Here is a 53171-nt window from a genome sequence, read left to right as displayed (position 1 = left end):
ACGGTCAACGCCAGAAGGTCTACACCTCCATCGAGGTCAACCCGAGTTTCGGTGATACCGGCGAGGCATATCTCGAAGGCCTGGCAGTCACCGATTCGCCGGCGTCGCTGGGGACCGAGATGCTCAAGTTCTCGCGCGAAGCGGGTCAGTCCTCCCCGCTGGCCGCCCGCAAGCAACATCCGGACAACCTGTTCACCGCCGCGGTCGAGACCGCGCTCGATTTCAGCGAGCCAACCGCCGAGGAACAAGGCCCCTCCCTGGCCGACCGCGTCAAGGCGCTGTTCAAGAAGCACGACGCCAAGACCGCCAAGGGCTTCGAGGCATTCCGGGGTGAGCTCGAGCAGACGCTCGAAGTGTTTGTCCAGAAACATGGCGACCTCAAGGCCGAGCTCGACAAGCGCCCCTCCGCCGAGGCCTTCAACGAGTTGAAGACCGCCCACGAAGAGGTCAAGCGCCGTCTCGACGAGCTCTATACCCAGCTCGACAACACCCCCGACACGCCGCATCGCGCCCCCGCTCTGGGCAGCGACGGCGGCGCCGCCCAGACCGACTGCTGAGGACACCCAATGCGTAACGATACCCGTCAAGCTCTTAACCAGTTCCGCGAGCGCCTGGCCACCATCAATGGTGTCGCCAGTGCCACCGAGATGTTCAACGTCGAACCCTCGGTGCAGCAGACGCTGGAATCCCGCATCCAGGAGTCCAGCGAGTTCCTGGGCCGCATCAACGTGGTCGGCGTCGACGAGATCAAGGGCCAGAAGGTCGGCATGGGCGTTATCGGACCGATTGCCGGGCGTACCGATGTCGAATCCAAGGATCGCGCCCCGCGTGACGTATCCGAACTGACGGCCACCGGCTACGAGTGCGCCTCCACGGAGTTCGACACCTACGTCAGATGGGCGCAGCTCGACGCCTGGTCGCGCTTCCCCGATTTCCAGACTCGACTGCGCAACGCCATCGTTCGCCGACAGGCGCTGGACCGCATCATGATCGGCCTGAACGGTACCGCGGCGGCCGTCGAAACCGACCGCGTCGCCCACCCGATGCTGCAGGACGTCAACAAGGGCTGGCTGCAGCACTACCGCGACGCCGCCCCGCAGCGGGTGCTCAAGGACGGGGCCACCGCCGGCAAGGTCGTCATCGGCAGCGGCGGCGATTACAACAACCTCGACGCCCTGGTATTCGATGCCGTCAACGAGATGGTCGATCCCTGGCATCGCGAGTCTACCGACCTGGTCGCCGTGATGGGCCGGAAGATGCTCGCCGACAAGTATTTCCCGCTGATCCAGCAGCATGCCGAGACGCCCACCGAAGCCCGGGCGCTGGACATGATCGTCAGCCAGAAGCGTGTCGGCGGCCTGCAGGCGGTGCGCGTGCCCTTCGTGCCCGACGGCGCCATGTTGATCACCAGCCTCGAGAACCTCTCCCTGTACTGGCAACGCGGCAGCCGCCGCCGTTACCTGCAGGACAACCCCAAGCGCAACCGGATCGAGAACTATGAATCCTCCAACGACGCCTATGTCGTCGAGGATTACGGGTTCGGCTGCCTGGTCGAGAACATCGAGTTCGCCCAGTAAGGAGCCCCGATGACATCCCCCGCTCGTCGACACTACCAGCGCGTCACCGCCGCCATGGCGGCCGGTGGCGCCTCTCCGGGCCAGTCGCAGTCTGGCGAACAGTACGAACTGCACGCAGCCGCCCTGTATGAGGCCCGGCGCACGCTCAAGGGCATCAAGAGCACCGAGCGCAAGATCGACAAGAAGCGCGAGCTGTTGCCGGAGTTCGACGCCTACGTCGCCGGCGTGCTCGAGGCTGGTACCGGCGCCCAGGACGACGTCGTCGTCACCGTCATGCTCTGGCGGCTGGATATCGGCGACCTCGCCGGCGCCCTGGCCATCGCCGAATACGCGCTGCGCCATGGGCTGGATACGCCCGACCGCTTCGAGCGCGACACGCCGAGCATTGTCGCCGAGCAGCTGGCCGAGGAAGCTATGCGGCAGCTCGAAAAGCCGCACGACGACACCGATGAAGGCCGGGCCCACGCAGCCAACGACGCTGCTGAGCTGGCCATGCACCTGGCACGCGCCGAAGCGCTTACGCGCGAAGCGGATATGCACGACCCCATCCGCGCCAAGCTGCATAAGGCCCTGGGCTATGCCGAACGCGCGCGCGGTGGCCACGCCGCCGAGGCCCTGGAGCACCTGCAGCGCGCCCTGGAGCTCAACGACCGCGCCGGGGTGAAGAAGGACATCGAGCGCCTTGAGCGCGAACTCAAGCAACAACAGAACGCTGGCCAGGGCAGTAACGCCCCGGCCTGACACCGAGTCGCACGCCGACGCCAAGGGGGCACCGGCCAGCGAGCGGCCCCGGCCTACCTCGCCGAACCGGTCCACCCCCTTCTTAACAGGAGTCCCATGAGCAGCTTCGTTTCCACCGGCATCCACTCAAACACCACGCCAGACGCCGAGCCGCCCGCGCGGCCGGTGACCAACAACGGTTTCTGGCCGGACATTGAGCCGGAGACCTTCCGCGATCGACACCGTCTCGACGGTACCGTCACCGATGCGCGGCTGACCGGTGCTCTCGAGGCTGCCATGGCCCACATCAACCGCGTGCTGCGCGATTGGCAGGCCGAGCAGATGGCCGACGGCTACCCCACTGTCGATGCCATCCCGGTGCCGATCTGGCAGGCCCCGGGCATCTACCGGGCCCTCTACGAGCGGGCCGTGATGTCGATGGCTCACGCCGGCCTGGCAGAGCGCTATGCCGACTACGACGCCACCAATTCAGCCCGGGAGCGCGGCCTCGAGCTCGACGACCCGGCCGATGCCTACCGCCGCGATGCCCATTGGGCCATCTCGGAGATCGAGGGCCGGCCCCACACTACCGTCGAGTTGATATGAGCCGCACCGTGCGCAGCGAGCAGGGCGACACCCTGGACCGCATTTGCTACCGCCACCTCGGCCGCACCGCCGAGGTGACCGAGCAGGTCCTGTCACTCAACCAGGGAATCGCCGAGCTGGGTGCCGTGTTGCCTTCGGGCACCCCGGTCACCCTGCCCGACATCGCCCCCGAGCCCGTGCGCGCACCCAGCGTGCAGCTCTGGGACTAACACGACCGACAACGTAGGACGCCCCATGGCGCAAGAGCTCAACGTCACCACCGAGGCCATGAAGACCACGCCACCGGCACTCGTGGCACTGCTGCATGCCGGCGGCATGACGCCGTCGGACTGGGTCACCGTGCTCACGCTTTGCTATCTGGGGCTACAGATCGGCCTGCTGGTACCGCGCTATATCAACCGCTTTCGACAGTGGCGACGCCAACGCCGCACCAACACGGAGACGGAGACATGATGAACCGAAACCGCTGGCTCGGCGGAGGTGCCATCGGTGCGGCCGCCGGCGGCGCGCTCACGCTTGCCATCCAGGTGGTCGGCCACTACGAAGGCACTCGCAACACGGCCTATACCGACCCGGTGGGCATCCCGACCATCTGCACCGGGCACACAGGTCCGGATGTCGAGCTCGGCCAGACACTCAGCGACGCCGAGTGCCAACGTCTATTGGCCGGAGATCTGGGTGAGGCCTTCGACGCTCTGCAACGCGAGGTATCCACGAGCGTGTTGGATGCCATGCCACCGACCCGGCGTGCTGCCCTGGGCAGCTTCATCTTCAATGTCGGAGAAGGCGCCTTCGCACGGTCCACGCTGCTCGAGCGCCTCAATGCCGGCAAGGTCCGCGCGGCATGCAATGAGCTGTCGCGCTGGATCTACGCGAACGGCCGTAAGCTCGCCGGACTGGTCAAGCGCCGGGCCGCCGAGCGCGAACTCTGCCTGGTGGGGGTGGGATCATGGGATCGATCTTGACCCGACTCGACGGGCCACTGGTCCGGTGGGGACTGCTGTTCTTCCTGCTGATCGGCCTGGCCGTGGGTGGCTGGGCGCTATGGGAGCGCGGTAACGCCGCCCAGCAATACGCCGCACGTCTGTCGGATCAACGCGATCGAGCCCAACAGGAAAGCCGGCAACGCCAAGTGGTCATCGAGGCGCTATGGGATAACGCCGAGCGTCTCGCCGACCAGCGTCGTGCCCTGAACGATACGCTCGCAACGCTCGAGCGCACCGCCTCCGACCGTCTCGCCAGCCTCGAGGAGCTGCAACGTGAAAATGCCGAGCTACGCGCTTGGGCCGACACTCGTCTGCCTGAGTCTGTTATCCGCCTGCGCGACCGAAACGCCGTCACCGGCGCCGCCGCTTATCGTGAAGCACTGCGCGACCCCGTCTCCCTGCACGCTGCCGGCCAGCCATCCGACGACCAACGGTGAAATGCACCGCCAGTTGGAACTGACAGAGGCCGCCTGGGCAAGCTGCGCTGCCCGAGTCGACGCCATCATCGACTGCCACGCCACAACGGGAGATGCGCCATGACCTTTCGCCAACGCCTGCGCACTATCCTGACCCAATGGCTCGAAGCCTGCCTCTCGCCCCTGCGCTGGCTCGGTCGCCAATGCGACCGTCTGGCGGTGGCCATTGAACGTCGCCTGCGGCGCTGACCGGGAGACCTCACCATGCGCAAACTCAGCGCTCTGCGTCAGTATCTGATCGACGCCGTGCCCGACCTCAAGCGCGATCCGGACCGCCTGCTGACCTTCGTCGAGGATGGCAGCGTGCAGTTTTCACGCGGTCCCAACCTCAGCCACGGCTATCGCTTCACCGCGCAACTGATCCTCACCGACTACGCCGGCGAGATCGACGCCATCATGCTGCCGCTGCTTGACTGGCTGTCGATCTATCAGCCCGACCTCGAACCCGAGCAGGCCGTGTCATTCGAGGCGGAGATCCTCAACAACGACGCCGTCGACCTCGCCCTGCGGGTGCGCCTCGACGAACGCGTGGTCGCAAAGCGCGACTGCGAATCCGGCCGCATCACCGCCGAGCACCGCATGCCGCGCTTCGAACGGCCCGACTGCCCCGGCGTGAAGTGGACGCTGGAGATCCGCGAGCGCCTCGGCGGCGACTTCGTCAAGATCGCCGAGTGGGAAACGGCCGGAGTCGACGATGAGCTCTACTGACCTGGAACAACTCGAGGACTGGGTCGGGCCGTTGCTCGCCCGGCTCGAGCCCAAGCAACGCCGCCAACTCGCCCGCCGCGTCGCCACCACGTTGCGCCAGAATCAACGCGAACGCATCAAGGCCCAGGAAAACCCCGACGGCAGCGCATACGCCCCACGCAAACCCCAGAACCGCCAGAAGGCCGGCTCGATCCGCCGGCGTGGCATGTTCAACAAGCTGCGCACCGCCAAATATCTGCGCACGCGCGGTACCAGCGACGCGGCGGTCGCCGGCTTCTTCGGCCGCGTCAACCGCATCGTCCGCGTGCACCAGTACGGTCTGCACGACAACGTCGACGGCGACGGCCCACGCGTGAAGTACGCCGAACGGCAACTGCTCGGCTTCAGCGACGCCGACCGAGAGGCCATCCAGGACGCTCTGCTCGAGCACCTCACAACGCCCTGAACCATCCCCGGTGTAGAGCGCCACTCTTACACCGGGCACCGCTTCGCCCGCGCGCGGCACCCCGCCACGATAGCGGCATGAACCAAGTCGAGATCAACCGCCTGCTGCACAACCTGGTACGCCCCGGCGTCATCGCCGAGGTCGATCACGGCAACATCACCGCGTCGCCGCCCAAGCCGGCGAGGGTGCGGGTGTTCGTGGGCGCGATGAAAACCGACTGGATTCCCTGGCGCGAACAGCGCGCCGGCAAGACGCGCACATGGAACCCGCCCACCGAGGGGGAACAGGTGCTCCTGCTCACCCCGGGCGGTGAGCTGCGTGGCGCTACGGTGCTGATGGGCATCAACTCCGACCACATCCCGGCACCCAGCGACAAGCCCGAGATCACCATGATCGAGATGCCGGATGGCGCCGTGCTCGAGTACAACCATGAAAGAAGTCACCTGCGCGCCGCGCTGCCGGGCGACGCCACCATCGACGCCCAGGGCACGGTCACGCTGACCGCCCAGGGCGGCGCGACCGTCAACGCCGACGTCACCATCAACGGCACCCTGGCCATCCAGGGCAGCGGCGTCACGCACAACGGCACCGACATCGGGGCGACCCATAAGCACCTGGGCGTGACCAGCGGCAACAGCATCACGGGGATACCCGCATGAACGGCATGCAACGCACCACCGGCACCGGCCTAAGCGGCATCGAGCACATCCGCCAGTCGGTTACCGACATCCTCACAACGCCCATCGGCTCGCGTGTCATGCGCCGCGACTACGGCTCGCTGTTGCCCGAGCTCGTCGACCAGCCGCTGAACGGTGCCACGGCGCTGCGCGCTTACTCGGCGACCATCGTCGCGCTGATGCGCTGGGAACCGCGCATCCGCGTCCAGGCCATCCAGCGCGAGGTGAGCACCGAGCGTCCCGGCCGGCTGACCCTGACCATCCAGGCCGTAGTCGTCGCCACCGGGGCCAACCTCGACATCCGCGTGCCGCTGGCCGCCAGGGGCGTGGCATGACGACCCCGATCGATCTCTCGCAGCTGCCCGCACCGGACATCGTCGAGGCACTCGACTACGAGAGCCTGTTTGCCGAGCGCAAGGACCGGCTCGTCAGCCTCTACCCGGCCGAGGAACGCGAGGCCATCACCGCAACCCTGGCCCTGGAATCCGAGCCGCTAACCAAGCTGCTGCAGGAAAACGCCTACCGCGAACTGCTCCTGCGCCAACGCATCAACGAGGCCGCCCGCGCCGTCATGCTCGCCTATGCCGAAGATGACGATCTCGACCAGTTCGGTGCCAACTACAACGTCAAACGCCTGATGCTCGACCCCGGCGATCCGGATGCCGTGCCGCCGGTACCGCCCACCTACGAGCGCGATGCCGATTACCGCGCCCGCATCCAGTTGGCGTTCGAGTCGCTCTCGGTCGCCGGCCCGGTCGGCGCCTATGAGTTCCAGGCCCGCGCCGCGCATAGCGACGTGCTCGATATCTCGGTGGTCAGCCCCGAGCCGGTCGACGTCATCGTCACCGTGCTCGCGCGAAGCGGCGACGGCATCCCGGGGCCCGAGGTGCTCGAGGCCGTGCACGCCCATATCGACGAACGCCGCCCGCTGACCGACCGCGTCACCGTGCAGCCGGCCACCCTGGCCGACTACCACATCGACGCCGTGCTTACCCTCAGCCCCGGGCCCGATAGCGAAGTGGTCCGCGACGCGGCACGCCAACGCCTCAACACCTATATCGTCGAACGCCACCGCCTCGGCGGCTGGGTCACGCGCAGCGGCATTGATGCCGCCCTGACCGTCGAGGGCGTGGTCGCCGTGGAGCTCAACGGTTGGGAAGACCTGCGCGCCGAACCCCACCAGGCACCTCGCTGCATGGGCACCACCATCACCGTGGGAGGGCGCCGGTCATGAGCCAGCTGCTGCCACCGAATCGCACCGAGCTCGAAAGCCGCGTCGCCAGCTCGCACCCACTCACGCTGCCGGTCCCGCTGCGCACTCTGTGGAACCCGCACACCTGCCCGGTGCGCATGCTGCCGTTCCTGGCCTGGGCGTTCTCGGTCGATCACTGGTCGCCGGACTGGCCGGAGCGCGTCAAGCGCGAGGTCATCGCAGCCAGCTTCCAGGTACACCGCATCAAGGGCACCCGGCTGGCCGTGGATCGCGCCCTGGAGGCCATGGGCGTCGATATCGAGATCACCGAGTGGTTCGAGACCACGCCCCATCTGCCGCGCGGTACCTTCGATGCCTTGCTGTACGTCAACGACAACCTGACCCCGAACGCGCCGGCGCTGATCGGCCCCGAGCTATACGACGAGCTGCGCGCCACGATCGACGCCACCAAGAACGTGCGCAGTCACTACACCTTCCGCGTCGGTGCCAAGTTCGGCCCCGACCGGCTCGGCGCCGGCGGCGCCATGAATGGCCGGGCCCTGGCTCACCAGTCGGCGCGGCCGACGTATCGCCCACTGCGTGCCTCGAACCGCCTGGGCCTGGCCGCCATGGCCACCCCGGGGGCAGTGGCTTCGATCGATGCCGGCGCCACGCCCCGGGTGCCGCCGTTGCCGGCACGGTTCGGCCTGGCCGCCACCCAGGAGACGGTCGCGGTCGCTCATCTCGATGCCGGTGCCCGCGCACATCTCGCACCGACACCGGCCCACCTGCTCGCCGCCGCCACCTGCCGGGCGGTCGCCCTCACCCATCGCACCATGGAGGCTCCCGCATGACGGCCCTGGTACCGGTCATCACCCTCGACGGCATCAATGCCGTATTCAACGCCCAGGGCGACGGCGTCGCCGCACGCGTCACCCATATCGCCCTGGGCAGTCATGGGCGCACGCCCAGCGCTGACGAAACCGCACTCCATAATGAACGCCGCCGTGTGCCCATCGCCGACGGCGAGCGCATCGGCGACCAGCAAATCCACGTCACCGGAGTGGTCGACGGCGACGGCCCTGAATTCTGGGTGCGCGAGGTCGGCTTCATTCTCGACGACGGCACCATGCTCGCCGTGTGGTCCGACGACCGCCCGCTGGCCTACATCAGCAATTCCGTGCCCCTACTGCTGGCCTTCGACTTGCGCCTCGAGGCCCTGCCAGCCGAGTCGGTCACCGTCGAGAGCACCGGCGCGGATCTCTCGCTGGCCGCCTGGGGCGAACAGTACGCCGCCAATGCCGCCGCCACGCTCACCAACATGAACGAGACGGCAAAGTTGCTGTTCCGCGTCATGGACCTGGAGAAGCTGCACGCATGAGCGCCCCGCTGATCAGCATCGTCGCCGGCACCACCCGCGTCGATACCTTGACGAGCGGGCCTGGCCGATCTCGCCCAGGCCGTTATCGACGGTACCACCCCACTCAATAGCCCCAATGGAGCCTAAACCATGAGCGTGATGGACGAACTTACCAACGTGGTCAGCGCCGCCCGAGACCTGCTGGATACCGTGTCCGGCAAGATGCAACAGATCGACAACAAGGTGGATCAGGCAACCGAGAGTGTCCCCGACGTGCTGCGCGATAAGGCGCGGCAGATTTTATATGTCGATGCAGTAGATGGTGACAATGGGAATTCTGGAGCTGCATTTTCACCCCTGAAAGATTGGAGTGGCGTAAAGAGCCGGCTAATCCCACAGTTCGAAACCGTAGTTAGTTTTCGGGGAGGTCAAACCCACGTAATCAGTGGTAGAGGAGATAATTATTCAGGATTCATTGATATCAGAGGATGGGAAGATGAAACCCTTGGCATCCCGACCCTAAGGATGGCATTCGATGCTGAACGTGAGGGAAAACGTGACGGCTCATTAATAAAGCTATCGAACGCCATAGCCAGAATACGGAGCGTCCGCATTGAGGCTCACTATGAAAGCCCTGAGGAGCTGCATGAGTCATCGGGTTTCTTTGGCCGTTATCCAGGCATCTCGACAGTCATTCTCGACAGGTGCGAGGTTTCATTGAAGAATGCACCGTTTTCACATCAATATCCGGGCTACGCTACGACCGACTTCACAATGAGGGACACCCTAGTCACGAAGGAATCCACATCAAACGCGCTCGGCGTCATGGTGGCAAACACCTCGGAACAAGGGGAGTACGTAACAATCAGGCTGGATATGTTTGGCGGATCTTTCACTAATACCAACCTGGAAGAGCAGTTCAGGTTTAAGAATGACTACAGCAATGTTCTGTCAAACCTGAATTTGGGAGCGTAAACGATGCTGATTGATAAGATTAAGTACGATGGAAAGATGTATTATAACGTCGATAGCAATAGCAACATGCTACCGGCGCCTGTAATGCAACAAGCGCTAATCGATAAGGCGTGGCGCTTAGTGCGTGCTCAGCGCGACACATTGCTGCGCGATAGCGACTACGCGGTGATGCCGGACTACCCGCTGACCGAGTCGCAGAAAGCCGATGTCACCGCGTACCGACAAGCGTTGCGCGACATCCCCCAGGGATTCGATACCCCCGACGCCGTCGAGTGGCCCACTAAACCGGAGGTACTGATGCAATGAACCAATCACACTTGGCCCATGCCATCATCGCCGTGCTCATCACCGTCACGATCTGGGCCGTGATGACCCGGCTCGACCTGCCCGCCGGCGAGATCCTCGGCGCGGCAGTGGCCATCGCCCTCTATCTCGGCCGCGAGATCACCCAGCACGAATACAAGCTGGGCATTCAGCGTGGCTGGCAATGGGGGCAGACGCTCCCGGTGCGCTGGTGGGAAGGCCTGCTGCGCGGCTGGTCGAAAGACTCTGCCCTCGACCTCATCGCCCCGGCCGTTGCCTGCCTGGCACTGGTGCTGGCCTACCAGCTGCTCTGGTAGCCAAACCAAGGGATGGAAAATTCAACAGCCCGCCACTGTGGCGGGCTCTTTGGTGCTTTAACCTTACTTGATGAAGGTACTCTTGCCATTCGTCTTTACAGAGCTGATGCCATTCTCGCGAGCCGACACGGACGAATACATTTCACTGGTGCCGATAACCTGGCCGTTTGCTGCCTTCAAGTTGAAATACGGCTGGCCAGAAACAGACTCCTTACGATCATAACGCGAGTCGTTCCCACAGTTATTTTGGCAAGACTCAATACCGTTCTCTGCGGCTGAACGAGTGGTATAACGCTCACTGGAAAGGATTACCTCATGGTTGCCGGCCTTGAGTGTGAAGTGATATTGGCCATCGGTGGCCTGTTTAAGCTCATAGTATCCGGACATTCCGCGTTACCTCATCGTGAGTTGCAAGATACTACTTCCCACACCAAGCAACGGTGTGACGTCTCCCCTTGTAGCGACGATCAGATGAAATAACAACCTCAGGTGTAAGACGCGCGTTCTACACCGGCCAGCACTCGCCCCACCCACGCCTCCACCACACCATGAAGGCCTGAGTACGCAACTCCGCCACCGTTTCCCCTGATCAGGATCGACTCATGGCTCTCGACCAATACCATCACGGCGTCCGGGTCGCCGAAATCAACGACGGCACCCGCGTCATTCGCACCGTCTCCACGTCCATCATCGGCATCGTCTGTACGGGGCCGGATGCCGACGCGACCACCTTCCCGCTCGACACTCCCGTGCTGATCACCAATGTCGGCCGTGCCATCGGCCAGGCCGGTACCACCGGCACCCTGGCGCGCACCCTGGACGCCATTGCCGACCAGTGCGACCCGGTCATCGTCGTCGTGCGCGTCGATGAAGGCGCCGACGACGCCGAGACCACCAGCAACATCGTCGGCACCGTGACCCCCGAGTCACGACGCACCGGCCTGCAAGCCCTGCTCACCGCCAAGCAAAAGCTGGGCGTGACGCCGCGCATCCTGGGCGCGCCGGAGCTGGATACCCAGCCGGTGGCCACCGCCCTGGTCTCCATCGCTCAGGACCTCCGCGCCTTCGCCTATGTCGGCGCCGACGGTGCCTCCACCGTCACCGATGCCACCACCTATCGAGACAGCTTCGGCGCCCGCGAGCTGATGGTCATCTGGCCGGAGTTCGAGGCCTGGGACATCGACGCGGGTGCCACCAAGACGGTCAGCGCCGTGGCCCGTGCCCTAGGCCTACGAGCCAAGCTCGACCAGACCGTGGGCTGGCACAAGACACTCTCTAACATCCCGGTCAACGGCGTCACCGGCATCTCGGCCGATGTCTTCTGGGACCTGCAATCGCCCGACACCGACGCCGGTATCCTCAACGCCGCCGACGTCACCACGCTGATCAACCAGCAGGGCTATCGCTTCTGGGGCTCGCGCACCTGCGCCGGCCCCGAGTCGCTGTTCCCGTTCGAGAACTACACCCGCACCGCGCAGATCCTCGCCGACACCATCGCCGAGGCGCACCTGTGGGCCGTCGACAAGCCCATGCACCCCAGCCTGGCCCGCGACATCATCGAAGGCATCAACGCCAAGCTGCGCGAGCTCAAGAACCTGGGTTACATCGTCGACGGCGAGGCCTGGCTGAATGAAGAGCTCAACACCACCCAGGCGCTCAAGGCCGGCAAGCTGCGCATCGACTACGACTACACCCCGGTCCCGCCGCTCGAGGACCTCGGCTTCCAGCAGCGGATCACCGACACCTACCTCGCCAACTTCGCCGAGCGCGTCGCCGCGCTGACCTGAACAGGAGACGTTGACCCATGGCACTCCCCAAGAAACTCAAGGACCTGAACCTGTTCGCCAACGGCGACTCCTGGCAGGGCCAGATCCAGTCCGTCACCTTGCCCACGCTCTCGCGCAAGATCGAGGAATGGCGCGGCGGCGGCATGGAAGGCACCGTCGGCATCGATATGGGCATCGACGGCCTGATGACCTGCGAATGGACCGTCGGCGGCCTGATCGCCGCCATGTTCGACAACTACGGCACCAGCCGCATCGACGCCGACCTGCTGCGCATGACCGGTAGCTACGAAAGCGACGACGACCAGGAAGTGGTGCCGGTCGAGGTCGTCATGCGCGGCCGCCACACCGAGATCGACATGGGCGACGCCCAGTCGGGCGAGAACACCGAACACTCCGTCACCAGCACGCTCAGCTACTACAAGCTGATCATCAACGGCAGCACGGTGATCGAGGTCGATATTCCCGGCTACGTGTTCAAGGTCAACGGCGAGGACCGCCTGGCCGAGCGCCGCGCCGCTCTGGGGCTATAGCTCATGAAATCATGCAGCGACAAGTATGTGGCCTCTGGCGCACCGTGGCCGCCTTCATCGCCTGCTGTCTCGCCCTGTCCGCCACGGCCATCGCCTGGCGGCTGCCTGACATTATCGCCGTGCTGCAGGGGGCATAACGTGACACCTAAAGGTGCAGACCGAGCCGGTTTCCTCCTCGCCATCGCCGCCCTGATGGGCGCTTCACTCTTCGGCCTGGCCGCCCTGCTCTTTGCGGCCCGTGGCCTGTTTTGACCCGACCAGGAGCTACACCCCATGACCGATAAAACCGCCGAGAAAACCCAGCCCGTCACCGGCAAGGTCGAACTCGAAACCCCCATCAAGCGTGGCGAGCAAGTCATCGACAGCCTCACCCTGCGCAAGCCACGCAGCGGCGAGCTGCGCGGCATCGCCCTGACCGACGTGCTGCAGATGCAGACCGACGCCCTGATCAAGTTGATCCCGCGCCTGTCCGCGCCCGCGCTCACCGAGCCCGAGGTACGCGAGATGGACCCGGCCGACCTGGTCCAGTGTGGTAGCGAAGTGGCCGGTTTTTTGCTGACGAGGCAGGCCAAGGGCGACACCGCCTGAGCCTGCCCGACCAGGTGGAAGACGCCATGGCCGACCTGGCCACCGTCTTCCACTGGTCCCCTGCCGACTGCGCAGATTTCACCCTGCGCGAACTGATGGACTGGCGCGAACGCGCGCGCAAGCGCAGCGGCGCCGCTGACGGAGCCGGACATGGCGCGCGATCTCAAGCTTCAAGTCGTTCTCAACGCCGTCAATAACGCCACCAAGCCGCTGCGCAAGATCACCGAGGGCAGCGAGAAAACTGCCGAGGCCCTCAAGGCCAGCCGCCAACAGCTCAAGCAACTCGAACGCGCTCAGAAGGACCTGAAAGCCTTCAAGGCCATGAAGCGCCAGGCCAGCGAAAGCGGCAATGCGCTGAAAGAGCAGCAGGAGCGGGTCAAGGCGCTGTCGCAACAGATCCGCCACACCGAGGGCGACACCGCCGCCCTCAATCGCGAGCGCGACCAGGCGATCAAGAAAGCCCGGGAGCTCTCGCGCAAGTATTCCGACCAGACCGATAAGGCCCGCCGCCTACGCCAGGGACTACGCGAGACCCACGGCATGACGGGCAAGCTCTCGGATGCCGAGCGTGAACTCGGCCGCAAGGTTCGCAGTACCACCGACGACATCGACCAGCAGCGCCAGAAACTGGGCAGGCTCGCCGATGCCCAGCGGCAGGCGCAGCGCGCGGCCGACCAGTACCAGCGCGGTATCGGTCGAGCCAACAACATGCGCAGCGCCGGCATGACCGGCCTGGCCACCGGCGGCGCGGCACTGTACGGCGGCGCCCGCATGCTCACCCCTGGCGTCGCCTGGGGCGAGCAGATGAGCGCCGTTCAGGCCGTCGGGCGATTCGAGGATGACGACCCGCGCCTGAAAGCCCTCAAGCAACAATCCCGCGAGCTGGGTGGCTCCACCGCCTTCAGTGCCAACGAAGTCGGCGCCGGCCAAGAATTCCTGCTGCGTGCCGGCATGAGTGCCGAGGCCATCAAATCCTCGATGGGCGACGTGCTCGACCTGGCCATCGCCAACAACACCGAGCTCGGCCGCACGGCGGATATTGCCTCCAACATCGCCGGCACCTTCAAGATCGACCTCGAGCAGGACGGCGCCATGACCCGCGTGGCCGACATCCTCTCGGCCACCGCCAGCCGGGCCAACGTGGATCTCGAGAAACTCGGCAATACCGTCAAGTACCTGGGCGGAGTCGAAGGACTCGATATCACCCTCGAGCAAGCCAGCGCCATGGCCGGCATGCTCGGCAACGTCGGCATCCAGGGCAGCCAGGCCGGTACCACCATGCGCGCCATGATGAACCGCCTCACCGAGCCCACCGCCGAGGCCGCTGGCATCATCGACCAACTGGGCATCAAGGTGGCCGACGCCCAGGGCAACATGCGCGCCATGCCCGAGATCCTGCGCGACCTCAACGACGCCACCAAGGAACTCGGCAACGTCGAGCGCAAGGCCGCCCTGCAGAAGATCTTCGGCGCCGAGGCCGGCTCGGGCATGGCCGAGTTGGTCAGCCAGATGAGCACCGGGGCCCTCGATGAGCTGATCGCTAAACTGGAAGTCGCCGCCGGCGAAAACGCCCGCATGGCGCGCACCATGGAAGACAACATCGGTGGCGATCTCAAATCGCTGAACAGTGCCTGGCAGGAAATCGGCATCACCCTGACCGATACCAACGAAGGCCCCCTGCGCGACCTCATCCAGAACGTCACCGCCATCACCCGCGCCGTCGGTGAGTGGATGAAAGCCAACCCCGAGCTGACCGCCCAGTTGGCCACCGCCGCCGCCGGCATCGCCGGGCTGGTTGCCGTCGGCGGTGCCCTGACCATCATGGTCGCGTCGTTGCTCGGCCCCATCGTCACCGTGCGCTACGGGCTGGCCATGCTGGGCATCCAGACCGGAGGCCTGGGCGGCAAGATCTATGCCTTCACCAGCCGCATCCTGCCCGCCCTGGGCAAGGGGCTGCTCTGGGTGGGGAGGATCATGGCCACCGTGGGGCGGGCGCTGCTGCTCAACCCCATCGGCTTGGTCGTCACGGCCATCGCCGGTGCGGCGCTGCTGATCTACAAGTACTGGCAGCCGATCAGTGCGTTTTTCTCCGGCGTCTTCAAAGAGATCCGTGAGGCCTTCGCGCCGCTGGTGGCTGCGATCCAGCCAGCATTTGCCGCCCTGGGAAAGGTCCTGGAACCACTGGCGCCAGTCTGGAACACGGTGGCCGACGCACTTGGGGCAGTGTGGCAGTGGGTAACCAACCTACTATCGCCGATGAAGGCGACGGGAGAGCAACTCGACTCAGCAACGTCCGCCGGTCAGCGCTTCGGTAAATGGTTGGTCAACATCGTTACCTTCTTCCCCCGCTTGGTCGCCAGCTTCGCTGGGCTCGGTATTGACCTCATGCAAGGCTTGTTCGGCAACCTCAAGCGCGGCTTGGCAGCCGGCTGGCAGGAAGTCCGCACCGCCTTCGATGGCGGCCTCACCGGCGTCATCCACCTGCTGATCGACTGGTCGCCCTTCGGCATGCTCTGGCGTGGCATCACCGCCACCCTGGACAAGCTCGGTGTCCAAGTGCCTCAGCGATTCTCCAGCCTGGGCGCGGCAATCATCGACGGCCTGATCGGCGGCATTGGTAACATGCTCGGCACCCTACGCCAGAAGATCACCGGCATGGCGCGCAGCGTCATCAGCTGGTTCAAGGGCGTGTTGGGCATCAACAGCCCGTCCCGCGTGTTCACCGGGTTTGGCGGCGACATTGTCCAGGGCATCATCAACGGCATCGCCAACCTGGTCGGCTCACTGCGCGAAAAGGTCGTCGGCCTGGCCTCCAGCATTGCCGGCTGGATGAAGAACGCCATCGGCAGTGCCGCCGCCACCGGGCGCGAGATCGCCGGCAACATCGGCCAGGGCGTGAAGGACGGCGCCAAGGCCGCCTGGAACGCCACCAAGGGGGCCGCCGCCGGCACTCTGCAGGCCGGCAAAGACGTGGCCCGGGGCCTGGGCGACGGCATCCGCCAGGGCGCCGGTGCCGTGGCCGGCCAGGCCGGTGAAATGGCCGATGGCATCGTGGCATTCGCCCGCGATAAGCTCGATATCAACAGCCCGTCGCGCGTTTTCCGCGACATCGGTGGCCAGGTCATGGAAGGGCTGCGCCAGGGCCTCGCCGCCGGCGAAAAAAGTCCACTCCGCCAGATCGACCGCTTCGGCGACCAGCTGCGCCGGGCCGGTGCCGGCCTCACCCTGGGCGCGCTGACGCTGCCCAACGTGGCCACCGCCACACCACCGGTGCCGCCGGAGTTGCCTGCCCAGCGAGTGGCTGTAGACGCCCCGGCACTGCCAGATCTTGGCACCCTGCAAGCCCCACGGATCGAGGCGCCACACCTGCCGGAGCTACCCGCCCTGCAAGTGGCGACCGACGCGCCCACACTGCCGGACCTCGGCACCCTGCAGGCGCCCCGCATCGAGACACCGGCACTGCCGGAACTGCCCGCCCTGCAGATGCTCGCCGATGCCCCGGCCCTGCCCGAACTCGGCACCCTGCAGGCCCCGGACATCCAACTGCCACGGCTGACGGAAATGCCGGCCTTGCGAGTGACGGCCGACGCGCCCACGTTGCCGGACCTCGGTACCCTGCAGGCGCCCCACATCGAAACGCCGGCACTGCCCGAGCTGCCCGCCCTGCAGATGCTCGCCGATGGCCCGACTCTGCCAGACCTCGGCACCCTGCAGGCCCCGGGCATCCAACTGCCACGGCTGCCGGAAATGCCGGCCTTGCGAGTGGCGGCCGACGCACCCACACTGCCGAACCTCGGTACCCTTCAGGCCCCGGGCATCGAAGTGCCACGCCTGCCGGAAATGCCGGCCCTACGGGTGGCAGCCGACGCGCCCACATTGCCGGACCTCGGCACCCTGCAGTCCCCACGCATCGAGCTGCCGCGACTGCCTGAGCTGCCGGCCCTGAAGGTCACCGCCGAATCGCCGACGCTCCCACAGCTCGGCGAGCTGCCCTCGTTGCGCATCCGGCCGCCTCAACTGGATACCATGCCCGCGCTGGCCATCCAGCGGCCGGAACTGCCGGACCTGGGCAGCGTCCCTTATCAACGGCCCGACCTCTCGGGGCTGCAAGTCGCCCGGCCCGAGGTGCCGCCCATCGAGGCCGACACCCAGCCCATCCAGATCGACAACCGCCCACCGCTGACTGCCGGGGGCATGAACGCCGGCACCGGCGGCGTCTCGATGGGTGATATCAACATCAACGTCAACGCCGCCCCCGGCATGGATGAACAACAGCTGGCCCAGCACGTTGCCCGCGAAGTGCAGCGCGCCCTGGACGACGCCCAGCGCGACGCCAGCGCCCGGGGGCGCTCATCCCTCTGGGACCGAGAATAGGAGATCACCATGTTGATGGCCCTGGGCATGTTCGTGTTCGAGACTCGCAGCGTGCCGTATCAGCAACTGCAACGCCGCACCGAGTGGCGCCACCCCTCGCAGTCCCGCGTGGGCGAGCGACCGGCCTACCAGTTCGTCGGCGTGGGCAGCGACACCATCACCCTCTCGGGCACGCTGTATCCCGAGTTCACCGGCGGCCGCTCCAACCTCGACCAGATCCGCGACATGGCCGACAAGGGCAAGGCCTGGCCACTGGTTGAGGGTAGCGGCCGCCAATACGGCCTGTTCGTCGTCACCGGCATCGACGAGACCAGCAGTGCCATGTTCCGTGACGGCGCCCCGGCCAAGATCGAATTCTCGATGACCCTCGAGCACGTCGACGACCAGGCCGGCGCGGCCGCCATGGGGGATATCACCCTCTACAGCCAGGCCGTGCTGCAAGGAGCCTACGCCTGATGCCAGTGCCCTATCATCGTCCCAGCTACCGCGTCACCCTCGCCGGGCAGGACATCACCCCCAAGCTCAACGGCCGGCTCACTTCCCTGCGCATCAAGGCCCAGCGCGACCAGGAATCCGACCAGCTCGACATCACCCTGACCGACCACGACGGCGAGCTGGCCATTCCGCCCAGCGGTGCCATGCTCAGCGTCGCCATCGGCTGGAAGGACGAAGGCCTGATCGATCGCGGCACCTACCACGTCGACGAGGTCGAACATTCCGGCAGCCCCGACAAGCTGACCATCCGCGCCCGCGCTGCCGACATGGGTGAGCAGCTCCCCAAGAAGCGCACCCAGAGCTGGCACGACCCGACCCAGAAACTCGGCGATATCATCGGCGCCATCGCCGGCCGTAACGGGCTATCGCCCGTCATCGGCGGCGAGCTGGCCTCAATCCCCCTGCCACATATCGACCAGACCGACGAAAGCGACATCAACTTCCTCACCCGGCTGGGCAAGCGTTACGACGCCGTGGCCACCATCAAGAGCGGCCGCCTACTGTTCACCCCCGCCGGCGACGGCAAGGCCGCCAGCGGCGCTTCCCTGGGTGGCCTCACCATCACCCGCAAGGACGGCGACCGGCACCGCTACAGCCGCACCTCGCGCGACGCCGAGAGCTACACCGGCGTCAAGGCCTTCTGGAACGACCCACGCAAGGCGAAACGCCAGGAAGTCGTCGCCGGCGGTACCGAAAAGCTCAAGGAACTGCGCGCCGTCTTCGCCACCGAAGCCGACGCCATGGACGAAGCCCGGTCAGAATGGCAACGCATCCAGCGCCGCGAGGCCCTGTTCGAACTCACCATGGCCCACGGCCGCGCCGACCTCATCGCCGAATCCCCGTTGACCCTGGTCGGCTGGAAGCCCCAGATCGACGGCACCGATTGGCTGATCACCGACGTCGAAGACATCCTCGACGACAACGGCTACATCACCCGGATTCGCTGCGAGGTGAAAGCCGGCTGAAAGAGCAGAAATGTGGAAGCGCTCCCCCATCCGTGGGGGAGCGCTTCCTAGTGTGCTGCGGGATGGTCGGCGACTCGAAGAGGAGCTGGCTCAGGGCCGAGCCGCATACTGCAGGCAACACACAGTGACAGCGTGGTTGATGCCAACAGGCTATGCCGTAAGCGTGGAGCGGAAAACGTTGTAAGCGATTGCTGACATCATATACCCGTGAAAGCGATGAACCTGATCGGTTAACCATCAGCGAGCCAGGTCAAAACCCGTACCGTCTCGCCTGGCTAACTACCACCCCCCTGATATCAGACTGTCGGGCCCAGATCGACTCCCGCGGCCCGGCGGTAGGCACCAGGCGCATCCTCCCACCGATTCGATGACTGTTGAATAGCCGCTGCTCGCCATCCAGCTCTACAACCACTAGGTCGGCATGCTGGGCGGGTTTCTGCTCGTCGACCACTAACAGGTCGCCTTCCATCAGCGGGCCATTCACGCCAGCATCCTCGCTCACCTCCACCAGATAGCAGGTTGGTTTGAAGTGCCTCGGGTCGTAGCCTTCCAGCGCCGGGTGGTCGAGGCCCAGCACCGCCGGGCCCAGGTAGTTCAGTCGCATATCGTCCCTGCCAGTTCCGTTGCTTTCTCAGTCGTGCCATATCGGGCTCGGCCGCCTGTGCCCCCGGCATTTGTGAATATTAGCGTTTGCCTAAGGGCGTGCTGCTGCTTAATACTGTATAAAGAGACAGTATCTAGCAAGAGGCACCGCCATGCAGACCAAACAGCCGAGCGACAGAGACTGCATTGACGGGGACGGATCGGTATAGTAACTGCCCCATACGGAACCAAAGCGCCCCACCGCGGGCTATCGGCTGTGTCGCCTTGCAGAGCGACCGCCGCAGGATTTGAGAGTGAGTCTTCGGATCGATGAAGAATTCCAGCAAACGCCCCATAGGCATCGACTTATTCGCCGGCGCGGGCGGCATGTCGCTCGGCTTCGAACAAGCCGGCTTCGACGTAGCCGCGGCAGTCGAGATCGACCCTATCCACTGTGCGACGCACGAATACAATTTCCCTCACTCGAAGGCGATCTGCGCCAGTGTCGTCGATGTGACGGGGGACGAAATACGCAAGCGGGCCGAGATCGGAGACCGAGAAGTCGACGTAGTCTTCGGCGGCGCCCCCTGTCAGGGCTTCTCTTTGATCGGCAAGAGGGTGCTGGATGACCCTCGCAATCAGCTGGCATCGCACTATGTTCGGTTGGTTGAAGAGCTCAAGCCGAAATATTGCGTCTTCGAGAACGTCAAAGGGCTGACGCTGGGGAAGCATCGTAAATTCCTCGATGCAATGATCTCGGCGCTGAGCGAAGCCGGTTACGATGTCGTCATGCCTTACCGGGTGCTGAACGCTGCAGACTACGGTGTTCCGCAGTCCCGCCAACGCCTATTCCTGGTAGGTGTACGGAAAGGCCTGCCGGCACCCACATATCCGGAGCCGCTGAAAGAAGGCGCTACCGTCTGGGATGCTATCGGCGATCTCCCCGACGCCAACACCTTCGAGGACTTGAAGGCGACAGACGCCGTGCGTACCGAATGGACCACAGAGTCGACATACGGACGTCGGCTGCGCGGCCTCGAACGCGACCCAGGCGACTACAGCTATCCTCGCATTCACGATCCCGACCTACTGTCGTCGAGCCTGCGCACGGAGCACACCGATCTCTCGAAAAGCCGCTTCGCCTCCACGGAGCCGGGCAAAACCGAGCCCGTGAGCCGGTTCCGAAAGCTCGATCCGGGCGGGTTGTGCAACACCCTCCGCGCCGGCACGGACAGCGCTCGAGGGGCATTCACCTCGCCTCGGCCGATACACCCGAGCCTCGCTCGCGTAATCACGGTGCGCGAAGCGGCACGCTTGCACTCGTTCCCGGATTGGTTCCGCCTGCACTCGACCAAGTGGCACGGCTTTCGCCAGATCGGCAACAGCGTCCCCCCCTTGTTCGGTAGAGCGGTGGCCGGCCAGATCATGCAAGCCCTGGGCGAAACGCCTAAGAAACCGAGGAAAAAGCTCGAGCTCAACGCAGCCGAGTTTCTTTACATGGACATGGGAGATGCAGCCGGATACTTCGGCGTACCGCATGACACCATCGCCCAGAGAACGCGCAAAGGCACACCGAAAACGGTGGTAAGGGACAAAGCCGATGTCGGATGAGAAGAAAGGACGCAAACCCAATCGCTATCAAGCGATCATAGCCAAGGTCTTCGACAATCACTATGAGCCTGGCTTGAAAGAGTTCGTATTCCACCGGGAAGAGTTCGAGGAAACGGCGGCTGAGCTAGACATAAAGCTCCCGAAGAATGTCGGCGACGTTCTTTATAACTTTCGTTATCGCTACGACCTGCCGGAGAACATCACCTCGACAGCAGAGCCGGGGCTGGAATGGATTATTCTTGGTGCTGGAAAAGCCAAATATAGATTCCTCCAATTCAAGCTCAGTAAAATCGAGCCCAGAAGTGACCTACTCACAATAAAAATACCGGACTCGACGCCTGAGATAATCTCTGCTTACGCTCTAGGCGACGAACAGGCTCTGTTGGCGAAAGTACGTTATAACCGCCTGATCGACGTATTCTTGGGCGTAACCGCTTACTCCTTGCAGAACCACCTTCGTACTTTTGTGCAAGAAGTAGGTCAGATAGAAATCGACGAAGTCTATGTCGGCGTCAACCAGCATGGGCAACAGTTCATCATCCCCACTCAGGCTAAAGGTGGTAAAGACAAACACGGGGTCGTCCAAACGATACAAGACATATCGTTTTGCAAAGCACAGTATCCGGACCTAGTTTGTCGTGCCGTCTCGGCACAATTCATGGATAACAACCGAATAGCGATTTTCGAGCTTATGCTTGGGGACAATGAAGTCAATGTGGTCAAAGAAAAGCACTACACACTCGTACCCTCAAGCGATATAACGAAAGAAGACCTTTCAACGTACTCTAGGTTCGATTAACAATCAGCCCGAGCCTAGCTCGGGCACCCATTCGACAAAAGCGGAAAATTGATCGACCACGTCGACAGCCGAACTCGCTCCAGGATCATGGCCTCGGTCGGCGGCAAACACACTGGCCCCGAAATGGCCCTGCGCCGCTACTTGCACCGGCGCGGCTTTCGTTTTCGCCTCCACCGCAAAGACCTACCGGGCACACCGGACCTGGTACTGCCGAAGTATCGACTCGCCATCTTCGTACACGGCTGCTACTGGCACCGCCACCCGGGCTGTGCCTATGCCGGCATGCCGAAATCGCATGTCGACTTCTGGAAAGCCAAGTTCGAGCGAAATATCGAGCGTGACTGGAGGCAACGAGGCGAGCTGATCGATGCCGGCTGGAGGACGCTCGTCGTCTGGCAGTGCGGGCTACGCTTTTGCCAAGATAGGCTGGAAGAGCTGGAAACAGTAATCGGCAGTGATGCCGTAAGCGACGTGTGGCCGAGAATGCCGCCTAAACGACGCTGAGCCCCTAGCTCCACCACAGGCGAAGAGTCCGGGCGAGCCAGGGTACGGGCTATAGAAAGCAAAACGACCACACATGTTTTAATAGTGAACTCGATCACCTAAATAATAAAGACCATACATGGTAGAAACCACCAGTTGCATAAAGGAGAAGCAGAACACCAGCAGGTAAAGTGACACAGAAAAAGGGGGGGCAGTTAAGATGCCTTTCTCATTATCAATAAACCCAAAAGCATCAGGGATTACGCCATAAATAGAAATAAATATACTTATGATTGTTAGGTATGAAAAAAGCATGCAAAGAAAACGTCGCCTTGTCAAAGGAACAGGTATGTTCTCATCTCCTATCCTCGTTGAAACAGTAGGAGGATCTGGTCCATCCATTTCTTTATCAATATCTTTGCGATTAAATGTTGCAACCGCTGCTAGTGCGGCAATAAAAAATCCGGGGAGGGAGTTAACAAAAGAAGTTAGCTCCACTGAATATTTAACCAGACTAACAAGACTCACACTAAAAACAAAAGAAAAGAAAGAAATAGCAACCGTCACTATTGTTGGAATCACCCAATCATAAATATGCTTATCTTCATGCTTAATAAGCATATAAGCAAAAGGTCTTGATAGCTGATAAAGGATATAGCTATAGGTCTTCATGATGCACCAGGGTGGTCATTTTTTCAATAAAACTATTTTGAACTTTATTATATGACATTCTAGGGCGAAACGAAAAGCTGATGCGCCTGGTCAGCGTGTAAAAATCATAGTCATCCAATGAGATAGCGCCAATATCAATATACTTTGTATGGCCAGCTCCGGTTTCATCCCTAAACTTGACTCTGACTTTTTCCATGTCAAACTCTGCTCCCTTACCAAATACATCTTTAAAGTAATCCTTGGGGGAGCAGTTTTTTAGTGGTGAAACGTCAACACTGATCTGCCAAGTCTTGAAGATATCAGGAGGCTCAACATCCATTCCTGCCACCTTTTTCATACCGGACAAAAGGACAATGCTATCTACATAACCGTTCTCCATGTCTGAAAAAAAATGATCTGCTGCATATGCATGCAGCTCGACTTTTGGGACCTTTTTAACCTTTTTCACCTCACCCTTCTTATTCTTTTCACCTAGCGGATGCTTGATCAAGAAGTTTTCCTTGTTTTTCTTGACATATTGCCATATAGTTTCATTTATTAGACTGATAAGTCTGGAAATGGTAAGATTCCCAGCCCTCTCAACAAGAAGCAAGTTTCTATTGCTTGAGTCTTCTGACTTTCTAATCAAAACATGCGATGAAGTATTAGGGCCTTCCTCTGGCTGGTAAGTCAAAGAGTTTACTTCTCCGCTTGATATGTCCCGTGAGACATGATGAGCGCCAGTGGCATTCGTGCAATTTATAAGCAAATGATAGAAATCATCATCTTCCTGTATGTCCGCAAGGTAAATTTCCAACAACCCAGACGCTAATTGCTTTCTACTCTCAGAAGCGCCCACATAGGGTTTTATCATTTCAATTAGATCTGCAAGTGAGTGCGAGCATCTAAACCTTACAGGCTTTCCCCCTTTCTTAACCCCGCGAACAGTGGAGAAACGTGCCGCATCAAAAAAAAGGACGGTTTTGTCATATGTTTTTTCGGACATAATTACTGAAACACCTAAAAAATAGTATCAAGATGGAGAGGCCCGGCAGCGCCGGGCCAATATAGATAACTCTCTGGAACATCCTTCAATCAAAACTGAAGGATTCTCTGTTATTCGCAGCCTCGGTCTCCATCTGCACGCAGCTTTCCAGCAGGGAATAGCTACCAGGGCCGCCCACGCTGGAAACATCCGTACAGTGACTCTGAATGTTGCCAGGGAGGTTGGACCAAGCCGGCTTCAGATTGTCGTAAGCCTGTTGCTCCATGTCGATACAGCTGTTGTAAAGCATGTTGCTAGAGCCACCAACGGACGCGACCTGCTCGCAATGCCCTTCGACGTCAAAGCGTGGGATTCCCGACGCCAACGCCATTCCAGAAAGAGCGGAAAGTCCGACAGCCAGAATCAGTTGATATTTCATATTCCCCCCAGTGAGCATCAGACGAGAGAGACGATGGGTGCCGGGCTGAGTTGCCCATAATCAAACGCTTCCTTCTCAGGCTGCGAGCTATCCAGTGCAGCACCAAATATCGCCAGTCCAATGAAGTAGACGATGGGGGATACTACGAGGGTCAGAATCAGCTGGGTGATACCGACCGCCGTCTTGCCGCGAGTGATGACGACAATCGCGATGATAAATGCCACAAAGTTGAGAGGTGCGCCCAAAAACAGCCCGAGACCTGGAAACGGCACCAGAAAGCAGATCCAGGCGATAACCAGCAAGATCCAGACAGCTTTCGTGGGTGCTCCCTTGCCGTTGTTGGCGTCCATATCCGTATTACTCATTCCCTTCTCCTTGCGTAAAAACGACCCTCTTTCGGGGCCTTGGGTTATATCAGGCGCGGTTGTCGCGATAACGCATTAATGCAACAACGCGCCCACGGCTAGAAAATCTTGCCGATCCGCACCTCGCACCGCCCCAGGATCTCGACCTCGCGCATCTGCTCGGGCCGGATCATCTCGGGCTGGTAGTGATCGTTATCGCTGATCAAGTACAGCGCGCCACCTGCCAGGCGCTGTACGCGTTTGATGCGTCGCTCGCCACTGACCAGCAGCAGAAACACGCCTTCGTGACGAGGATCGGTGCTGCTTCGGTCAACCAGTACCCAGTCGCCATCACTCAAGGTGCTTTCCATCGAGTCGCCGCGGACCTTGATGCCCACCACCTTATCCGGCACTAGCCCCTGATCGTTCAGCTGGTCGGTAGGGAAGTAGAAGATGCCCTCGATGGGCTCCTGGTCAAGGGATCGCCCTGCTCCCGCTGCAGCTTCGATGTCGTACATCGGAATGCCGTGATGATCGGGGCTCCCCTCGGAGCCAGAGAAGATAGGTGATGAGCTGTTATCCGAACGGATTCCAGAGATCACGTATTGGATATCCACCCCCAGGCTGGATATCCGTTCGAGATATTGGCTGTCAGGGTAACGCTTGCCCGTTTCGTAGTTGGATTGGGCCACCTTTTTCACCCCTCCAGCGGCGCCAAAGGCCTCTTGCGACATATCCAATCGCATACGCTCTTGTCGAAGGCGCTCGCCAGTATTTCTCAATTGGAAATCTCCACCCTTGACAGATATCCAAATGGATAACTATTCTGTTCACGTAGTCTTAGACAACCTTAGAGAAGCCTAACCGATGAGTGCTACCGAGACCACCAGTGCCGGCGTTTCGGCGCGAGCCCCGCGCGGCTGTAGTAGTTCGGTGATGACCCAGGTCACCCCCGACGAGCGTCGCCGGCTTGAAAACATCGCCCAGGCCGAGGGGCGATCACTCTCTGCCACGGTTCGCCTGCTGATGTTGCGCGGTATTCAGGGATACGCAGACGACACCCTCAACCCTCAATAACCCCTGCTGCATAAGGAACCCGTCATGTATCAGGACCCGAAACGCGTGCGCACCAAGTCCACCGTTTACCTCGATCAGTACGAGGCCGACGTCATCACCGCGCTGGCCAACTACCTGGGCGTACCTAAGGCCGAGGTCATGCGCCAGATGATGATGAAGGAAGCCCGTGAGGTGCTGGGCCTCGGCACCGAATCATCAGTGCACGCCCCTACTGTCGCTGCTGAGGTCGGGTAAGCCCACCCCTACATCCACCGTGCATTTTCGAGGTTTGCATGCCGGAACAACCCATAACGCTCGACCAGCAGACCACCGAGATGCTGGACGCCATACGCGAAGAGCAAGGGCTCGAGTCCCGCGAGCAGGCCGCCGAGTGGCTGCTGCGGCGACGCATCCGGCGGGGCGCCCAGGGGCTCACCGGCCGGGGCCGAGCGCTCTATGAAGTCAAAACAGAGGAGGATCAATGAGCGTCGTGCACAACCGCCATCGCATCCCCTGCCCGCATTGCGGCGAGACGGCCCGCATCCGCAAGAGCCAGGGGCTGACGCCGATCTACCGCGAGGCCTTGATCGAGTGCCGCAACGATGCCTGTGGGTGGCGCGGCAAGGTCTCCATCGAGATCACCCACACCATCGCCCCCAGCGACCGGCCGAATCCCGCTGTGACGCTGCCCCTGGTCCCGCGCCTGCTCAAGCTGGCCGGGTCGCGGAAAGCCAAGGCCAACGCCTGACCTGCAGGAGCCAACATGAACAACGTGACCTCTCTGCATGCGCATGCGGCGCGTGCCCCTCAGCTTGACCCCGAAAACCTGGCCGTCGCCCAACTGTGGCAAACGCAGACCCTGCCCAAGCGCGAGGCGCTCGAGGCCTGCATCGAGCACCTGGTCACCGACCGCGGCCTCACGGATGGCGCGGCGGAGAACGCCACGATCCAGGCCTATGCCGAAATCGAAGGGGCCAACAAGCGTCACCGTATCGATCTCGAGGCCACCACCACGCGGCTGCTCGTCATCCAGACGCCGGCCGGCGAGCGTGTCGCGCTCAGCCTGGTCGATCTACTGGCCCTGGTGTCGCCCGAGCACCTGGCCGCGCGGCACCTCACGTTTCGGCCCATCGGCAAGCGCCATCGCCGCTTGCTGATGCTCGACCGGCAGCCCGAAACCGCGCCCCGGGAGGTCCAAGCATGAAGGTTGCCAGCGAACACCACGTCGATGAACTGCCGCGCCGCAACGGGGCCGCCATGGAACCGCTCACGCACCGCCGCCATGACCGTGGCCACCGGCGTGGCAACGCCAATTTCACCCGCAAGTGCGCCAAGCGTCGCGCCGGGAGGTAACCCCATGTCTGCCGATGTCCGCCCGTTCCCTACACCGGCCCAGCCGTTACCTGTCGAACAGGACCGTGGCGACTGGGGCGCCCTGCGCGCCGAGCTGCACAGCCGCTGCGCCGACCAGGACCTGGCGTCGCTGTGGGCCGAGATGCCCTCCAGTGACCGCCGCATGGTGATGGCCAGCGCACAACTGGCAGAGCGCGACCCACGCCTGGCCATCCACGACCTGCCCAAATCGGCTCGCGATGCCCTGCGCGCCGCCATCGTGCGTATGAGCCAGTACGCCGGTCGGCTGCGTCATCATCTCGCCGGCGGCCGGCCGCATCCTAGCCGCGAACTCGCCAGCCATGCCCGCCAGGCGTTGGCCGAAGGCAACACTGAAGCGGCCCTGCACTGGCTCGCCATCATCGAACGGGGGATTGCGTGATGCTTATCACCACCATGGACAACATCTTCCTTGCTCGCCTGGAGCTGCACCGGCATGTCCGTTACCTGCACGCAGCGGGTCAGGTGGAGGCCGCCTCGGAGCTCGGACAGGCCGTACATCAACTGGGTCAGCAGTTGATGGAGGTCGAGCGGGTCGTCAAGAAGCACCGTCTCGATTCCCACTATCTCGGTCCACTGCGGCCCGCCAGCGAGGATGTGCACTGATGGCGAGTGCCCAGCAACGCGCCTTCGAGCACAGCTCGCGCACCCGTGACTGCCGCGAGTTCCTCGGCAAGATCTGGCAGCGCTTGCCTACCCTCGCCGAGCCGCTCGCCAAGGGGTACATCCATGTCGCCAAGCGTCACGGCCACGTTGCCGCCAACACCTGGCTGCGTCGCAACACGCGAGATCTCGTTGACCCTGGCCATATCTACCGCCGCTTCGCGCCGATCGCCAAAGACCTCGAGCGCGGTGCCGCCTCCCTGCGCCGCCTCGAGCCGACCACCATTCAGGGCATTCAGGCCGCCAGCCGCTGGCTGGCCAGCGTCGAAAAGCGCCTGACCGTCGGCGGTCTCAACGCCAGCCACGACGACGACGCCCTGATCCGTTATGCCGAGGCCCAGGCCCGCGCCGCCGAAGACGAGCGCCAGAAGCTGATCGGCGGCATCGCCGACTACAACCGCCGTCGTCGGCATGGCCTGTTGCCGCCGGCACCGCCCGAAATCACGCCCCAGGGCAAGACACTCTCGGCAAAGCTCCGCGAATACCACGACGAGCTCGCCAACTCGCGTAATGCCCTGTCTCCACAGAGGCCCTGCGTGCCCCTGATGGCGGTGTTCCGTTGGCACTACCTGCCACCCATGAGCCTCAGCGTGGCCAATCGCCTGGCCCTCAAGGCCGCCCAGCGCCGGGCGGCCGCCCACGGCATCGAATCGCCAGACCGGCGCTCTGCCGAGGATGTCCAGCTGGCTCGCCTTACCTGCTCGCAGTGGTGGCGCCGCAAACTGCGCCGCACCGCCGGCCGCCGCCTCGAGCAGGTACAGCGCGAAGCGCACCAGGTGCACAAGCGCGCCGGCATTTACTGCAGCGACATGACGGTCGAGCGCCGACGCTCCCAGAAGGTCCGCAACCGCGCACTGCTCGAGACCCTCGAGGCCATCAACCAGGACGGCCAGATCTACACCCTGGCCGAGTTGGCCGAGCTGGGCTTGGCCAACCCCGATCATCGCCGTGCCGAATTGATGCTGCGCATCAACGACACCGAGGCCGAAGCCCGCCGCCTCGGCCATGTCGGCATGTTCTATACCGTCACCGCGCCGTCTCGATTCCACCCGGTGCTATCGCGCAATGCCCGGCGTAACCGCAAGTACGACGGCAGCACACCGCGCGAGGCCCAGCAGTATCTGCAGGCATTGTGGGCCAAGGCCCGCGCCAAGCTCGCCCGCGAGGAACTCGGCGTCTACGGCATCCGGGTCGTCGAGCCGCACCACGACGGCACCCCGCACTGGCACCTGCTGCTCTGGATGCAGCCGGGCGCCGAGCCGCGCGTGACCGAGATCCTGCGCGAATACGCCGAGGCCGAGTCCCCCGAAGAGCTGTTCGACCGCAGCGGCCACAAGACAACCGCCCGATTCGATGTTGAGAAGATCGACTATTCCCGCGGCACCGCCGCCGGCTACGTGGCCAAGTACATCAGCAAGAACATCAACGGCGAGCAGTTCGCCCGCGACGGCGTCGAGGACGACCACCAGGACCGCTACGGCCACGACCTCACCGAGAGCGCCCCGCGTATCGAGGCCTGGGCCGCTACCTGGGGCATTCGCCAGTTCCAGTTCCTCGGCCTGCCCAGCGTGACCGTCTGGCGCGAGGTCCGCCGTCTCACCGACCAGCAGAATGAGCAACTCCGCCAGTGGGAGGAGGCCACGCGCCCCACGCCACAGGCCTCGGCGCGCCTCGCCGAGATCCGCCAGGCCGCCAACGCCGGCCAGTGGGACCAGTTCCTGAGACTGATGGGCGGCCCCAACACACCGCGCCGCGAGCAACCCATCAAACCCTGGCGCGTGACGCGCATGGGCACCGGTCGCGATGAGTTCAGTCACGCCACTGGTGAGGTCGCGCAGAGCTTCGAAGCGCGCGGCCGCTACGGCGAATCCATCAAGACCACTTGGGGCCTCGTCGTCAACGACGGTCGCGGCCGCCAGGCCGAATATCTCACCCGGCTGTTTCGCTGGGAGATTCGCCCCCGCCACCAGCGGGCGGAGGGTCAGGGAGCCGGCGCAGCCGGCGACCCTTGGACTTGTGTCAATAACTGTACGGGGGTGGATATCACCCCCCGCCAGCCCTCACCGGAGGTGCTCGCCGAGCAGGTCCAGCGATTCGAAGAGTGGCGCCAGAGCGACGAGGTTCGCGCCATCGAGGAAGACGCGGCCTTCGAGGCCCGAGAAGTTCGCGCCGCTGCCCAGCGGCTATTCCAACCACCGGCACCTCCCGAGCCCGAGGAATACATGCCGCCGGAGCTGTGCTGATAACAACCAGGAGGAACCATGCGCAGATCACGCATCAGCCAGGGTGCCCCGCGCGGCACCCTGCAGGACGCCGGCGAACTCGCCGTGCTCACCGAGAACAACGGCCAGGTTCGCCACCAGCACGCTCTGGTCATCGCCTTTGACAGCGAAGACGAGCTGCGCCGCGCCGTGAAGGACCACGCCTGCCGCTACCGCGACAGCCAGCACGTACAGGAGATCAAGGCCAATGGCTGACAACGCCGACCGCGCCACTGACGTGGTGCAGCAGCACGTCGATACCGCTCTGGCCAACCGGCCGACCTGGACCGGCGTGGATATGGCCCGCGCCGAATGCGAGGAATGCGGCGACGAGATCCCGGCCGCCCGCCGCCAGGCCGCGCCCTGGGCCACCACCTGCATCGACTGCCAGGAAATCAACGAGAGGAAGCGTCGACATGTCTCCTAACAACATAAAGGCGCTGATCAACACCAGCGTCACCGACGCCAAGAGCTCTATGGAACGCAGTCTCGAGAGCGACCCGGCATATGCCGCCCACACGGCAACCGAACTCCTCGAGGCGCTCAAGAGCAAGGAAGGCCAGGCCAGCCGCCGCAAGATGGCCGCCGCTGTCGCCCGGAAAGCCATCAAACAACTGGAGACGGGAGGACAACCATGAGGGTCAAGATCGGCAACCAATGGCATGACAGCAACGAGGAGCCTATCTGCATCCAGTTGAGTCCCGGTGAGCAGGAACAAGTGGCGGGAATGGACCGGACCAAGGCACCGGAAGGAAAGTTCGCCATCTTCCCCGGTTCCTGGGGCGGCGACCGTTGTGCAATGAGGCGTTGGATGACAGACGTCGAAGAGCCAGACGCCATCCGTGAGCAGCTAGGCACCAGAATCGCCGAGTTGGAAGAAGAACTCGAGCATACCCGGGGCCAGCGCGATGCTGCCATTCGACGTGCCCAGATAGCTGAGGGTCGGTGCCCAGACGGCTACTACTGCCGATATAGCCTGAAGGGTGAAACCTGCGGCGACCCACTTTGCCGAGAGAGGTAAGTAATGCAAGGGAACCATAAGGCCCGACAGGCGGCGATGCTCTGCCAGGACGCAACCTTTCGGCTCTACCTGGATCGCCGCCGCCGACACAAGTTCGGGCTCACCGAAAGCCAGCTGCCCGACGGCACCCACAACGAGCGCGACGCCCGGGATTGGATCTGTGCAGCGTGCTGCATCGAGAGCCGGGCCGAGCTCGAGCACAACCTTGAGGCCTGGCAGACGTTCCGGGCCATCCGCAACCGATTCAACCACTGGAGAGTCCACCGATGAACACTTACTTCGGACTGCTGGCCGAGTTCGACGGCCGCGGAGAGCTCCCACTCGATGAGGTCGCCCCGCGCTACTTCGGCATCAGCCCCCGCACCGCCAGTACGCGGGCCGGTGCACAGGCTCTACCGGTACCCACTTACCGCGCCGGCGACTCCCAGAAGTCTCCCTGGCTAGTCAGCGCCGTGGACCTGGCCAAGTACCTGGATGAGCGTCGAGCCGAGGCGCATGAAATGTGGCAGCGAGTGAATGTATGACCGATCAGGCGCCCGGAGACTGACGCAGGGCCAAGTCTTCCGGGCGCAGATGCGTGTACCTTTTCAGCACATCCCAGCTCTCATGCAGCGTGAACTGCTGCACTTCCACGATCTCATAGCCTGCCTCGAACAACCGCGATGTCGCCTCATGGCGCAAGTCGTGAAAGCGTAGATCCTCGATCCCGCAGGCGGCGCACGCCGCCCGCCAGCGGGTTCCAATCGATTTCCCGTTGTAAGGGAAAATCCTCTCTTCCCCCTGGGCTCTCGGCTGCCTCTGGATAATAGCCATGGCCTCGTGGCTCAGCTTGAACCGTTTGTGGTTGCCCCACTTCTGCCGTGGGTGCTTGGCATCACGCACCCAGCACGTCATGGCCTGCTTATCGAGATCTTCCCAAGTCAGCCGGGTGATCTCTTCCTGGCGCCTCGAGGAGGCGATGGCGAAGTCCATGATGTCTTCCATGGGGATGATCACGCTGGGCCGTATCTTCTGCGAGCGGCGGAAATAGGCCCGGACCTGCTCGATCTCCTCTCCCGTTGGCCGGCGATCCCGAGAACCGGGTCGGGAGACCAACCCCTTGTTGCGCATCAGTAGCTTGGCCGACTCGAACTCGTTGAGATCGACCGGCATCTTCCAGGCCGCCACGGCCGTCTTCAGGATGATGCCCAGCCAGGTGATGTCCTGGTTGATGGTCGAGGGCTTGACCCCGCTATCACGGCGCATGACAGCATGACTGATGATCTGCTCGCTGGTCAGATCATTGATCTGAACCCTCGCAATCGGGAAACGCTGCAGTTGCTGGATGGTAGCTTGCTTCGATCGGCCGGCACCCTGGGCGAATTCGTGGAGGTAACGCTCGATGGCATCGTCCAGGGTGACCCCCTTCCACTTCGCCGACAGTACGCCGCCTGGGCTGTTCAGCTCTAGTTCGCGACGCTTGGCCCACTCCTCGGCCATTGCCTTGCGAGGGAACGTCCTGGTTTCCGAATGGTCTGGTTGCCCACGGCGGGCGATGCGGATCTGAGCCATGTATGAGAAACTGCCGTCCTTTCGCCGACGCTTCCTGATCGTCGCCACGCGAACCTCCTTGATGTACCAAATTGCCAACGCCCTGTGTGCCAAATTTGTACCAACACATGGTGAAAAACAGGGCATAACCACTGTAAACATGAACAGTCATGATTGATATGGCAACAGCCACAAACGGCATGAATACTGACACCACGCGCCCTGCGCTGGATAGGACGTTCTCAGTAGCGCCTATGATGGACTGGACAACCCGCGATTATCGCGCCTTCGCCCGGACCCTCACGCGCCGCGCCCTGCTCTACACCGAGATGGTGACGACCGGGGCCATCCTGCATGGATCGCCGCGGGAGCGCTTTCTGGGCTTCGATGCCATCGAGCATCCGCTGGCCCTCCAGCTGGGTGGAAGCGACGCCGGAGAGCTCGCCGAGTGCGCCGCCATTGCCGAGGCATGGGGCTACGACGAGGTCAATCTCAATGTGGGTTGCCCCAGCGATCGCGTACAGAACAACTTGATCGGCGCCTGCCTGATGGCGCATCCCGAAAAGGTCGCCGCGGCGGTCAAGGCGATGCAGGCGACGGTGTCGATCCCGGTGACCGTGAAATGCCGCATCGGTATCGACGACCAGGATGAAGACGCCGATCTCGCACGGTTTATCCAATGCGTCGCCGATGCCGGTTGCGACACCTTCATCGTGCATGCACGCAAGGCCTGGCTGGAGGGGCTCTCACCCAAGCAGAATCGTGACGTGCCGCCACTCAACTACCCGCGTATCCACCGCCTGAAGGCGCAACACCCCGAGTTGCACATCGGACTCAACGGCGGCCTCAAGACCCTGGATGAATGCCAGGAGCAGCTTGCCCACGTCGATAGCGTGATGGTCGGTCGCGAAGCCTATCAGAACCCCTGGTTGCTGGGTTCGGTGGATTCTCGCCTGTATGGCGAGCCGGACCCGGCCGTAGATCGCCACACGGCGGCACGCGCCCTGCGTCCCTATATCGCCCATCGACTCGAGGAAGGCGCCAGGCTCAATCACCTCACCCGCCACTTGCTGGGCCTGTTCCAGGGGTGCCCCGGAGGTCGCCGCTTCCGACGTCACCTGTCGGAAAATGCCCATCACGACGGCGCCGGCCTTGCAGTACTGGATGACGCCCTGGCCCTCGTGGCAGAAGAGCAGCCCGCCCTGGCCGGCTGACGCTTCGCAGCCACCCACTCAGTAGAGCGGGTCCGGCGGCGGCTCCAGGCTCGACTGGAACGTCTCCACGGCACTCTCGGCTTCCTCGATGACATCGAAGCGCGCGATATGAAACAGCGCTTCGCCCTCATTGACCAGCGGCAGGCGCCCCATGCCGATGACGATACCGTCGGCCATCGACAGTACCTCGCCCTCGGCATTGCCGAAGGGATCGGCCACGCGCCCCAGCCGCTCCCCCTTGGCAACCCGCGCGCCGAGTCGTACCTGGGGACGCAGAATGCCGTCGATCGGTGCCCTTGCCCAGCTCGATCCGGTCGCCAGCTCCGCCGCCGGCGGCGTGCGACGCCGGTGCTCGCCGCTGAGCATGCCGAGACGCCGCATTACCCGCAGCACGCCCCGCACGCCGGGCGTGATCGCCCACTCATCGAAACGCAATGCCTCACCGGCCTCGTAGGTCAGTACCGGCGTACCACGGTTCTGCGCATAATGACGCAAGCTGCCTTCACGCAATTCCGCATTGAGGATAATCGGCGCGCCGAAGGCATTGGCCATGCGTTCGGTTTCGTCATTCGACGTCAATTGAGCCCGGATCTGCGGCAGATTCGTGCGATGGATGGCCCCGGTATGAAGATCGATGATATGGCTCGCCTGATCGACGATCTGCTCGCGGAACAACGCCGCCACCCGACCGCCCAGGGACCCCGACTCGCTCCCCGGAAAGCATCGATTCAGATCGCGCCGGTCGGGTAGATACCGGCTGTGCTGCACAAACCCGAACACATTGACGATGGGAACGGCGATCAAGGTACCGCGTAGCCGTGTCAGCTGCCGCGAGCGCAACAGACGTCGCACGATCTCCACGCCATTGATCTCGTCGCCGTGAATGCCACCGCACACCAGCAACACCGGCCCTGGCTGCCGGCCATGCACGATCTCCACGGGAATATACAAGGGGGCGTGAGTATAGAGTCTGGCCACGGGCACATCGATTTGCTGCCGGGTCCCCGGCGCCACACGCACACCGGCCAGTTCGAAAGGAGTACGAGCCATCGTCTGTCCTTGTTGATGGAAAAGGGGCTGTCTCGTCTTATACACCCCACGAACCTCGAGGACGAGCCATGCCCATAACCATACACCAACGAATGTAAAACCCGTCATCCTCGGGTAGAATGGGCTGCACGCATCACCCGGAGTCGAATTTACCCATGGCCAGACGTACCAAGGCCGAGGCCGAGGCCACGCGAGAGGCGCTGCTGGATGCCGCCGAAGAAGTCTTCTTCGAGAAAGGCGTCGCCTGCACATCCCTGGAGCAGATCGCCCGCCAGGCCGGCATGACCCGAGGTGCCGTCTACTGGCATTTTCGCAACAAGGCCGACCTGTTCCGCGCCATGCTCGACAGGGTGCGAATGCCATTCGAGGAGCTCGTGGCAGAGACGGCCCCCAGCGATGCCTCGCCGATGGAAGCGATCCGCCTGGGATGCCGACAAGGCTTCCGTCGCCTGGAGCAACCTCGCCATCGACGCGTGCACGCCACACTTCTCCATCGCTGCGAGTTCTTCAGCGACATCGACCCCCAGGCCATGGAAGCCGAGATGGCCAACGAATGTCTGGGTGCATTGCTGGTCTACCTCAACAATGCCCTTGATCAGGGATTGCTGCGCGAGGACCTCGACCCTGAAGTGGCCACCCGCCTCCTGCAGGCCACCCTCAGCGGCCTGTTCCATGACTGGCTGCGGGATACCGAGGCGTTTTCCCTCTACGAACGCGGCACCCAACTGGTCGATACCCAGCTTCGATTGTTCAGCCGGGACGACGCCTCACGCTGACGGCGTCGAGCCGTTGTGGCCATGCCGCTGCGTCCCCGACGCCTCGTGACGGCCGACCAGATGCAACCGCACCAGCCGTGTGCGGGCATCCAGGTAGTCCTGTTCGAGCACCGAGCGATAGGCGTCGATATCCGGGAGATACTTGACCAGGATCCGCGCTTCGCCGGGCCGGGGCTGGTTGCCCGTCTTGCCCAGCAATTGAACCTCGCGAGCCTCATCATCATCCATCACGGCGCTGGCACGACCGTCTCCGTCGATATCGACGACTCGGACGCGTTCGCCAAGCAGGCAACGCCGGGACAGACCTGGGTGACGATGCAGTCGGCAATGCAGTCGCCGACACAGTGCCGCGGCCAGCGGCGACGCCAGAGCGAACGACGCCCACAGCACCACGACACCGACCGGCACCCGGAACAACCCCAGAGGCACCCACCTGAGCACCAGCAGCTCGACGGCCAGGGTCAAGGCGCCAGCCAATACCGCCAGCATGCTCAGGGCCATCGAGACGGGCACACCGGCAAACCCCAACGACACCATGGTGCTGGCCAAATGGTCCTCCTTGAGGCTGTCACGCTCGAACAACTCGGTGGGCACCAGACGCAGCAGGACCAGCAACCAGTACATCCCCAGCAGCGCCAGCAGCACCGCAAAGACGATCAGCGGAAAACTCAGGGCAAGATCGATGATGGCGTTCATGGCGTCTCCTCCGGCCGGTCGATTAGCCGGCAAAGTGTTCTTCTCACTGTCAGCGTAGACGAGTCGCCCCGAACCATGCCTCCTCTTTCGTCGAACGAACCTCCCCAGATGAAAACGGGCATCGCCCCCGAAGGAACGATGCCCATGGATGCTCGATCACGCCGGCCGGTCAGCGCGTATCATTCTCCAATGCCGGCTCGCCGCCACGATCATCACCCTTGTCCGTCTTGCGTTTCAGCCAGTCGGTAGTCACGGCGATCATGGCATAGAAGCTCGGCACGAACAGACTGCCGAGAATGGCGACCGATGCCATGCCCACCGCCACCGTGGTGCCGATATGATGGCTGCTGGTGGCGCTAGCTCCAGTGGCGATCGCCAACGGCAAGGTACCGAAGATGAACGCCAGCGACGTCATGACGATCGGTCGGAAGCGCAACCGTGCCGCCGTGATGGCCGCCTCACGGATCGACTTGCCTTGCTCGCGACGCTGCAGCTCGGCGAACTCGACGATCAGGATGGCATTTTTCGCCGCCAGCCCGACCACCACCAGCATGCCGATCTGCACGTAGACGCTAGTATCGAGCCCGCGCAGCACGATGCCACCAATGCCGCCGAGGAAGGCAAACGGCGTGGCCGTCAGCACCGCCAGCGGCAACGACCAGCTCTCGTACTGTGCCGCCAGAATCAGGAAGACCATCAGCATGCCGAAGACGATGGCCAGGGTAGCCGCACTGCCTGCCTGACTTTCCTGATAGGCGGTGCCGGTCCAGCCCATGCCCCAGCCGGCGCCGAGCTCATCCTGGACCAGCTGCTCCATGGCCTCGATGGCCTGCCCCGAGCTATAACCCGGCGCGGGCCCGCCCTGGAACTGCGCACCGGAATAGACACCAAAGCGCGTGACCACCGAGGGTGACGTCTGACGCTCGATGCTGGCGAATTCGGAGATCGGGATACGCTCCCCGTCACCGCCACGCACATAGATGTTGTTGATGTCATCCGGCGTCCTGCGGAACTCGTCCTCGTTCTGCAGATAGACCTGGAAGTTGCGGCCCTGATAACTGAAGTAGTTGACGAAGCCGTTACCCAAGGTCGTGCCCAGGGTCGAGTTCAGGGCATCCATGGAGACGCCGTAACTCAAGGCTTTCTGTCGGTCCAGCTCCACTTCATAGGAAGGCACATTGGCACTGTAGGTGGTAAACACCTGGCTCAGTGCCGGGTGCTTGGCCGCCGCCCCCATCAGCTTCTGGGATGCCTGGGACATTTCTTCGGGTGAAGCCCCATCGAAAGACTGCAGGTAGCCGGTGAAGCCCCCCGTGGTCGACAGCCCCACGATGGGCGGCATATTGAAGGCCATGGCCGAGCCGCCCGGTATCTGGGCGCCGAACTGCATGATCTTGCCGATCAGCTCATCCACCGTAAGGTCACGGTCTTCCCAGGGTTCCAGGTTGATGAAGATGATGCCCCGGGCAGTATTGACCGAGCTGGTCAACATGTCATAGCCCGCGACTGCCGTGGAGAACTTCACGCCATCGACATCCTCGATGGCCGAGCTCAGCTTGCCCATGTAGTCTTCGGTGCGTTCCAGCGAAGCCGCATCGGGCAACTGCACCGACGCCAGCACGATCCCCTGATCGGTCTCGGGCACCAGCGTCGAGGGCGTGTTCTGGTAGAGCCACCAGGACCCCGCACCGACCAGCGCCGTCAGCAGCAGGGCCAGGCCCCAGAAACGCACCAGTCCCTTCACGCCCCACATGTAGACAGTCGTGATGCCGGCGAACAGACGATCGAACAAACGCAGCGGCGTGCGCACCGCGCGCATGAAGGCCGACTCCTTGCGATGCAGGTCATGCTTGATGAAGATCGCCGAAAGCGCCGGGGTGAAGGTCAAGGCCATCAGCGCCGAGAAGGCCACCGAAACGGCAACCGTCAACGCGAACTGCTGATAGATCTGGCCACTGAAGCCACCCAGGAAGGCCACCGGCACGAAGACCGCCGCCATGATCAACGAGGTCGCGATCACCGGGCCGCCCACCTCCTTCATGGCTTGCACCGTGGCCTGCATGACGGTGATGTCCTCGTCCTCGCTCAGCACCCGCTCGACGTTCTCCACCACCAGGATGGCGTCATCGACCACGATGCCGATCGATAACACCATGGCGAACAGCGTCAACAGGTTGATGGAGAAACCAAAGGCATAGAAGCCGGCAAAGGTCGCCAGTACCGACACCGGTACCACCGACATGGCGATGACCGTGAAGCGCCAGTTCTGCAGGAAGATGAACAGAATGACGGCAACGATCAGGAAGGCTTCGATAAAGGTGTGAAAGACGGTCTCTACCGATGCATCGATAAACTGAGTGGTATCGTAAGGCGTGACATACTCGAGTCCCGGGGGGAAACGTCCGGAGAGCTCGTCCATGACCTTTTCAACCGCGCGAGCCGTCTCCAGCGCATTCGCACCGGGCTGCTGGTTGATCATGATCGGCGTCATGGTGCCGCCGTTCAGCTTGGCATCAACGCCATAGAACGATGCCCCCAACTCGATGCGCGCCACATCACCGAGGCGAAGTGCCGATCCATCCGAATTGGTCTTGAGAAAGATCTCGCGGAAGTCGTCCGGATCCGACATGCGCCCTTCAGAGGTCACCGTATAGGTATAGGCGCGGGGGTCTCTCTGGGGCGTTGCTGCCAGACTGCCGGCCGGTACCTCGGTGTTCTGGGAACGAATCGCGGCTGACACCTCGGCCGGCGTCAGATCGTATTCTGCCAGCTTGTCGGGATCCATCCAGACCCGCATGGCGAACTCGCCACCGCCCAGCACCTCGGCGGAGCCCACGCCCGGTACCTGGCGAAGCTCGTCCAGGATATTGAGCGTGGCATAGTTCTGCATGTAGACCTTGCCATAATCGCCATCCGGCGAGATCAAGGACACCAGCATGAGGATCGAGCTGGAACTCAGCTCAACCGTCACGCCCTGGTCCTGGACCGCCTCGGGCAACTGGGACAGTGCCCCCTGGACGCGATTATTGACATTGATGGTGTTGATATCGCCATCGGAACCAATGGCAAAAGACACATTCAGAGACGTCGACCCCTGACTGGAGCTGGTCGACGTCATGTAGAGCATGTCCTCGACACCATTGATCGCTTCCGCCAACGGAGCCGCCACTGTCTGGGACACGGTTTCGGCATCGGCACCCGGATAGGTGGCCTGAACCGACACCGTCGGTGGCACCACGCTTGGATACTGCTCGATGGGCAGCACCCGCATGCTCATCAAACCGACGATCGTCAGGATGAGGGCGAGGACTGTCGAGAAGATCGGCCGCTTGATGAAGAAGTTGGAGAAACTCATTCCGCACCCTCTTCAGCCGGCGCAGAACCTTCTTCATTGGACGATGGCTGGCCGCCCGCTTCGGTTGCCTGGCCCGAGCCACCGGACTGGTCCTGCCCGGCCATCAGGGCCTCGGCGTCGCCATCGAAGGATTGCGGATCGATAGGCGTGCCGGGCTGCAGACCGGCCGGGTCACCGACCACCACGCGATCCCCCGGCTGAACCCCATCCAGGAGAATCTGCCAGGGACCGGCGAGCTCACCGAGCTGCACCGTCTGTGCACGTGCCACGTCATCCTCGTCCAGCACGAACACCTGGGGGCCCATGAGTCCCTGGGTGACCGCGATCTCCGGCACCGCCAGCACATCGAAGCGCTTGAGGCCCTCAAGGCTTATCCGGGCAAATTGACCCGGCAACGCCGCTCCATCGGGGTTGGCGAAGCTCGCTTCAGCCTGAACCGTGCCGGTCCCTTCGCTGACCCGAGAGCCAAGAAAGTCCAGTTGGCCCTGCAGCGTACTGATGCCCGAGTTCAACTCGAGACTTGCCCCGATTTCACTGTCGGGCTGGTCATTCAACTGCCGCCGCAGCGCAGATGCATCGGCCTGAGGCATCTGGAAACGCACTTCCAGTGGATCCAGGGGGGTGATCGTGGCGAGTTCGGTACCCGAGTTCACCAGGTTGCCCACATTCACTTCACTGAGGCCGATCTGCCCACTCACCGGCGCGGTGACATCGGCGTAGCCCAGATCGAGGCGCGCGCTTCTCAAGGCCGCTTCGGCCTGAGCGACGCTGGCTCTTGCCACATTGCGGTCGGCCAGCGCCTGATCATACTGCTGACGACTCACCGAATTCTGATTGAGCAATTGCTCATAGCGCTGGGCATCGCTCTGCGCCCTGGCCAGCTCCGCCTTGGCACTTTCCAGATCGGCCTGGCGCTGGGCGACGGTCGCCTGATAGAGATCCGGTTCGATGGAATACAGGCTATCGCCCTTTTCGACCATGTCCCCCGGCTCGAACTTGCGCTCTTCCAGGAAGCCGGCCACACGAGCCACCAGCGTGACTTCCTCATCACTGCGCAGCTTGGAAGGATAGGACTTGTCCAGGGGAATATCCTGGCTCGCCATTTCCATGACCGGCATCGGCCTAGGCGGTGCATCACCGGCTTGCTGTTGCTGCTGGCCACCGTCATCGCCTTGACCGCAGGCCGCCAGCAGCAGGCTCGAAGCGAGTGCCAGAAGTCCACCTCGAGTCCTGTGAATCGTCGTTTTCATGCCTAGCTATCCCGTTGAGCACTTCGTGAGTCGACAGAGACTATACGCATACAGGCGTGAATGTAAAACATACATCCATGCCTGTATGCCATGATCGGTTCCGACGGCATCATGTGTCGGGCCGGGGTGGCTCGCCGATATCCAGTGCCTGCTCGTAACGTCCTTCCTCCGGCAGCGTGAAGGAGACACTCTCGCTCTCGTCCAGCCAGTCGTTGACTTCCTCGATGGCACCGACATCGAGCGTTCCCGACTGCTGCCGCAAGGAGAGCAGGTTGATGACATAGTCATAACGCGCATCGGCATGGTCGGCGATGGCGTCATAGAGGCTCTGCTCGGCATTGAGCACATCGACGATATTGCGGGTACCCACTTCGTAGCCGGCGCGGGTCGCATCCAGGGCGCTCTGGTTGGAGACGATGGCCTGAGCCCGGGCTTCCACCGTCGCCACATTGTTGCTCACCTGGGTGAACAGCGAACGCACCTGCTGAACGGTATCGCGACGCTGCGCCTCGAAGTTGTACTGGCTGGATTCCAGGGCATAGGTGCTCTGGCGGATCCCTGCGCTGGTGCGGCCGCCGGTATACAGTGGCATGCTCACCCCGACGCCGACCTGAGCGGAGGAGTCCTCACCTTCCAGGGTATCGTTGTCACTGTCGGCATATTGATAATTGGCGAAGGCCTCGACGACCGGCAGGCGCTGCGCCCTGGAGATCTCGACGCCGCTGCGCGACACCTCGACGCCGGCCTGCTGAGCCAACACCTGCGGATTGTTGTCCATGGCCAGATCGACCCAGGCATCGCGCTTGGCGGGCTCGGGCGGCGTGACCGTCATGGCATCCCCGAGCGACTCGATGCTGCCGTAACGCTTGCCGGTCAAGCGCTCAAGGGCCTCGAAGGCCACCTGCAGATCGCTTTCGGCGGCAATGCGGTCGGCACGTGACTGGTCATAGCTCGCCTGTGCCTCTTCCACCTCGGTGACGGCGATCAGGCCCACATCGAACTGTTCACCGGCCTGCTCGAGCTGGCGCCCGATGGCCCGTTCCTGGGCACGACGCGCCTCGAGGATCTCGTGGGCGCGCAGGATATCGAAGTAGGCCGAGGCCACATCGATCAACACCTGCTGCTCGGTCGCCGCGAGCTGGTAAGTCTGCTGATCGATCTGCCGCTCGGCCTGTTCGAGCTCGGCGCTGTTGACTGCGTCATACAAGGCCTGGGTCGCTTCCAGGGTCAGGCTGGCACTGTTATAGCGATCATCGCCAGCACTTCCCGTTCCCCCCGCACTGGAGGTCTGGCTCTCGAATTGCTCATTATGCGCGACCTGTCCGGAGGCATTCACCTGGGGCAGCAGATCGCCGCGCTCGACGTCGCGACCGGCTTCCACACTATCGGTATCGGCGCGCGTCGCGGCCAGATCGGCATTGTTCTCCAGGGCATCCCGAGTGATGGTCAGCAAATCGGCGGCCTGCACCTGGCCCACCATCAAGGAGGCGACTAGCATTGACAGAAGAGTCCTACGGGCCGGACGGGCAGTGCGGCTCGCCGGCTTCACGGGACGAGAAGGCATCATCGGCAAGATCCTTTGTCGATTCGTGGACTTGATTTACATACATTGTCGCATGTTTCCAGCATGAGTCCATCGCTGTTCATGCAAGTTGCGTGAAAATTTTGCGGTTCGCCAGCACACCACGCCGCATCGACTATGCTGCAAGGCAGCGTAGCGCAGACCAACAAGGATGCCATTACATGGATGCATTGACCCTGCTCAAGGTCCGGGAACTGGAAATCGCCGTGCGGGTGTGGAATCCGGACGCCCCTCGTACCGTCATCGCCTGGCATGGCCTGGCTCGGCATGGCGGCGACTTCGACGACTTCGCGCGTCAGATGGGCCCCGAATGGCGCGTGCTGGCTCCCGACACGCCCGGGCGCGGGTTGTCCAGCTGGTCGCTCTACCCCGCCCACGACTACCTCTATTCGCATTACATGACGATCGCCGGAGTGGTGATGGACCATTTCGAGCTCGAGCGAACCGCCTGGGTAGGCACCTCCATGGGCGGCCTGCTCGGCCTGCTGCTGGCGGCCGACAAGGACACCGCGTCGCGCATCGACAGGCTGGTACTCAATGATGTCGGCCCCGAGCTCGGGGCCGATGGCCTGGCCTCGCTGGCCTCCTATTTCGCCGTCCCGCATCGCTTCACCCGATTCAGTGAGCTGGAAGCCGAACTGCGCCGCCACTATGCCGACTTCGGCATCGAGGACGACGATGCCTGGCGGCGGCTGGCGCTGGACAGTGCCCGTCGGCTGCCCGATGGCAGCTGGACTCACCACTACGATCCACGCATCGGCGAGCAATTCATCCACGACACGCCACGGGACCTCTGGAAGGACTGGCGTGCCATCCGTTGCCCGGTAATGGTGGTACGCGGCGCCACCTCCACGCTGCTTGGCGCCGAGAGTATAGACAAGATGCGCGAAACGCGCCCCGATCTGGTCAGCCTGGAAGTGCCCGAATGCGGCCACGCGCCCATGCTCGACCGCGCCAGCCAGGTGGAACCGATTCACGACTTCCTGACCCGTCCCATGGAAACTCCGACGCCGAGCGACGACCGTCCGCCCTGGTGGCGTCGGCTGTTCGGGCAACGCAAGGCACCGGCGGCCGAATGAGGCTCAGCCGGCCTCTACCCGGCTCAGCGCACGCTCGACACCACTGCGGTAGGCGCTGCCGAACAGCAACAGGTGATTGAGCAGCGGATACAGCTGGAAAAGCGCCTCTCGGCGCGGCCAGTCGGAGGGCTCATGGCCATCCCAGTACGCCGCGAAGAATGGCGCGCCGGGCGCACCGAACAGCGTCAACATGGCCAGATCCACCTCGGGATAGTGTCGATAGATCGCCGGGTCGATGATGGCCGGCCCCCGGCGGGTGAACAGCACATTGCCCGACCAGAGATCGCCATGCACCAGGCTCGCGGGCATCGACGGCAGCCAGGTTTCGAGATCGGCGGCGACGGCTTCCAGTCTGGCGCGCAGTCGGTCATCGACGAGGCCTCGGTCATGACAGGCCCGGGTCAACGGCAGCAGGCGCCGTTCACGCTGGAAGACACGGCCATCCTCGAGGGGCGCATTGGGTTGGGGCGTGGTGCCACAGGCATTGTCGCGATGCCAACCATGCAACGCCCGCGACGCGCCATGCAGTTCGCGCAACCCCTCCCCCAGGGCCGTCTCATCCCGCCCGGCGCGTCCGGTGCTTTCCAGCGCCTCCATGACCAGCCAACCATCGCCCTCCCCCAACACATCGGGCACGACCAGCCTCGATGACGCCTGTCGAAGGACGCGCAGCCCCTCCGCCTCGCCGGCAAGCCGCTCGGGATCGTCATGCTTGATCACCACCGGCCCCTGGTCGGTGTCCAGCCACGACACCGCCGCGATATCCCCACCACCCAGCGGGCGTGGCGCCCCGCGGGGCAAGAGATCGAGGGACATCAGACAATCACGCAACTCGGTATCCATGATCTCGCTCCTTTCATTTCTCGAGACGCTCGCCGGAAGCCTTGCCATGCCCCGGATCAACCACGAGGATAGGACCGAATCGAGCCATCGGAGGAGGACATCCCATGTACAAACTCGCTTTCTTCGTTCCCGAGGACGACGCCGGCAAGGTCAAGGAAGCCGTCTTCGCCACCGGCGCGGGACGCATCGGCGACTACGAGGCATGCTGCTTTCAGACCCCGGGCACCGGGCAGTTCCGCCCCTTGGATGGCGCCGATCCGCACATCGGCCGTGTCGGTGATCTGGAAAGGGTCACCGAACTCAAGGTCGAGCTGGTCTGTGACGACACGCTCATCCACGATGCCGTGGCGGCACTGCGGACGGCCCACCCCTACGAGGAACCGGCGTTCGACGTATGGCGTCTGGAAGACGTCTGACCGGTCGGAATACACGATGTCATCGTGGCATGGAGGCGCTCAAGCCGAGCCGAAGTAGCGTTCCCGATCCTCCGGCGTGATATCGCTGACGTGCAACGGGTAGTGCCCCTCGCGTCGATCATCGTAGAAATGGCGCAGGGTTCGCTCGATAGTGGGAAATGCCAGCTCGTCCCAGGGAATCTCGCCCTCTTCGAACAACGCCACTTCGAGACTCTCCGGCCCGGCGGCGAATCCCCCGTCGAGATCGGCCAGGAAGATCATGTAGACCTGATCGATATGCGGAAGGTTGATCAACGTATAGAGGCCATGCAGCGCCACCTCGGCACAGGCCTCTTCGCGCGTCTCGCGGGCCGCCGCTTCCAGGGTGGTCTCGGCGTTCTCCATGAAACCGGCCGGCAATGTCCAGTAACCCTTGCGTGGCGCGATGGCACGGCGGCACAGCAGGATTCGCGAGCCGCTGACCGGCAGCGTCCCGGCGATGATGCGCGGGTTCTGGTAATGGATGGTCCCACAGGCGTCGCACGTATAGCGCGGCCGATCATCGCCTTCGGGAATGGCGAAGCGGACCGGCTGGCCACAATGGCTGCAAAAGTTCATGGTCCTCCCTGACGAACCGGAAGCGTGCTCCCGGCCCGGGCTTGACGCCGCGCTCGGCGACTGGGTACAAGGGGTGAAACCCGACGGAAACACCATGTTAGAGAAACTTCGCGAGCGCCTGCAAGCGCATGCCCCCCGACGCCTGCGGCTCGACCTGCCCCAGGCCGCCGTGCTGATTCCCGTGGTGGATCGCCCGGAACCGACGCTTCTGTTCACCCGCCGCGCCGCACATCTTGCCACCCACAGTGGCCAGGTCGCCTTTCCCGGCGGCAAGCGCGAACCCGATGACCCGAGCCTGCTGGCCACCGCCCTGCGCGAGTCCCGGGAAGAGATCGACCTGCCCGCCGAATGCGTGGAGATCCTGGGACGTCTCTCGGATGTCGTCTCGTTGCACGGCATCCTGGTGACGCCCTATGTCGGCGTGATTCCACCGGACCTGCCGCTGGTACCGGACCCGGGCGAGCTGGATGCCATCTTCGAGGTGCCGGTACGCCGCTTCCTCGACGACCAGCGCACGCATACCGACGTGATTCGTGTCGACGAACGCGACTACTATGTGCCCAGCTATCGCCAGGACGAGCATGTCATCTGGGGATTGTCCTCGATGATGCTGGTAGAACTGCTTGCCGAAGGCTTCGACATGCCGATCAGTCTCTTCCATCGACCCGGCGGCGAGCTGCGGCATCATCCCGCTCGCCGGATGTCCGCATCATGAGCGACTCGCCACGACTCCCCGACGCCCGTCTGGCCGAGTTGATCGATGGCCTGGTCGAGCAGGGCTGGTATGTGGGCCCCTCCTTTCTGCCCGCGCCCCTGTGCGAGGCCTTGCACACCGAACTCGACGACATGACCGCACGCGAGGCCCTGGTCGCCGCCGGCATCGGGCGTGGCGACAACCATCATCTGCGCCGCGATGTACGCGGCGATGCCATCCGCTGGCTGGATCGCGAAAGCCTGGCCCAGCGTCGTTACCTCGAGGCCATGGGGGACCTTCAGCAGGCGCTGAACCAGGCCCTGTTTCTGGGCCTGTTCGAGTACGAGGCCCATTTTGCCCGCTACCCACCCGGCGCCTTCTACCGGCGCCATCTGGACAGCTTCCAGGGTCGCGCCAATCGCGTCGTTTCCACCGTCGGTTACCTGACACCCGACTGGCCAGCGGATGGCGGAGGGGAAATGGTGATCTACGCACCGGCCGACGGACGCGAGTTGGCACGGGTCCGCCCCGAAGCCGGCACCTTCGTGTGCTTCCTCTCGGACCGCATCCCCCACGAAGTCCTGCCGACCCACCACCCCCGCGCCAGCATTGCCGGCTGGTTCCGGCGCAATGCCTCCCTGGGCGGATTGGTCGATCCGGCCCGCTGATGGATCGTTGCCTCTCCGGCACGAGCAGGCCTCACGCGCTATCACCGGCAGGCCGGCGCCATGTTCTCGAGCACCAGCGATGCCGACCAGGCTCGTTCCCCGGCATGGGCTGGCGCCAGAAACCACACCGTCATGCTCAAGTAACCGCGCGGCGTCGCGAAACATTCAGCCAGTCGCCCACCCGCAGCTCACGACCCTCGCCGGCCAGAAGCGTCGCATTCTGCCCGAAGAAGGCGCCCTTCAAGCCCGGCTGGGTCGCCATCTCGACCAACGTCTTGAGTGGCTCCTTGGGAGTCGGGGCCACACCGGTACGCTGATCCTGAGTGATGATCTTGCAACGCTTGCAGGGCTTGCGCAGTCCCAGGCGCACTCCGGCCTCCTCGTTGCCAAGCTCATCCCACTCCCGCTCGTCGAAGGGCCCCTCGCCCGTCACCACGATATTGGGGCGAAACCGGCTCATCGGCACGCCATCGAGCCCCTTGTCGAGAAGTCGCTCATCAAGCGCCTCGAGTGACGCCTCAGACGTCACCAGAAAGGAATAGCCATCGGCGAAACCGGTCTGGGCCGGCTCGCCGCACAGATGATCGGGCTCGATATCACGTCGCTGGTCCTCGGGAAAGCGCACCAGCCTCAGGTCGCTTCCGCCGGGCCGGCCGAGCACCTCCGTCAACCAGGCGGAAGCCCTCGCACCCTCATCCAGCGCCTCGCACTCATCCTTCCAGATCCGCACCGCGAGGCGCGGCGCCGCCTCGTCACGCTCGAGTTCAATGACCAGGGGCTCGGGCGCATCGGCATGCTCGAGAACCAGCGCCTGTGGCGCGAGCCGCACTCCGACCTGAGCCATGGCGGGCAGCTCACGCTGGGTCACGAAGCGGTTGTCATCATCGACGATCATCCAATGCCGATCGAAGGCGAATCCCCTCGCGGTGATCGATGCCGCCTCCAGGCCGATTCCCCGCAGTGACTTGACCGGATAGATGTTGAGCTGGGTAATGCGCACCTTGCCTCTCCCTCGGCGAATTCATGATTGGCGAATCCTGCACTCTACCAGCGTGTCCGCCCGGCTGCCCTTCGCCCCACGCCCATCACGGTTCGAGTGCCCGGGCAATGGCGCTGCCCGCATGGATCGCCGTGGTATCGTAGAGGGGCACAGTCGTATCCGTCTGATTGACCAGCAAGGCGATTTCGGTACAGCCGAGAATCACCGCCTCGGCACCGCGCTGACGCAATGCTTCGATGATTTCGAGATAGTCGGCCTGGGAACTCGGCTCGATTCGCCCCAGACACAGCTCTTCGTAGATGACCCGGTGAACCCGTTCCCGTTGCTCCGCCTCGGGTACCAGTACCTCAATGCCGAAACGCTCGGTCAGGCGGGCCTTGTAGAAGTCCTGCTCCATGGTGAAGCGGGTCCCCAGCAGACCGACACGCTGGATGCCATCGACCACCAGCCGCTCCCCGGTGGTATCGGCGATATGCAGCAACGGAATGTCGATGGCATCGGCCACCTCGGGCGCCACCTTGTGCATGGTATTGGTGGCGATCAGCAGCATGTCCGCCCCCGCCGTCTGTATGCGACGTGCCTCCCGAGCCAGAATGCTCGCCATGGCCTCCCAGTCCCCTTGACGCTGCAATGCTTCGATCTCGGCGAAATCGACGCTGACCATCACCACTCTCGCCGAATGCAGCCCTCCCAGCGATGCCTTGATCCCGGTATTGAGCGCCCGATAGTAGCTCTCGGTGGATTCCCAGCTCATGCCTCCCAGCAGGCCAATGGTCTTCATGTTCTCTCCTTCCTTGCGATTCGGTGTCGTCTTCCCTGAGCACATCCCTCTCCCGGGAACGGCATGTTCACTCATCGGCGGTTGCATACACGTTTCGCCTCCCGCCAGGCGGCCATCCGACACACCGTTCCATACAGCACGCGTGTCGTACCGCCCCGCGTGGCACGCGAATCGGCAAACTCGGCATTGAAAGTCAATCAGTGTAGCTGACCACTGGTCCCTCGCCCTCCTGGAACCAACAGCGCCCCGACACTGCCTCGACAGCACTCGATTCGCCGACTAGGTTTATCCCTTCCTTCACTCGCTTGCGAGGCTTGCATGTCACCGGCCGATACCCTGCGCCTGGCCCTGCTGTCCACCTTATGGGGCATGTCATTCATCTTCATGCGCGTGGCGGTGCCGGAATTCGGCCCGGTCCCGTTGATCCTGGTGCGCATGGGCATCGGCGCGCTCCTGCTGCTGCCGCTCTTGCTGAGCCTGCGCTATCTACGCCTGGTCTGGGAGAACAAGGGACGCCTCGCCTTGCTGGGCCTGATCAACCATGTGCTGCCCTTCTCGCTGCTGGCCCTGGCCACCACGCGTCTCGAGGCCGGCTTCACCTCTCTGATCAACGCCACCACCCCGATCTTCACCGCCCTGCTGGGCACCGTGCTGTTCGCCACCCCGGTACAACGACGTCAGTACCTGGGGCTGGCACTGGCGTTCTTCGGCGTCTACGTGCTCTCCGCCAACCGGCTCGACTTTCGCCTGGGCGGTGACGGCTGGTTCATTCTGGCCGCGCTCGGCGCCACCTTCTGCTATGGCATCGCCACCAACTACTCCAGGACTCGCCTGACCCACCTGCCGATTCGCGTCCTGGCGGCGGGAAGCTGTGCCATGTCGGGGCTGATGCTGTTGATCCCGGGGCTTGTCCTGTGGCCGGAATCCCCGATCAGCGGCATGGCCTGGGCCAATGGCCTCGCGCTGGCAGGGCTCAGTACCACCCTGGCCTTCCTGCTCTATTTCGGCCTGATCGCCAGTGCCGGGGCCACCGCCACCTCGACCGTTACCTTTCTGGTACCGGTGAGTGCCCTGCTGTGGGGCTATCTACTGCTCGACGAGACACTGAGCCTGCAGGTCCTGATCGGCATGGCCATCACCCTGACCGGTACCGCCATCGCCACCGGCATGATGCGGGCGACGCGTGTGAAGCCGCCCGTACCCTCGAGCTCGTCAGAAGAAGAGAAGCGTCCGGACTGAGGACCCACCCGCCCGCACGGCATGCCCAAGAAACGGCCACGGCATCATCACCGCGGCCGTCGAGGGCAAGTGCCAGCCATGGTGTCAGAAGTTCGGCTTGCGTTTCTCGACGAAGGCACCCATGCCTTCGGTCTGTTCCTCTCCGGCGAAGCACAGAGCAAACAGACTGTTTTCCAGGGCCAGGGCACTGTCCAGGTCCTGATCCTGGCCATCATGCACGGCCTGCTTGGCGCTGCGTACCGCTTGTGGTCCATTGCCGCCGAGCTGCCGGGTCAGTTCGTCCGCATAGGCCTCGAGCTCATCCTGTTCCATGACACGATTGACCAACCCGATGCGCAATGCCTCGGCGGCGTCTATCTTGCGACCGGTGGTCACCAGGTCCAGGGCCATGGCCGGCCCGACTCGCCTCGGCAAGCGCTGCGTGCCTCCGAAGCCGGGAATCACGCCGAGCTGCACCTCGGGCTGACCGAAGATGGCATTGTCGCTGGCTACCGCCCAGTCACAGGCCAGCGCCAGTTCACACCCGCCCCCCAGGCAGAAGCCGTTGACCAGGGCCACCACCGGCACCGGCAAGGCCTCCAGACGCTTGATGGTCCGCAGCGCCTGGCCGGCAAAATCGCGGGCCTGCTGCGGCGTCTTGTCCCGCATCTCCGTGATGTCGGCACCGGCCACGAAGGCCTTCTCACCGGCACCGGTGAGCAGGACGGCGCGCAGATCATCGCGCCCCTCGAAATCGCTCAGCAGACGGTCGAGTTCGGCGATCACCTCGCTGTTCAAGGCATTGAGTGCCTTGGGGCGGTTAATGGTCAGGCGCACGATGCCGGCCTTTTCCTGCACCTCGATCAACGGTTCGCTCATGATGGTTCCTCATGGGATGGAATGACGATAGGGTCATCCCAACCCTAGCGAACGCTAGGTTGGGCGACAATCACTCCTTTCGATGGACACGGACATCGCCCCGGGCAGTGAAGCGGTCAAGCTCCATCGGGGACGTAGCGCGACAGACTATCCACGCCGGCCTCGATCACCGCACGCTGGGCACGACCGATCGGCAACCAGTGCCGCAAGGCATGGTCGGCAGCGGCCAGCTTGGCGTGATAGAAGGGATCGGTACTGCCCTCGACCAGTGCTGCCTCGGCCACCAGGGCGGCGCGCCCCATCTGCCAGGCACACAGGACATGGCCGACCAGCGACAGGAAAGGCGTGGCGAAAGCCTGGATGGCATCGCCACCGTGCTCGGGATCGCGACCTCCCTCCAGGACCACGGCCATGGCGGCACGCAAGTCGGCCGCGCCGCCGGCCAGGCTCTCGCCCAGGGCCATCAGGTCCTCGCGAGCCGCCAGCGCCGCGGCGGTGGCTTCGACGTCATCGACCAGGGCGGCCAAGGCGGCGCCCCCGTCGCGCCCCAGCTTGCGACCGGCCAGGTCCAGCGCCTGGATACCATTGGTCCCCTCGTAGATGGGCGCAATACGGGCATCGCGCAATAACTGGGCGGCACCGGTTTCCTCGATATAGCCCATGCCGCCGTGCACCTGTATCCCCAGGGACGCGATCTCCACGGCCTGATCGGTGGAAAAGGCCTTGACCACCGGAATCAGAACATCGACACGGGCCTGCGCCCTCTGCCGCGCGTCGTCCCCATCGGCATGACGGGCCTTGTCCATCTGCGCCGCGCACATCAGTGCCAGGGCCCGCAGGGCATCGGTTCGCGCTCGCATCGACAGCAGCATGCGCTTCACGTCGAGATGTTCGGCGATCGTGCATTCCGTACCATTGCGACGCCCCTGTCGACGTTCCCGGGCATAGGCCAACGCCTGCTGGCAGGCGCGCTCGGCCACGCCGATGCCCTGGATGCCGACCTTGTGGCGCGCGGCGTTCATCATGGTGAACATATGATTCAGCCCGCGCCCGGGCTCGCCAACCAGATAGCCGATGGCCCCCTCTCCCTCGCCGAAGCTCAACACACAGGTCGGGGAACCGTGGATGCCCATCTTGTGCTCCAGGGCAGTGCAGACGACATCGTTGCGTTCCCCGAGAGCGCCGTTGTCATCGACCAGGAACTTGGGCACCAGAAACAGCGAGATGCCCTTGTTGCCCTCGGGGGCGTCGGGCAGGCGCGCCAGCACCAGGTGCAGGATGTTCTCGGCACCATCATGCTCGCCCCAGGTGATGAAGATCTTCTGACCGGTCAGGCGATACGTCCCGGCCTCACCGTCCGGCTCCGCTCGGGTGCGTACCAGGGAAAGGTCGGAGCCTGCCTGAGGCTCGGTGAGATTCATGGTGCCCGTCCAGCGTCCTTCCACCAACGGCGCCAAATAACGCGCGCACTGCATCTCGTCACCATGCTGGATAAGCGCCTCGATGGCCCCGGCGGTCAGCATCGGACACAATCCCAGGGCCATGTTGGCGCCATGCAGCATCTCCTGGACGGCACTGGCCACCACCTCGGGCAGCCCCTGTCCACCATGTGCCTGGTCGACACCGATACCGTTCCAGCCCCCTTCGGCATAGGCCCGGTAGGCATCGGCGAAGCCATCCGGCACGGTCACGCCACCATCATCGCGGCGCACACAACCCTGGCGATCGCCACTGGCATTCAGCGGCGCCCACACTTCGCCGGTGAGACGCGCGGCTTCTTCGAGCACCGCGTCGACCAGATCGGCACCGACTTCCTCGAAACCGGGCAGCGATAACACCTCGTGCTCCAGCAGTTCCTCGAGTACGAAACGCTGCTCACGAACGGGCGCGGTATAAGGGGGCATGATGACTCCTCGACAGAATAAAGAATGACGCCCGAGCTTATTTTCACGACGCCTCATGAACCATTATGCCTAGGTCGCAACCGTTGGCCTGCCCCTTTCCCCGTCGCCCGCTCCGTCATCCTCGAAATAGGCGATATGCCTCTCATCGGGCGGGGGGGGGGGGGGGGGGGGGGCGGCCCCCCCCCCCCCCCCCCGGGGGGGGGGGGGGGGCCCCCGCAGTGAAAAAACGCACGGGAAGGGCACGCCCGTAAGACCCAAAAAATAGAGCCGG

Annotated in this window: 71 protein-coding genes and 1 pseudogene (1 of these 72 running past the window's edge); 53 read left to right on the top strand and 19 right to left on the bottom strand. The window is 63.3% G+C overall.

Going from position 1 to position 53171, the window contains the following annotated elements; genetic code table 11:
* The 20 genes and pseudogenes from LU493_RS06305 to LU493_RS06215 form a co-directional block, all read left to right on the top strand.
* Positions 1-557, top strand: partial view of a GPO family capsid scaffolding protein gene (locus tag LU493_RS06305; RefSeq protein ID WP_275286941.1) — the 3' portion only. The gene continues 262 nt to the left of window position 1, outside the view; the window shows 557 of its 819 coding nt (coding positions 263-819); its start codon lies beyond the left edge, outside the window; the stop codon is at positions 555-557.
* A 9-nt stretch (positions 558-566) separates the two neighbouring features.
* Positions 567-1577, top strand: a complete 1011-nt coding sequence (locus LU493_RS06300) for a phage major capsid protein, P2 family (protein WP_275286940.1) — start codon at positions 567-569, stop codon at positions 1575-1577.
* Between the two features lie 9 nt (positions 1578-1586).
* A complete protein-coding gene (gpM, locus tag LU493_RS06295) occupies positions 1587-2318 on the top strand; it encodes a phage terminase small subunit (RefSeq protein ID WP_275286939.1) in 732 nt (243 codons plus the stop codon).
* 96 nt (positions 2319-2414) lie between these two features.
* Positions 2415-2903 carry a head completion/stabilization protein gene (locus tag LU493_RS06290; RefSeq protein ID WP_275286938.1) on the top strand — a complete coding sequence of 163 codons (489 nt, stop codon included), beginning with the start codon at positions 2415-2417 and terminating at the stop codon, positions 2901-2903.
* The gene (locus LU493_RS06285; protein ID WP_275286937.1) at positions 2900-3112 is read left to right on the top strand and encodes a tail protein X; all 213 of its coding nucleotides are present in this window, start codon (positions 2900-2902) and stop codon (positions 3110-3112) included. Before LU493_RS06290 ends, LU493_RS06285 begins: the two co-directional genes overlap by 4 nt.
* Positions 3113-3137: 25 nt before the next feature.
* Entirely contained in the window at positions 3138-3356 is a 219-nt protein-coding gene (locus tag LU493_RS06280) for a hypothetical protein (RefSeq protein WP_275286936.1), read from the top strand.
* Positions 3353-3868 carry a lysozyme gene (locus LU493_RS06275; protein ID WP_275286935.1) on the top strand — a complete coding sequence of 172 codons (516 nt, stop codon included), beginning with the start codon at positions 3353-3355 and terminating at the stop codon, positions 3866-3868. The genes LU493_RS06280 and LU493_RS06275 overlap by 4 nt, the downstream gene beginning before the upstream one ends.
* Positions 3853-4290: pseudogene (lysB, locus tag LU493_RS06270) on the top strand (Rz-like lysis system protein LysB); the annotation flags it as partial. The gene LU493_RS06275 and the pseudogene lysB, both read left to right, overlap by 16 nt.
* Positions 4205-4429: an Rz1-like lysis system protein LysC gene (gene lysC / locus LU493_RS20030; protein WP_428994531.1), complete on the top strand. Its 225-nt coding sequence runs from the start codon at positions 4205-4207 to the stop codon at positions 4427-4429. The pseudogene lysB and the gene lysC, both read left to right, overlap by 86 nt.
* Entirely contained in the window at positions 4426-4554 is a 129-nt protein-coding gene (locus LU493_RS06265; protein ID WP_275286933.1) for a hypothetical protein, read from the top strand. The genes lysC and LU493_RS06265 overlap by 4 nt, the downstream gene beginning before the upstream one ends.
* 15 nt (positions 4555-4569) lie before the next feature.
* Positions 4570-5073, top strand: a complete 504-nt coding sequence (locus tag LU493_RS06260; protein WP_275286932.1) for a phage tail protein — start codon at positions 4570-4572, stop codon at positions 5071-5073.
* The gene (locus LU493_RS06255) at positions 5060-5518 is read left to right on the top strand and encodes a phage virion morphogenesis protein (protein WP_275286931.1); all 459 of its coding nucleotides are present in this window, start codon (positions 5060-5062) and stop codon (positions 5516-5518) included. Before LU493_RS06260 ends, LU493_RS06255 begins: the two co-directional genes overlap by 14 nt.
* 77 nt (positions 5519-5595) lie before the next feature.
* Positions 5596-6177, top strand: a complete 582-nt coding sequence (locus LU493_RS06250) for a phage baseplate assembly protein V (protein WP_275286930.1) — start codon at positions 5596-5598, stop codon at positions 6175-6177.
* Positions 6174-6530: a GPW/gp25 family protein gene (locus LU493_RS06245; RefSeq protein WP_275286929.1), complete on the top strand. Its 357-nt coding sequence runs from the start codon at positions 6174-6176 to the stop codon at positions 6528-6530. Before LU493_RS06250 ends, LU493_RS06245 begins: the two co-directional genes overlap by 4 nt.
* On the top strand, positions 6527-7429 hold the full coding sequence (locus tag LU493_RS06240; RefSeq protein WP_275286928.1) for a baseplate assembly protein: 903 nt from the start codon (positions 6527-6529) through the stop codon (positions 7427-7429). The genes LU493_RS06245 and LU493_RS06240 overlap by 4 nt, the downstream gene beginning before the upstream one ends.
* Positions 7426-8241 carry a phage tail protein I gene (locus tag LU493_RS06235; protein WP_275286927.1) on the top strand — a complete coding sequence of 272 codons (816 nt, stop codon included), beginning with the start codon at positions 7426-7428 and terminating at the stop codon, positions 8239-8241. The genes LU493_RS06240 and LU493_RS06235 overlap by 4 nt, the downstream gene beginning before the upstream one ends.
* Positions 8238-8768, top strand: a complete 531-nt coding sequence (locus LU493_RS06230) for a phage tail protein (RefSeq protein ID WP_275286926.1) — start codon at positions 8238-8240, stop codon at positions 8766-8768. Before LU493_RS06235 ends, LU493_RS06230 begins: the two co-directional genes overlap by 4 nt.
* A 129-nt stretch (positions 8769-8897) precedes the next feature.
* Complete coding sequence (locus tag LU493_RS06225) at positions 8898-9722, top strand: hypothetical protein (protein WP_275286925.1); 825 nt, start codon at positions 8898-8900, stop codon at positions 9720-9722.
* 3 nt (positions 9723-9725) lie between these two features.
* Positions 9726-10028 carry a tail fiber assembly protein gene (locus LU493_RS06220; protein ID WP_275286924.1) on the top strand — a complete coding sequence of 101 codons (303 nt, stop codon included), beginning with the start codon at positions 9726-9728 and terminating at the stop codon, positions 10026-10028.
* Complete coding sequence (locus LU493_RS06215; protein ID WP_275286923.1) at positions 10025-10342, top strand: hypothetical protein; 318 nt, start codon at positions 10025-10027, stop codon at positions 10340-10342. The genes LU493_RS06220 and LU493_RS06215 overlap by 4 nt, the downstream gene beginning before the upstream one ends.
* 63 nt (positions 10343-10405) lie before the next feature.
* Here LU493_RS06215 and LU493_RS06210 read toward each other — a convergent pair whose 3' ends face one another.
* Positions 10406-10729: a YegP family protein gene (locus tag LU493_RS06210; RefSeq protein ID WP_275286922.1), complete on the bottom strand. Its 324-nt coding sequence runs from the start codon at positions 10727-10729 to the stop codon at positions 10406-10408.
* Between the two features lie 215 nt (positions 10730-10944).
* On the opposite strand from LU493_RS06210, the gene LU493_RS06205 reads away from it, so the two are divergent.
* The 8 genes from LU493_RS06205 to LU493_RS06170 all read left to right on the top strand — a co-directional run bounded on the left by LU493_RS06205 (position 10945) and on the right by LU493_RS06170 (position 19081).
* Positions 10945-12129, top strand: a complete 1185-nt coding sequence (locus LU493_RS06205) for a phage tail sheath protein (RefSeq protein WP_275286921.1) — start codon at positions 10945-10947, stop codon at positions 12127-12129.
* A 17-nt stretch (positions 12130-12146) separates the two neighbouring features.
* Complete coding sequence (locus LU493_RS06200) at positions 12147-12659, top strand: phage major tail tube protein (protein ID WP_275286920.1); 513 nt, start codon at positions 12147-12149, stop codon at positions 12657-12659.
* 11 nt (positions 12660-12670) lie between these two features.
* The gene (locus tag LU493_RS06195; RefSeq protein WP_275286919.1) at positions 12671-12796 is read left to right on the top strand and encodes a hypothetical protein; all 126 of its coding nucleotides are present in this window, start codon (positions 12671-12673) and stop codon (positions 12794-12796) included.
* Between the two features lie 136 nt (positions 12797-12932).
* Positions 12933-13247, top strand: coding sequence for a phage tail assembly protein (locus LU493_RS06190; protein ID WP_275286918.1), 315 nt, complete (start codon positions 12933-12935; stop codon positions 13245-13247).
* A gap of 26 nt (positions 13248-13273) precedes the next feature.
* Positions 13274-13444 (top strand): GpE family phage tail protein, encoded by a 171-nt coding sequence (locus tag LU493_RS20025; RefSeq protein ID WP_275286917.1) that lies wholly within the window; start codon positions 13274-13276, stop codon positions 13442-13444.
* Positions 13398-17621, top strand: a complete 4224-nt coding sequence (locus tag LU493_RS06180) for a phage tail tape measure protein (RefSeq protein ID WP_275286916.1) — start codon at positions 13398-13400, stop codon at positions 17619-17621. Before LU493_RS20025 ends, LU493_RS06180 begins: the two co-directional genes overlap by 47 nt.
* A gap of 9 nt (positions 17622-17630) precedes the next feature.
* Positions 17631-18077: a phage tail protein gene (locus LU493_RS06175; RefSeq protein WP_275286915.1), complete on the top strand. Its 447-nt coding sequence runs from the start codon at positions 17631-17633 to the stop codon at positions 18075-18077.
* Complete coding sequence (locus tag LU493_RS06170) at positions 18077-19081, top strand: contractile injection system protein, VgrG/Pvc8 family (RefSeq protein ID WP_275286914.1); 1005 nt, start codon at positions 18077-18079, stop codon at positions 19079-19081. Before LU493_RS06175 ends, LU493_RS06170 begins: the two co-directional genes overlap by 1 nt.
* Positions 19082-19331: 250 nt before the next feature.
* Here the strand turns inward: LU493_RS06170 and LU493_RS06165 are convergent, their stop codons facing one another.
* Positions 19332-19685 carry a LexA family protein gene (locus LU493_RS06165; RefSeq protein ID WP_275286913.1) on the bottom strand — a complete coding sequence of 118 codons (354 nt, stop codon included), beginning with the start codon at positions 19683-19685 and terminating at the stop codon, positions 19332-19334.
* Positions 19686-19993: 308 nt separating this feature from the next.
* Here LU493_RS06165 and LU493_RS06160 point away from each other — a divergent pair, with 308 nt between their 5' ends.
* From LU493_RS06160 to LU493_RS06150, 3 genes are read left to right on the top strand one after another with little or no spacing between them, the layout of a single operon-like run.
* Complete coding sequence (locus tag LU493_RS06160; RefSeq protein WP_275286912.1) at positions 19994-21274, top strand: DNA cytosine methyltransferase; 1281 nt, start codon at positions 19994-19996, stop codon at positions 21272-21274.
* Positions 21264-22073, top strand: coding sequence for a hypothetical protein (locus tag LU493_RS06155; protein WP_275286911.1), 810 nt, complete (start codon positions 21264-21266; stop codon positions 22071-22073). The genes LU493_RS06160 and LU493_RS06155 overlap by 11 nt, the downstream gene beginning before the upstream one ends.
* 48 nt (positions 22074-22121) lie before the next feature.
* Positions 22122-22577: a very short patch repair endonuclease gene (locus tag LU493_RS06150; protein WP_275286910.1), complete on the top strand. Its 456-nt coding sequence runs from the start codon at positions 22122-22124 to the stop codon at positions 22575-22577.
* Between the two features lie 78 nt (positions 22578-22655).
* On the opposite strand, the gene LU493_RS06145 is transcribed toward LU493_RS06150, so the two are convergent.
* The 5 genes from LU493_RS06145 to LU493_RS06125 all read right to left on the bottom strand — a co-directional run bounded on the left by LU493_RS06145 (position 22656) and on the right by LU493_RS06125 (position 25757).
* Positions 22656-23228 (bottom strand): hypothetical protein, encoded by a 573-nt coding sequence (locus LU493_RS06145; RefSeq protein ID WP_275286909.1) that lies wholly within the window; start codon positions 23226-23228, stop codon positions 22656-22658.
* Positions 23215-24213: a hypothetical protein gene (locus tag LU493_RS06140; RefSeq protein WP_275286908.1), complete on the bottom strand. Its 999-nt coding sequence runs from the start codon at positions 24211-24213 to the stop codon at positions 23215-23217. Before LU493_RS06140 ends, LU493_RS06145 begins: the two co-directional genes overlap by 14 nt.
* 85 nt (positions 24214-24298) lie before the next feature.
* Positions 24299-24631, bottom strand: a complete 333-nt coding sequence (locus LU493_RS06135; protein ID WP_275286907.1) for a hypothetical protein — start codon at positions 24629-24631, stop codon at positions 24299-24301.
* 17 nt (positions 24632-24648) lie between these two features.
* Positions 24649-24996 carry a hypothetical protein gene (locus LU493_RS06130; RefSeq protein ID WP_275286906.1) on the bottom strand — a complete coding sequence of 116 codons (348 nt, stop codon included), beginning with the start codon at positions 24994-24996 and terminating at the stop codon, positions 24649-24651.
* 98 nt (positions 24997-25094) lie between these two features.
* Positions 25095-25757, bottom strand: coding sequence for an XRE family transcriptional regulator (locus LU493_RS06125; protein WP_275286905.1), 663 nt, complete (start codon positions 25755-25757; stop codon positions 25095-25097).
* A gap of 85 nt (positions 25758-25842) precedes the next feature.
* Here LU493_RS06125 and LU493_RS06120 point away from each other — a divergent pair, with 85 nt between their 5' ends.
* From LU493_RS06120 to LU493_RS06050, 15 genes are read left to right on the top strand one after another with little or no spacing between them, the layout of a single operon-like run.
* Complete coding sequence (locus tag LU493_RS06120) at positions 25843-26052, top strand: hypothetical protein (RefSeq protein ID WP_275286904.1); 210 nt, start codon at positions 25843-25845, stop codon at positions 26050-26052.
* Positions 26053-26076: 24 nt separating this feature from the next.
* Positions 26077-26286, top strand: a complete 210-nt coding sequence (locus LU493_RS06115) for a hypothetical protein (protein ID WP_275286903.1) — start codon at positions 26077-26079, stop codon at positions 26284-26286.
* A 38-nt stretch (positions 26287-26324) separates the two neighbouring features.
* Entirely contained in the window at positions 26325-26516 is a 192-nt protein-coding gene (locus LU493_RS06110) for a hypothetical protein (RefSeq protein WP_275286902.1), read from the top strand.
* Positions 26513-26779 (top strand): ogr/Delta-like zinc finger family protein, encoded by a 267-nt coding sequence (locus LU493_RS06105; RefSeq protein WP_275286901.1) that lies wholly within the window; start codon positions 26513-26515, stop codon positions 26777-26779. The genes LU493_RS06110 and LU493_RS06105 overlap by 4 nt, the downstream gene beginning before the upstream one ends.
* Positions 26780-26794: 15 nt before the next feature.
* On the top strand, positions 26795-27235 hold the full coding sequence (locus LU493_RS06100; RefSeq protein WP_275286900.1) for a hypothetical protein: 441 nt from the start codon (positions 26795-26797) through the stop codon (positions 27233-27235).
* Entirely contained in the window at positions 27232-27384 is a 153-nt protein-coding gene (locus LU493_RS06095; protein WP_275286899.1) for a hypothetical protein, read from the top strand. Before LU493_RS06100 ends, LU493_RS06095 begins: the two co-directional genes overlap by 4 nt.
* A 4-nt stretch (positions 27385-27388) precedes the next feature.
* Positions 27389-27805 carry a hypothetical protein gene (locus LU493_RS06090; RefSeq protein WP_275286898.1) on the top strand — a complete coding sequence of 139 codons (417 nt, stop codon included), beginning with the start codon at positions 27389-27391 and terminating at the stop codon, positions 27803-27805.
* Entirely contained in the window at positions 27805-28029 is a 225-nt protein-coding gene (locus LU493_RS06085) for a hypothetical protein (protein WP_275286897.1), read from the top strand. The genes LU493_RS06090 and LU493_RS06085 overlap by 1 nt, the downstream gene beginning before the upstream one ends.
* Positions 28029-30329 (top strand): replication endonuclease, encoded by a 2301-nt coding sequence (locus LU493_RS06080; RefSeq protein WP_275286896.1) that lies wholly within the window; start codon positions 28029-28031, stop codon positions 30327-30329. Before LU493_RS06085 ends, LU493_RS06080 begins: the two co-directional genes overlap by 1 nt.
* A gap of 18 nt (positions 30330-30347) precedes the next feature.
* Positions 30348-30563, top strand: a complete 216-nt coding sequence (locus tag LU493_RS06075; protein ID WP_275286895.1) for a hypothetical protein — start codon at positions 30348-30350, stop codon at positions 30561-30563.
* The gene (locus LU493_RS06070) at positions 30556-30774 is read left to right on the top strand and encodes a TraR/DksA family transcriptional regulator (protein ID WP_275286894.1); all 219 of its coding nucleotides are present in this window, start codon (positions 30556-30558) and stop codon (positions 30772-30774) included. Before LU493_RS06075 ends, LU493_RS06070 begins: the two co-directional genes overlap by 8 nt.
* Positions 30764-30985: a hypothetical protein gene (locus LU493_RS06065; protein WP_275286893.1), complete on the top strand. Its 222-nt coding sequence runs from the start codon at positions 30764-30766 to the stop codon at positions 30983-30985. Before LU493_RS06070 ends, LU493_RS06065 begins: the two co-directional genes overlap by 11 nt.
* Positions 30982-31368, top strand: a complete 387-nt coding sequence (locus LU493_RS06060) for a hypothetical protein (RefSeq protein ID WP_275286892.1) — start codon at positions 30982-30984, stop codon at positions 31366-31368. Before LU493_RS06065 ends, LU493_RS06060 begins: the two co-directional genes overlap by 4 nt.
* Before the next feature lie 3 nt (positions 31369-31371).
* Positions 31372-31638, top strand: coding sequence for a hypothetical protein (locus LU493_RS06055; RefSeq protein ID WP_275286891.1), 267 nt, complete (start codon positions 31372-31374; stop codon positions 31636-31638).
* The gene (locus LU493_RS06050; RefSeq protein ID WP_275286890.1) at positions 31635-31892 is read left to right on the top strand and encodes a pyocin activator PrtN family protein; all 258 of its coding nucleotides are present in this window, start codon (positions 31635-31637) and stop codon (positions 31890-31892) included. Before LU493_RS06055 ends, LU493_RS06050 begins: the two co-directional genes overlap by 4 nt.
* A gap of 4 nt (positions 31893-31896) precedes the next feature.
* Here the strand turns inward: LU493_RS06050 and LU493_RS06045 are convergent, their stop codons facing one another.
* Positions 31897-33060 (bottom strand): tyrosine-type recombinase/integrase, encoded by a 1164-nt coding sequence (locus LU493_RS06045; protein WP_275286889.1) that lies wholly within the window; start codon positions 33058-33060, stop codon positions 31897-31899.
* 8 nt (positions 33061-33068) lie between these two features.
* Here LU493_RS06045 and dusA point away from each other — a divergent pair, with 8 nt between their 5' ends.
* Complete coding sequence (gene dusA, locus LU493_RS06040; protein ID WP_428994529.1) at positions 33069-34112, top strand: tRNA dihydrouridine(20/20a) synthase DusA; 1044 nt, start codon at positions 33069-33071, stop codon at positions 34110-34112.
* A gap of 18 nt (positions 34113-34130) precedes the next feature.
* Here the strand turns inward: dusA and LU493_RS06035 are convergent, their stop codons facing one another.
* A complete protein-coding gene (locus tag LU493_RS06035) occupies positions 34131-35162 on the bottom strand; it encodes a succinylglutamate desuccinylase/aspartoacylase family protein (RefSeq protein ID WP_275286888.1) in 1032 nt (343 codons plus the stop codon).
* Between the two features lie 155 nt (positions 35163-35317).
* On the opposite strand from LU493_RS06035, the gene LU493_RS06030 reads away from it, so the two are divergent.
* Entirely contained in the window at positions 35318-35938 is a 621-nt protein-coding gene (locus tag LU493_RS06030) for a TetR family transcriptional regulator (protein ID WP_275286887.1), read from the top strand.
* Here the strand turns inward: LU493_RS06030 and LU493_RS06025 are convergent.
* From LU493_RS06025 to LU493_RS06010, 4 genes are all read right to left on the bottom strand, one after another.
* Positions 35930-36634 carry a hypothetical protein gene (locus tag LU493_RS06025; RefSeq protein WP_275286886.1) on the bottom strand — a complete coding sequence of 235 codons (705 nt, stop codon included), beginning with the start codon at positions 36632-36634 and terminating at the stop codon, positions 35930-35932. The genes LU493_RS06030 and LU493_RS06025 overlap by 9 nt on opposite strands.
* 169 nt (positions 36635-36803) lie before the next feature.
* Positions 36804-39989 (bottom strand): efflux RND transporter permease subunit, encoded by a 3186-nt coding sequence (locus LU493_RS06020; protein ID WP_275286885.1) that lies wholly within the window; start codon positions 39987-39989, stop codon positions 36804-36806.
* Positions 39986-41239, bottom strand: a complete 1254-nt coding sequence (locus LU493_RS06015; RefSeq protein WP_275286884.1) for an efflux RND transporter periplasmic adaptor subunit — start codon at positions 41237-41239, stop codon at positions 39986-39988. The genes LU493_RS06020 and LU493_RS06015 overlap by 4 nt, the downstream gene beginning before the upstream one ends.
* A 109-nt stretch (positions 41240-41348) precedes the next feature.
* The gene (locus tag LU493_RS06010) at positions 41349-42806 is read right to left on the bottom strand and encodes a TolC family outer membrane protein (RefSeq protein WP_275286883.1); all 1458 of its coding nucleotides are present in this window, start codon (positions 42804-42806) and stop codon (positions 41349-41351) included.
* A 176-nt stretch (positions 42807-42982) separates the two neighbouring features.
* Here LU493_RS06010 and LU493_RS06005 point away from each other — a divergent pair, with 176 nt between their 5' ends.
* Positions 42983-43900, top strand: a complete 918-nt coding sequence (locus LU493_RS06005) for an alpha/beta fold hydrolase (RefSeq protein ID WP_275286882.1) — start codon at positions 42983-42985, stop codon at positions 43898-43900.
* Between the two features lie 3 nt (positions 43901-43903).
* Here the strand turns inward: LU493_RS06005 and LU493_RS06000 are convergent, their stop codons facing one another.
* Positions 43904-44743 (bottom strand): fructosamine kinase family protein, encoded by an 840-nt coding sequence (locus LU493_RS06000; protein ID WP_275286881.1) that lies wholly within the window; start codon positions 44741-44743, stop codon positions 43904-43906.
* A 104-nt stretch (positions 44744-44847) separates the two neighbouring features.
* Here LU493_RS06000 and LU493_RS05995 point away from each other — a divergent pair, with 104 nt between their 5' ends.
* Positions 44848-45159, top strand: a complete 312-nt coding sequence (locus tag LU493_RS05995; protein ID WP_275286880.1) for a YqfO family protein — start codon at positions 44848-44850, stop codon at positions 45157-45159.
* A gap of 39 nt (positions 45160-45198) precedes the next feature.
* On the opposite strand, the gene LU493_RS05990 is transcribed toward LU493_RS05995, so the two are convergent.
* A complete protein-coding gene (locus LU493_RS05990) occupies positions 45199-45756 on the bottom strand; it encodes an NUDIX hydrolase (RefSeq protein WP_275286879.1) in 558 nt (185 codons plus the stop codon).
* Between the two features lie 94 nt (positions 45757-45850).
* Here LU493_RS05990 and LU493_RS05985 point away from each other — a divergent pair, with 94 nt between their 5' ends.
* On the top strand, positions 45851-46471 hold the full coding sequence (locus LU493_RS05985) for a CoA pyrophosphatase (RefSeq protein WP_275286878.1): 621 nt from the start codon (positions 45851-45853) through the stop codon (positions 46469-46471).
* On the top strand, positions 46468-47118 hold the full coding sequence (locus LU493_RS05980) for a 2OG-Fe(II) oxygenase (protein WP_275286877.1): 651 nt from the start codon (positions 46468-46470) through the stop codon (positions 47116-47118). Before LU493_RS05985 ends, LU493_RS05980 begins: the two co-directional genes overlap by 4 nt.
* 136 nt (positions 47119-47254) lie before the next feature.
* Here the strand turns inward: LU493_RS05980 and LU493_RS05975 are convergent, their stop codons facing one another.
* Positions 47255-48118 carry an MOSC domain-containing protein gene (locus LU493_RS05975; RefSeq protein ID WP_275286876.1) on the bottom strand — a complete coding sequence of 288 codons (864 nt, stop codon included), beginning with the start codon at positions 48116-48118 and terminating at the stop codon, positions 47255-47257.
* Between the two features lie 85 nt (positions 48119-48203).
* Positions 48204-48899 carry an aspartate/glutamate racemase family protein gene (locus LU493_RS05970; RefSeq protein WP_275286875.1) on the bottom strand — a complete coding sequence of 232 codons (696 nt, stop codon included), beginning with the start codon at positions 48897-48899 and terminating at the stop codon, positions 48204-48206.
* A gap of 318 nt (positions 48900-49217) precedes the next feature.
* Here LU493_RS05970 and LU493_RS05965 point away from each other — a divergent pair, with 318 nt between their 5' ends.
* Positions 49218-50138 carry a DMT family transporter gene (locus LU493_RS05965; RefSeq protein WP_275286874.1) on the top strand — a complete coding sequence of 307 codons (921 nt, stop codon included), beginning with the start codon at positions 49218-49220 and terminating at the stop codon, positions 50136-50138.
* An 84-nt stretch (positions 50139-50222) separates the two neighbouring features.
* Here the strand turns inward: LU493_RS05965 and LU493_RS05960 are convergent, their stop codons facing one another.
* Both LU493_RS05960 and LU493_RS05955 read right to left on the bottom strand, forming a co-directional pair.
* Positions 50223-50996 carry an enoyl-CoA hydratase-related protein gene (locus LU493_RS05960; protein ID WP_275286873.1) on the bottom strand — a complete coding sequence of 258 codons (774 nt, stop codon included), beginning with the start codon at positions 50994-50996 and terminating at the stop codon, positions 50223-50225.
* Positions 50997-51112: 116 nt separating this feature from the next.
* Positions 51113-52900 carry an acyl-CoA dehydrogenase gene (locus LU493_RS05955; protein ID WP_275286872.1) on the bottom strand — a complete coding sequence of 596 codons (1788 nt, stop codon included), beginning with the start codon at positions 52898-52900 and terminating at the stop codon, positions 51113-51115.
* Positions 52901-53171 lie beyond the last annotated feature (271 nt).

The sequence above is a fragment of the Halomonas elongata genome, from assembly GCF_029081005.1.
GTDB lineage: Bacteria > Pseudomonadota > Gammaproteobacteria > Pseudomonadales > Halomonadaceae > Halomonas > Halomonas elongata_B.
This window is presented reverse-complemented; position numbering and strand designations above follow the sequence as displayed.

Coding starts and splice junctions, on each gene's coding strand:
- LU493_RS06100 (WP_275286900.1), top strand. CDS start 26,795: ATGAACAACGTGACCTCTCTGCATGCGCATGCGGCGCGTGCCCCTCAG.
- LU493_RS06120 (WP_275286904.1), top strand. CDS start 25,843: ATGAGTGCTACCGAGACCACCAGTGCCGGCGTTTCGGCGCGAGCCCCG.
- LU493_RS06170 (WP_275286914.1), top strand. CDS start 18,077: ATGCCAGTGCCCTATCATCGTCCCAGCTACCGCGTCACCCTCGCCGGG.
- LU493_RS06070 (WP_275286894.1), top strand. CDS start 30,556: ATGGCTGACAACGCCGACCGCGCCACTGACGTGGTGCAGCAGCACGTC.
- LU493_RS06000 (WP_275286881.1), bottom strand. CDS start 44,743: ATGGATACCGAGTTGCGTGATTGTCTGATGTCCCTCGATCTCTTGCCC.
- LU493_RS05980 (WP_275286877.1), top strand. CDS start 46,468: ATGAGCGACTCGCCACGACTCCCCGACGCCCGTCTGGCCGAGTTGATC.
- LU493_RS06220 (WP_275286924.1), top strand. CDS start 9,726: ATGCTGATTGATAAGATTAAGTACGATGGAAAGATGTATTATAACGTC.
- LU493_RS06235 (WP_275286927.1), top strand. CDS start 7,426: ATGAGCCAGCTGCTGCCACCGAATCGCACCGAGCTCGAAAGCCGCGTC.
- LU493_RS06085 (WP_275286897.1), top strand. CDS start 27,805: ATGCTTATCACCACCATGGACAACATCTTCCTTGCTCGCCTGGAGCTG.
- LU493_RS06020 (WP_275286885.1), bottom strand. CDS start 39,989: ATGAGTTTCTCCAACTTCTTCATCAAGCGGCCGATCTTCTCGACAGTC.
- LU493_RS05990 (WP_275286879.1), bottom strand. CDS start 45,756: ATGAACTTTTGCAGCCATTGTGGCCAGCCGGTCCGCTTCGCCATTCCC.
- LU493_RS06060 (WP_275286892.1), top strand. CDS start 30,982: ATGAGGGTCAAGATCGGCAACCAATGGCATGACAGCAACGAGGAGCCT.
- LU493_RS06045 (WP_275286889.1), bottom strand. CDS start 33,060: ATGTTTACAGTGGTTATGCCCTGTTTTTCACCATGTGTTGGTACAAAT.
- LU493_RS06110 (WP_275286902.1), top strand. CDS start 26,325: ATGCCGGAACAACCCATAACGCTCGACCAGCAGACCACCGAGATGCTG.
- LU493_RS06095 (WP_275286899.1), top strand. CDS start 27,232: ATGAAGGTTGCCAGCGAACACCACGTCGATGAACTGCCGCGCCGCAAC.
- LU493_RS06190 (WP_275286918.1), top strand. CDS start 12,933: ATGACCGATAAAACCGCCGAGAAAACCCAGCCCGTCACCGGCAAGGTC.
- LU493_RS06245 (WP_275286929.1), top strand. CDS start 6,174: ATGAACGGCATGCAACGCACCACCGGCACCGGCCTAAGCGGCATCGAG.
- LU493_RS06280 (WP_275286936.1), top strand. CDS start 3,138: ATGGCGCAAGAGCTCAACGTCACCACCGAGGCCATGAAGACCACGCCA.
- LU493_RS06225 (WP_275286925.1), top strand. CDS start 8,898: ATGAGCGTGATGGACGAACTTACCAACGTGGTCAGCGCCGCCCGAGAC.
- LU493_RS06155 (WP_275286911.1), top strand. CDS start 21,264: ATGTCGGATGAGAAGAAAGGACGCAAACCCAATCGCTATCAAGCGATC.
- LU493_RS06290 (WP_275286938.1), top strand. CDS start 2,415: ATGAGCAGCTTCGTTTCCACCGGCATCCACTCAAACACCACGCCAGAC.
- LU493_RS06165 (WP_275286913.1), bottom strand. CDS start 19,685: ATGCGACTGAACTACCTGGGCCCGGCGGTGCTGGGCCTCGACCACCCG.
- LU493_RS06030 (WP_275286887.1), top strand. CDS start 35,318: ATGGCCAGACGTACCAAGGCCGAGGCCGAGGCCACGCGAGAGGCGCTG.
- LU493_RS06175 (WP_275286915.1), top strand. CDS start 17,631: ATGTTGATGGCCCTGGGCATGTTCGTGTTCGAGACTCGCAGCGTGCCG.
- LU493_RS06005 (WP_275286882.1), top strand. CDS start 42,983: ATGGATGCATTGACCCTGCTCAAGGTCCGGGAACTGGAAATCGCCGTG.
- LU493_RS06230 (WP_275286926.1), top strand. CDS start 8,238: ATGACGGCCCTGGTACCGGTCATCACCCTCGACGGCATCAATGCCGTA.
- LU493_RS06200 (WP_275286920.1), top strand. CDS start 12,147: ATGGCACTCCCCAAGAAACTCAAGGACCTGAACCTGTTCGCCAACGGC.
- LU493_RS06090 (WP_275286898.1), top strand. CDS start 27,389: ATGTCTGCCGATGTCCGCCCGTTCCCTACACCGGCCCAGCCGTTACCT.
- LU493_RS06160 (WP_275286912.1), top strand. CDS start 19,994: ATGAAGAATTCCAGCAAACGCCCCATAGGCATCGACTTATTCGCCGGC.
- LU493_RS06240 (WP_275286928.1), top strand. CDS start 6,527: ATGACGACCCCGATCGATCTCTCGCAGCTGCCCGCACCGGACATCGTC.
- LU493_RS06210 (WP_275286922.1), bottom strand. CDS start 10,729: ATGTCCGGATACTATGAGCTTAAACAGGCCACCGATGGCCAATATCAC.
- LU493_RS06260 (WP_275286932.1), top strand. CDS start 4,570: ATGCGCAAACTCAGCGCTCTGCGTCAGTATCTGATCGACGCCGTGCCC.
- LU493_RS06010 (WP_275286883.1), bottom strand. CDS start 42,806: ATGATGCCTTCTCGTCCCGTGAAGCCGGCGAGCCGCACTGCCCGTCCG.
- LU493_RS20025 (WP_275286917.1), top strand. CDS start 13,274: ATGGCCGACCTGGCCACCGTCTTCCACTGGTCCCCTGCCGACTGCGCA.
- LU493_RS05970 (WP_275286875.1), bottom strand. CDS start 48,899: ATGAAGACCATTGGCCTGCTGGGAGGCATGAGCTGGGAATCCACCGAG.
- LU493_RS05955 (WP_275286872.1), bottom strand. CDS start 52,900: ATGCCCCCTTATACCGCGCCCGTTCGTGAGCAGCGTTTCGTACTCGAG.
- LU493_RS06250 (WP_275286930.1), top strand. CDS start 5,596: ATGAACCAAGTCGAGATCAACCGCCTGCTGCACAACCTGGTACGCCCC.
- LU493_RS06180 (WP_275286916.1), top strand. CDS start 13,398: ATGGCGCGCGATCTCAAGCTTCAAGTCGTTCTCAACGCCGTCAATAAC.
- LU493_RS06275 (WP_275286935.1), top strand. CDS start 3,353: ATGATGAACCGAAACCGCTGGCTCGGCGGAGGTGCCATCGGTGCGGCC.
- LU493_RS06215 (WP_275286923.1), top strand. CDS start 10,025: ATGAACCAATCACACTTGGCCCATGCCATCATCGCCGTGCTCATCACC.
- LU493_RS05960 (WP_275286873.1), bottom strand. CDS start 50,996: ATGAGCGAACCGTTGATCGAGGTGCAGGAAAAGGCCGGCATCGTGCGC.
- LU493_RS06285 (WP_275286937.1), top strand. CDS start 2,900: ATGAGCCGCACCGTGCGCAGCGAGCAGGGCGACACCCTGGACCGCATT.
- LU493_RS06195 (WP_275286919.1), top strand. CDS start 12,671: ATGCAGCGACAAGTATGTGGCCTCTGGCGCACCGTGGCCGCCTTCATC.
- LU493_RS06115 (WP_275286903.1), top strand. CDS start 26,077: ATGTATCAGGACCCGAAACGCGTGCGCACCAAGTCCACCGTTTACCTC.
- LU493_RS06025 (WP_275286886.1), bottom strand. CDS start 36,634: ATGAACGCCATCATCGATCTTGCCCTGAGTTTTCCGCTGATCGTCTTT.
- LU493_RS06050 (WP_275286890.1), top strand. CDS start 31,635: ATGAACACTTACTTCGGACTGCTGGCCGAGTTCGACGGCCGCGGAGAG.
- LU493_RS05985 (WP_275286878.1), top strand. CDS start 45,851: ATGTTAGAGAAACTTCGCGAGCGCCTGCAAGCGCATGCCCCCCGACGC.
- LU493_RS06105 (WP_275286901.1), top strand. CDS start 26,513: ATGAGCGTCGTGCACAACCGCCATCGCATCCCCTGCCCGCATTGCGGC.
- LU493_RS06205 (WP_275286921.1), top strand. CDS start 10,945: ATGGCTCTCGACCAATACCATCACGGCGTCCGGGTCGCCGAAATCAAC.
- LU493_RS06130 (WP_275286906.1), bottom strand. CDS start 24,996: ATGAGTAATACGGATATGGACGCCAACAACGGCAAGGGAGCACCCACG.
- LU493_RS05995 (WP_275286880.1), top strand. CDS start 44,848: ATGTACAAACTCGCTTTCTTCGTTCCCGAGGACGACGCCGGCAAGGTC.
- LU493_RS06075 (WP_275286895.1), top strand. CDS start 30,348: ATGCGCAGATCACGCATCAGCCAGGGTGCCCCGCGCGGCACCCTGCAG.
- LU493_RS06255 (WP_275286931.1), top strand. CDS start 5,060: ATGAGCTCTACTGACCTGGAACAACTCGAGGACTGGGTCGGGCCGTTG.
- LU493_RS06015 (WP_275286884.1), bottom strand. CDS start 41,239: ATGAAAACGACGATTCACAGGACTCGAGGTGGACTTCTGGCACTCGCT.
- gpM (WP_275286939.1), top strand. CDS start 1,587: ATGACATCCCCCGCTCGTCGACACTACCAGCGCGTCACCGCCGCCATG.
- LU493_RS06055 (WP_275286891.1), top strand. CDS start 31,372: ATGCAAGGGAACCATAAGGCCCGACAGGCGGCGATGCTCTGCCAGGAC.
- LU493_RS06065 (WP_275286893.1), top strand. CDS start 30,764: ATGTCTCCTAACAACATAAAGGCGCTGATCAACACCAGCGTCACCGAC.
- LU493_RS06135 (WP_275286907.1), bottom strand. CDS start 24,631: ATGAAATATCAACTGATTCTGGCTGTCGGACTTTCCGCTCTTTCTGGA.
- LU493_RS05965 (WP_275286874.1), top strand. CDS start 49,218: ATGTCACCGGCCGATACCCTGCGCCTGGCCCTGCTGTCCACCTTATGG.
- LU493_RS06140 (WP_275286908.1), bottom strand. CDS start 24,213: ATGTCCGAAAAAACATATGACAAAACCGTCCTTTTTTTTGATGCGGCA.
- dusA (WP_428994529.1), top strand. CDS start 33,069: ATGATTGATATGGCAACAGCCACAAACGGCATGAATACTGACACCACG.
- LU493_RS06145 (WP_275286909.1), bottom strand. CDS start 23,228: ATGAAGACCTATAGCTATATCCTTTATCAGCTATCAAGACCTTTTGCT.
- LU493_RS06265 (WP_275286933.1), top strand. CDS start 4,426: ATGACCTTTCGCCAACGCCTGCGCACTATCCTGACCCAATGGCTCGAA.
- LU493_RS06035 (WP_275286888.1), bottom strand. CDS start 35,162: ATGGCTCGTACTCCTTTCGAACTGGCCGGTGTGCGTGTGGCGCCGGGG.
- LU493_RS06300 (WP_275286940.1), top strand. CDS start 567: ATGCGTAACGATACCCGTCAAGCTCTTAACCAGTTCCGCGAGCGCCTG.
- LU493_RS06080 (WP_275286896.1), top strand. CDS start 28,029: ATGGCGAGTGCCCAGCAACGCGCCTTCGAGCACAGCTCGCGCACCCGT.